This window comes from Microcoleus sp. bin38.metabat.b11b12b14.051 (assembly GCF_013299165.1).
GTDB lineage: Bacteria > Cyanobacteriota > Cyanobacteriia > Cyanobacteriales > Microcoleaceae > Microcoleus.
Genome location: NZ_JAAFKD010000007.1, coordinates 113,008 through 170,678, shown reverse-complemented (window position 1 = coordinate 170,678; position 57,671 = coordinate 113,008). Strand labels below are relative to the sequence as shown.

47 protein-coding genes and 2 tRNA genes (2 of these 49 only partly in view) are annotated in these 57,671 nt (G+C 45.4%); 37 read left to right on the top strand and 12 right to left on the bottom strand.

Annotated elements, in window-relative coordinates; all coding sequences use genetic code 11:
- The 3 genes from QZW47_RS10400 to QZW47_RS10390 form a co-directional block, all read left to right on the top strand.
- Window positions 1–437 carry the 3' portion of an ABC transporter permease gene (locus tag QZW47_RS10400; protein ID WP_293126775.1) on the top strand. The gene continues 421 nt to the left of window position 1, outside the view, so 437 of the gene's 858 nt are visible here — the last part of the coding sequence; its start codon lies off the left edge, out of view; its stop codon occupies window positions 435–437.
- 175 nt (window positions 438–612) lie between these two features.
- On the top strand, window positions 613–1,671 hold the full coding sequence (locus QZW47_RS10395; RefSeq protein ID WP_293126773.1) for a spermidine/putrescine ABC transporter substrate-binding protein: 1,059 nt from the start codon (window positions 613–615) through the stop codon (window positions 1,669–1,671).
- A gap of 263 nt (window positions 1,672–1,934) precedes the next feature.
- The gene (locus QZW47_RS10390; RefSeq protein ID WP_293126771.1) at window positions 1,935–3,023 is read left to right on the top strand and encodes an ABC transporter ATP-binding protein; all 1,089 of its coding nucleotides are present in this window, start codon (window positions 1,935–1,937) and stop codon (window positions 3,021–3,023) included.
- Between the two features lie 25 nt (window positions 3,024–3,048).
- On the opposite strand, the gene QZW47_RS10385 is transcribed toward QZW47_RS10390, so the two are convergent.
- Together QZW47_RS10385 and QZW47_RS10375 are read right to left on the bottom strand one after the other, a co-directional pair.
- Window positions 3,049–5,211, bottom strand: a complete 2,163-nt coding sequence (locus tag QZW47_RS10385; protein WP_293126769.1) for a protein phosphatase 2C domain-containing protein — start codon at window positions 5,209–5,211, stop codon at window positions 3,049–3,051.
- A 595-nt stretch (window positions 5,212–5,806) separates the two neighbouring features.
- Complete coding sequence (locus tag QZW47_RS10375; protein ID WP_293126767.1) at window positions 5,807–6,199, bottom strand: Fur family transcriptional regulator; 393 nt, start codon at window positions 6,197–6,199, stop codon at window positions 5,807–5,809.
- A gap of 690 nt (window positions 6,200–6,889) precedes the next feature.
- On the opposite strand from QZW47_RS10375, the gene purS reads away from it, so the two are divergent.
- From purS to QZW47_RS10345, 6 genes are all read left to right on the top strand, one after another.
- Window positions 6,890–7,174 (top strand): phosphoribosylformylglycinamidine synthase subunit PurS, encoded by a 285-nt coding sequence (gene purS, locus QZW47_RS10370; RefSeq protein WP_293126929.1) that lies wholly within the window; start codon window positions 6,890–6,892, stop codon window positions 7,172–7,174.
- Window positions 7,175–7,440: 266 nt separating this feature from the next.
- Window positions 7,441–8,142: a phosphoribosylformylglycinamidine synthase subunit PurQ gene (gene purQ / locus QZW47_RS10365; RefSeq protein ID WP_293126765.1), complete on the top strand. Its 702-nt coding sequence runs from the start codon at window positions 7,441–7,443 to the stop codon at window positions 8,140–8,142.
- A 116-nt stretch (window positions 8,143–8,258) separates the two neighbouring features.
- Complete coding sequence (locus QZW47_RS10360) at window positions 8,259–10,439, top strand: ATP-binding protein (RefSeq protein ID WP_293126763.1); 2,181 nt, start codon at window positions 8,259–8,261, stop codon at window positions 10,437–10,439.
- Complete coding sequence (locus QZW47_RS10355; protein WP_293126761.1) at window positions 10,432–12,648, top strand: hypothetical protein; 2,217 nt, start codon at window positions 10,432–10,434, stop codon at window positions 12,646–12,648. Before QZW47_RS10360 ends, QZW47_RS10355 begins: the two co-directional genes overlap by 8 nt.
- A 460-nt stretch (window positions 12,649–13,108) precedes the next feature.
- On the top strand, window positions 13,109–13,393 hold the full coding sequence (locus tag QZW47_RS10350) for a tetratricopeptide repeat protein (protein ID WP_293126759.1): 285 nt from the start codon (window positions 13,109–13,111) through the stop codon (window positions 13,391–13,393).
- A gap of 215 nt (window positions 13,394–13,608) precedes the next feature.
- A complete protein-coding gene (locus QZW47_RS10345) occupies window positions 13,609–13,935 on the top strand; it encodes a hypothetical protein (protein WP_293126757.1) in 327 nt (108 codons plus the stop codon).
- A 65-nt stretch (window positions 13,936–14,000) separates the two neighbouring features.
- Here the strand turns inward: QZW47_RS10345 and QZW47_RS10340 are convergent, their stop codons facing one another.
- On the bottom strand, window positions 14,001–16,580 hold the full coding sequence (locus QZW47_RS10340) for a PhoD-like phosphatase (RefSeq protein WP_293126755.1): 2,580 nt from the start codon (window positions 16,578–16,580) through the stop codon (window positions 14,001–14,003).
- Between the two features lie 270 nt (window positions 16,581–16,850).
- On the opposite strand from QZW47_RS10340, the gene QZW47_RS10335 reads away from it, so the two are divergent.
- The 6 genes from QZW47_RS10335 (at window position 16,851) to QZW47_RS10310 (ending at window position 25,118) form a co-directional block, all read left to right on the top strand.
- Window positions 16,851–19,019, top strand: a complete 2,169-nt coding sequence (locus QZW47_RS10335; protein WP_293126753.1) for a CBS domain-containing protein — start codon at window positions 16,851–16,853, stop codon at window positions 19,017–19,019.
- 1,131 nt (window positions 19,020–20,150) lie between these two features.
- A complete protein-coding gene (gene bchL / locus QZW47_RS10330) occupies window positions 20,151–21,017 on the top strand; it encodes a ferredoxin:protochlorophyllide reductase (ATP-dependent) iron-sulfur ATP-binding protein (RefSeq protein ID WP_265237962.1) in 867 nt (288 codons plus the stop codon).
- Window positions 21,018–21,052: 35 nt separating this feature from the next.
- Entirely contained in the window at window positions 21,053–22,486 is a 1,434-nt protein-coding gene (locus QZW47_RS10325) for a DUF5331 domain-containing protein (RefSeq protein WP_293126744.1), read from the top strand.
- A 337-nt stretch (window positions 22,487–22,823) separates the two neighbouring features.
- Window positions 22,824–22,997 (top strand): hypothetical protein, encoded by a 174-nt coding sequence (locus QZW47_RS10320; RefSeq protein WP_293126742.1) that lies wholly within the window; start codon window positions 22,824–22,826, stop codon window positions 22,995–22,997.
- A 55-nt stretch (window positions 22,998–23,052) separates the two neighbouring features.
- Window positions 23,053–24,462 carry a ferredoxin:protochlorophyllide reductase (ATP-dependent) subunit N gene (locus QZW47_RS10315; RefSeq protein ID WP_293126740.1) on the top strand — a complete coding sequence of 470 codons (1,410 nt, stop codon included), beginning with the start codon at window positions 23,053–23,055 and terminating at the stop codon, window positions 24,460–24,462.
- Between the two features lie 314 nt (window positions 24,463–24,776).
- Window positions 24,777–25,118 (top strand): type II toxin-antitoxin system HicB family antitoxin, encoded by a 342-nt coding sequence (locus QZW47_RS10310; RefSeq protein WP_293126738.1) that lies wholly within the window; start codon window positions 24,777–24,779, stop codon window positions 25,116–25,118.
- A gap of 230 nt (window positions 25,119–25,348) precedes the next feature.
- Here the strand turns inward: QZW47_RS10310 and QZW47_RS10305 are convergent, their stop codons facing one another.
- Window positions 25,349–26,725, bottom strand: a complete 1,377-nt coding sequence (locus QZW47_RS10305) for an NB-ARC domain-containing protein (protein ID WP_293126736.1) — start codon at window positions 26,723–26,725, stop codon at window positions 25,349–25,351.
- Between the two features lie 219 nt (window positions 26,726–26,944).
- Between QZW47_RS10305 and QZW47_RS10300 the strand changes: the two genes are divergently transcribed.
- From QZW47_RS10300 to QZW47_RS10280, 5 genes are all read left to right on the top strand, one after another.
- A complete protein-coding gene (locus QZW47_RS10300) occupies window positions 26,945–27,187 on the top strand; it encodes a hypothetical protein (protein WP_293126734.1) in 243 nt (80 codons plus the stop codon).
- Window positions 27,188–27,525: 338 nt separating this feature from the next.
- Window positions 27,526–28,497, top strand: coding sequence for an MvdC/MvdD family ATP grasp protein (locus tag QZW47_RS10295; protein WP_293126732.1), 972 nt, complete (start codon window positions 27,526–27,528; stop codon window positions 28,495–28,497).
- Window positions 28,498–28,672: 175 nt separating this feature from the next.
- A complete protein-coding gene (locus QZW47_RS10290; protein WP_293126730.1) occupies window positions 28,673–29,731 on the top strand; it encodes a hypothetical protein in 1,059 nt (352 codons plus the stop codon).
- Window positions 29,732–29,774: 43 nt separating this feature from the next.
- On the top strand, window positions 29,775–30,191 hold the full coding sequence (locus QZW47_RS10285; RefSeq protein ID WP_293126729.1) for a DUF5678 domain-containing protein: 417 nt from the start codon (window positions 29,775–29,777) through the stop codon (window positions 30,189–30,191).
- Window positions 30,192–30,233: 42 nt separating this feature from the next.
- The gene (locus QZW47_RS10280) at window positions 30,234–30,431 is read left to right on the top strand and encodes a hypothetical protein (RefSeq protein WP_293126727.1); all 198 of its coding nucleotides are present in this window, start codon (window positions 30,234–30,236) and stop codon (window positions 30,429–30,431) included.
- 125 nt (window positions 30,432–30,556) lie between these two features.
- On the opposite strand, the gene QZW47_RS10275 is transcribed toward QZW47_RS10280, so the two are convergent.
- Together QZW47_RS10275 and QZW47_RS10270 are read right to left on the bottom strand one after the other, a co-directional pair.
- Entirely contained in the window at window positions 30,557–32,044 is a 1,488-nt protein-coding gene (locus QZW47_RS10275) for a DUF5009 domain-containing protein (RefSeq protein WP_293126725.1), read from the bottom strand.
- 38 nt (window positions 32,045–32,082) lie between these two features.
- Window positions 32,083–32,994, bottom strand: a complete 912-nt coding sequence (locus QZW47_RS10270) for a polysaccharide deacetylase family protein (RefSeq protein ID WP_293126723.1) — start codon at window positions 32,992–32,994, stop codon at window positions 32,083–32,085.
- 301 nt (window positions 32,995–33,295) lie between these two features.
- On the opposite strand from QZW47_RS10270, the gene QZW47_RS10265 reads away from it, so the two are divergent.
- From QZW47_RS10265 to QZW47_RS10230, 8 genes are all read left to right on the top strand, one after another.
- On the top strand, window positions 33,296–34,024 hold the full coding sequence (locus QZW47_RS10265) for a glycosyltransferase (RefSeq protein WP_293126721.1): 729 nt from the start codon (window positions 33,296–33,298) through the stop codon (window positions 34,022–34,024).
- Window positions 34,017–34,793 carry a polysaccharide deacetylase family protein gene (locus QZW47_RS10260; protein ID WP_293126719.1) on the top strand — a complete coding sequence of 259 codons (777 nt, stop codon included), beginning with the start codon at window positions 34,017–34,019 and terminating at the stop codon, window positions 34,791–34,793. Before QZW47_RS10265 ends, QZW47_RS10260 begins: the two co-directional genes overlap by 8 nt.
- Window positions 34,794–34,818: 25 nt before the next feature.
- A complete protein-coding gene (locus QZW47_RS10255; protein WP_293126717.1) occupies window positions 34,819–36,447 on the top strand; it encodes a DUF2079 domain-containing protein in 1,629 nt (542 codons plus the stop codon).
- A gap of 158 nt (window positions 36,448–36,605) precedes the next feature.
- Complete coding sequence (locus QZW47_RS10250; protein WP_293126715.1) at window positions 36,606–37,274, top strand: DUF3318 domain-containing protein; 669 nt, start codon at window positions 36,606–36,608, stop codon at window positions 37,272–37,274.
- Between the two features lie 388 nt (window positions 37,275–37,662).
- The gene (locus QZW47_RS10245) at window positions 37,663–38,661 is read left to right on the top strand and encodes an anti-sigma factor antagonist (protein WP_293126713.1); all 999 of its coding nucleotides are present in this window, start codon (window positions 37,663–37,665) and stop codon (window positions 38,659–38,661) included.
- A 670-nt stretch (window positions 38,662–39,331) separates the two neighbouring features.
- The gene (locus QZW47_RS10240; protein WP_293126711.1) at window positions 39,332–39,769 is read left to right on the top strand and encodes an ATP-binding protein; all 438 of its coding nucleotides are present in this window, start codon (window positions 39,332–39,334) and stop codon (window positions 39,767–39,769) included.
- A 169-nt stretch (window positions 39,770–39,938) separates the two neighbouring features.
- Complete coding sequence (locus tag QZW47_RS10235; RefSeq protein WP_293126709.1) at window positions 39,939–41,207, top strand: WcaI family glycosyltransferase; 1,269 nt, start codon at window positions 39,939–39,941, stop codon at window positions 41,205–41,207.
- 266 nt (window positions 41,208–41,473) lie between these two features.
- Window positions 41,474–41,620, top strand: coding sequence for an element excision factor XisH family protein (locus QZW47_RS10230; RefSeq protein WP_293126707.1), 147 nt, complete (start codon window positions 41,474–41,476; stop codon window positions 41,618–41,620).
- 242 nt (window positions 41,621–41,862) lie between these two features.
- Here QZW47_RS10230 and QZW47_RS10225 read toward each other — a convergent pair whose 3' ends face one another.
- Together QZW47_RS10225 and QZW47_RS10220 are read right to left on the bottom strand one after the other, a co-directional pair.
- Entirely contained in the window at window positions 41,863–42,747 is an 885-nt protein-coding gene (locus QZW47_RS10225; RefSeq protein WP_293126705.1) for a DMT family transporter, read from the bottom strand.
- Window positions 42,748–42,756: 9 nt separating this feature from the next.
- Window positions 42,757–44,079 (bottom strand): Na+/H+ antiporter NhaC family protein, encoded by a 1,323-nt coding sequence (locus tag QZW47_RS10220; protein WP_293126703.1) that lies wholly within the window; start codon window positions 44,077–44,079, stop codon window positions 42,757–42,759.
- A 168-nt stretch (window positions 44,080–44,247) separates the two neighbouring features.
- On the opposite strand from QZW47_RS10220, the gene yqeK reads away from it, so the two are divergent.
- The 6 genes from yqeK (at window position 44,248) to QZW47_RS10190 (ending at window position 47,414) form a co-directional block, all read left to right on the top strand.
- Complete coding sequence (gene yqeK, locus QZW47_RS10215) at window positions 44,248–44,883, top strand: bis(5'-nucleosyl)-tetraphosphatase (symmetrical) YqeK (RefSeq protein ID WP_293126702.1); 636 nt, start codon at window positions 44,248–44,250, stop codon at window positions 44,881–44,883.
- Between the two features lie 137 nt (window positions 44,884–45,020).
- Window positions 45,021–45,446, top strand: a complete 426-nt coding sequence (rsfS, locus tag QZW47_RS10210) for a ribosome silencing factor (protein ID WP_293126700.1) — start codon at window positions 45,021–45,023, stop codon at window positions 45,444–45,446.
- Window position 45,447: 1 nt separating this feature from the next.
- Entirely contained in the window at window positions 45,448–45,948 is a 501-nt protein-coding gene (locus tag QZW47_RS10205; RefSeq protein WP_293126698.1) for a CGLD27 family protein, read from the top strand.
- A gap of 128 nt (window positions 45,949–46,076) precedes the next feature.
- A complete protein-coding gene (locus tag QZW47_RS10200; RefSeq protein ID WP_293126696.1) occupies window positions 46,077–47,030 on the top strand; it encodes an asparaginase in 954 nt (317 codons plus the stop codon).
- A 160-nt stretch (window positions 47,031–47,190) separates the two neighbouring features.
- Window positions 47,191–47,267: transfer RNA gene (locus QZW47_RS10195), tRNA-Met, on the top strand.
- A 70-nt stretch (window positions 47,268–47,337) separates the two neighbouring features.
- Window positions 47,338–47,414: transfer RNA gene (locus QZW47_RS10190), tRNA-Met, on the top strand.
- 270 nt (window positions 47,415–47,684) lie between these two features.
- On the opposite strand, the gene QZW47_RS10185 is transcribed toward QZW47_RS10190, so the two are convergent.
- Entirely contained in the window at window positions 47,685–47,873 is a 189-nt protein-coding gene (locus tag QZW47_RS10185; RefSeq protein ID WP_293126694.1) for a DUF2949 domain-containing protein, read from the bottom strand.
- Between the two features lie 234 nt (window positions 47,874–48,107).
- Complete coding sequence (locus QZW47_RS10180) at window positions 48,108–48,491, bottom strand: hypothetical protein (protein ID WP_293126692.1); 384 nt, start codon at window positions 48,489–48,491, stop codon at window positions 48,108–48,110.
- Between the two features lie 393 nt (window positions 48,492–48,884).
- On the opposite strand from QZW47_RS10180, the gene QZW47_RS10175 reads away from it, so the two are divergent.
- On the top strand, window positions 48,885–51,740 hold the full coding sequence (locus QZW47_RS10175) for a PAS domain S-box protein (RefSeq protein WP_293126690.1): 2,856 nt from the start codon (window positions 48,885–48,887) through the stop codon (window positions 51,738–51,740).
- A gap of 381 nt (window positions 51,741–52,121) precedes the next feature.
- Here QZW47_RS10175 and QZW47_RS10170 read toward each other — a convergent pair whose 3' ends face one another.
- Complete coding sequence (locus QZW47_RS10170; RefSeq protein WP_293126688.1) at window positions 52,122–52,709, bottom strand: rhomboid family intramembrane serine protease; 588 nt, start codon at window positions 52,707–52,709, stop codon at window positions 52,122–52,124.
- Window positions 52,710–53,208: 499 nt separating this feature from the next.
- On the opposite strand from QZW47_RS10170, the gene QZW47_RS10165 reads away from it, so the two are divergent.
- A complete protein-coding gene (locus tag QZW47_RS10165; protein WP_293126686.1) occupies window positions 53,209–53,586 on the top strand; it encodes a Mo-dependent nitrogenase C-terminal domain-containing protein in 378 nt (125 codons plus the stop codon).
- Between the two features lie 229 nt (window positions 53,587–53,815).
- On the opposite strand, the gene QZW47_RS10160 is transcribed toward QZW47_RS10165, so the two are convergent.
- Window positions 53,816–54,133, bottom strand: coding sequence for a hypothetical protein (locus QZW47_RS10160; RefSeq protein WP_293126684.1), 318 nt, complete (start codon window positions 54,131–54,133; stop codon window positions 53,816–53,818).
- A gap of 195 nt (window positions 54,134–54,328) precedes the next feature.
- Between QZW47_RS10160 and QZW47_RS10155 the strand changes: the two genes are divergently transcribed.
- Window positions 54,329–57,671, top strand: partial view of a HEAT repeat domain-containing protein gene (locus QZW47_RS10155; protein ID WP_293126682.1) — the 5' portion only. It continues 527 nt past the right edge of the window; 3,343 of the gene's 3,870 nt are visible here — the first part of the coding sequence; it begins with the start codon at window positions 54,329–54,331; its stop codon lies beyond the right edge, outside the window.

Genomic DNA, 57,671 nt, shown 5'->3' with positions numbered 1-57,671 from the left:
CCCTGGCATTTCGGATCGTAGAAAATCTCACGGGAATCCGCCTCAATCTTGGCTTACCCACAGTAATTATCGGTCATGTTGTCTTTAATATTTCCTTTGTAACGATTACTGTTAGGGCGCGTTTAGCGGAACTCGATCCTCAATTAGAACAAGCAGCCTTTGACTTGGGCGCTAACGAATGGCGGACTTTTTTGCGGATTACTCTCCCTCTAATTTTGCCCGCTATTTTCAGCGCGGCACTGCTGGCTTTTACTCTGTCGCTGGACGATTTTGTCGTGACATTCTTTACCACCGGCGTTGGTTCCATGACACTGCCGCTATTGGTTTATGGCATGATAAAATTTGCAGTCACGCCAGCAATTAATGCCATCTCAACTTTGATGTTGCTAGCTTCTTTATTGCTGGTTGTATCATCGCTAAAAGTTCAGAAAAGTTGACTAAGGATCGCAAATTAAATAATTTACACAAATTTATGGATGGGCGTCTCGCCCGTCCATAAAGAACGGGCGAGACGCCCATCCCACAAGAATCATCAAATTATAAGTTATTTAATTCTCATTCCTAAATTGCTTTTTATGTCATAATTATTGTTTTATGTAGCCAAAAAAACCCATGAAACGCCTCCTGACTTTCTTACTTTTGTTTGTGATGAGTGCAACGGTGGTTTTCGGATGCAGCCGCACAGGTGGCAACCAGCAAGTCCTCAGCATTTACAATTATGCAACTTATATCGCCCCAGAAGCGATCGCCCAATTCGAGAAAGAGAACAATGTTAAAATTCAATACGATACTTTCGAGAACAGCGACGCACTCTATGCCAAAATACAACAGGGAAATCCTGGTTATGATGTCATATTTCCCGCCGATTACATGGTGAGAATCATGGCAGCCGATAATATACTTGAACCATTAGATATAGCCAAAATTCCTAACAAAACTAATCTCGATCCGAGATGGATGAACCAAACATTTGACCCTGAAAACAAATATTCATTGCCTTATCAGTGGGGAACAATGGGAATTGGCTACAACATCAAAGCAACCAAGGGCGATATTAACAGTTGGGGGGCGATGTTCGATCCAAAATATACGGGAAAAATAGCATGGCAAGATGATGCTAGATATACTTTTGCAGCCGTTTTAATGTATTTAGGATTTGACCCAAATACAACTAATCCCGCAGAAATTAACAAAGCCCGTGACTTACTGATTAAAAATAAAAATATCATTGCAGCTTTTGTCCCAGATACTGGTCAAACTCTTCTGGATCAAGGAGAAGTAAACCTGACAATGGAATGGAGTGGTGATATTTCTCAGGTAATGAAAGAGAATCCCAATCTCCGTTATGCTATTCCAAAGGAAGGAACAATTGTCTTTTCTGACAACATGGCAATTCCCAAAGGTGCTCCACACAAAGAGTTAGCTGAGAAATTTATCAATTTCATTTTGAAGCCAGAAGTAGGTGCGACAATTTCTAATTTTACCCACTATGGCTCGCCGAATAAAGCAGCAATAGATAAAGGTTTAATTGACCCGAAAGATTTGAAAAATCCCCAAATTTATCCACCGACTGAGATTTTTGCTAAGATGAAATTCTTGCAGGATGTTGGGAAAGCAACCGCATTGTACGATCGAGCTGCGACGGAAGTTAAAGCAGGAGCAGGAAAGTAAGATTTTTCACGTTTAAATTGCAGATTTGGGGCAGGCTAGAAGCCCACCCCACAAGAAAATAAATAGTTTGATTATTTGGCTTGTTACCAGGCTCTGCTTGGTAACGAGTAGAAAGCGAGTAACTAACTGTAGGGTGCGTCAGGGGGAAAATTATTCAGTATCTCGTCAGAACATTCAGCCCTGACGCACCCTACAATAACTAAAAATTAAATTAAAATCCACAATAGCTTAATTGCTAACGATCCCTACTAGGATAGATAAAAATGCACGCCGTAGAACTTTTAGACATTTCCAAAGTATTTAAAAGCGCTCGCAGTCAAGATTTCTTGGCTGTAGACAATATCAACCTGCAAATTAAAGAACGCGAATTCTTTTCTTTGCTCGGCCCTTCCGGCTGCGGAAAAACTACAACTTTGCGAATGATCGCTGGTTTTGAAACTCCCACAGCGGGCGAAATTTACATTCAGGGCGAACCGATGCAAAATCGCCCGCCATTTCACCGCCCAGTAAATACGGTATTTCAAAACTATGCTTTATTTCCGCACATGACTGTAGCACAAAATGCTGCATTTGGGTTGGAAATGGAGAATTTGCGCCCGCCAACAATTCGCGATCGCGTGGCGCGAGCTTTAGCATTAGTACAGCTAACAGATGTAGAAAAACGCTATCCCCGCCAACTCTCAGGAGGACAGCAGCAGCGAGTAGCGCTGGCGAGGGCGTTGGTCAAAGAGCCTTCTGTTTTGCTGTTGGACGAGCCCTTAGGAGCGCTGGATTTAAAATTGCGTAAAGAGATGCAATTAGAATTAAAAAAAATGCAGCGCCAATTGGGAATTACATTTATTTATGTGACTCACGACCAAGAAGAAGCTCTCACAATGTCGGATAGAATTGCTGTGATGGATGGAGGAAAACTGCAACAAGTCGGGACGCCTGTGGATATTTATGAATATCCTAAAACGCAGTTCGTTGCTGATTTTATTGGGGAGAGCAATTTCTTGACCGGGCGAGTAGTAGAAAAGCAAGAGGGTAAAATAATCGTGTTGGTTGACCAGCAGTTGCCCGTGTTAGTTGCGACATCAGAAAATTTGCCCGCTGGGAAAGTTGTTACTCTGGTGTTGCGGCCGGAAAAAGCTGCTATTTACCCGGCTAATTATCAGGCTGAAAATATCTGGCCCGGAGTAGTAGAAGAGGCGATTTATATTGGTACTGACACGCGTTATAAGGTGCGCCTGACTGCCAAAAGCTCGATCGCCCTTCGCCGACAAAACTTGCACAGAGATGACTTGCAGCGGCACAAAGTGGGCGACAGCGTTAAAGTCGCGGTGCCGCCGGAAAGTATCTGCATTTTTTGAAACGTCCTGATGAATTCGCTCTGCCTTACTGCGGTGATGGCGAGGGACTCTCGGCCCCGGGCGAGGGAATATCCGCAGGAGTTGATTCTGGTGAGGGTGAGGGGCTCTCCGAAGTAGGAGACTCTGGCGAGGGCGAGGGACTCTCGCCACCGGGCGAGGGACTCTCGCCACCGGGCGCAGGAATATTTGCACCGGGCGAAGGAATATCCGCAGGAGTTGGGGCGGTAGTTTCCGGCGGTGGTGGCAGTTGTTCGGGATCGGGGCTGGGGTTTTGGAGGCTACGCACCCACAAACCTAAACCCGCGAAGACTAGCATCAGCACCAACAGCCCCAGCAAAGGCAGCCAACGCTTGGGATTCTTTCTTTGAACTGGTTCCCCCGCGGGGGCAGTTTCCGGGTACAGCAACTGTTTGGAAGATTCAGAAAGCTGAGATTCTGGCATCCTGCCCGTTTTTTGGAGGGATGTCGGGAGGGAGGGCGGTAGCGACACTGACGCGGATGACACGGGCGCCGATGACACCGCCGCTGACGCACCCGCCGTATCGAATAACACCAGTCTCTCCGGCGACATCCGACAGTGAGTCACCACCACAGAAGTGTTATCGTAACCGTTTTTCTCGTTGGCGAGGCGCACCCAAGACACAGCCGCCGCTTCCAAGGACATTTTGCCCTCAAGTACCTCTGGGCCGTAATTCTGCCAAGATTGCTCTACCCAGTCGTTATCGCTCAAACCATCGGAGCACAGCAGCAGCAAGCCTTCTTCTTCGACAATAAATCGCTGAATTGTCGGGCGCAGAAAATCGCCGTCCCGCGTGCCCAAAGCTTGAGTCAGGGCTCCGGCGTCCGATCGCAATTGAGTCTCCCAGGATAAACTGTGTCCTAGGTGCACTTCCCTAGACGCTACATCGTCGTCTACAGTCAGGCGCTGACAGTAATTGTTGCCAATCCAATAGGCGCGGCTGTCTCCAACATTGACCAAATAAAGTTCGTGACTGTTATTCGACGGTAGATCCTCGGAAACTTTCACTTTTTGAGGCAACTGGAGAGCCATCACCAAAGTAGTTCCCATGCGCTGGCGCAACTCTTTTCCTTGCTCGTTATTTTGAGCAGAAATCACATTATTCACAACCTTCACGATTTCTTCAAGTTGTTTGACGACCATTGCTGGCGCCATCAACTCTTGTTGTTCGGCGATTTCGGCGAGCAAATTTTGGATTAAAGCTTTCAGAGACTGCACGGCTAATTGACTGGCAACTTCTCCTCCTTCGTGGCCTCCAACCCCGTCGCAAACCATTGTCAAGTAAGGAATTAGTTTGTCATTTCCGCCCGTTTTGAGCGATTGAAAATCAGCAGCAGTCGGATAGCAACTGTCTTCATTTTTAGATCGCTGCGGCCCGGTGTCGGTGAGGCCGACTACTTCTAAATGCAGGGGCAATTTAGCAGCTTGTTCTAATAGTAAATCGTTTAGTTCCAGGGCGATCGCATCAAAATTCATGCTGCTGCGGCGCATAAATACACAAATCTCCCCGAGTTTCGACTGCACATCAGGGTGGGCCGATTCCACCAAACCTGACCACACATCTCCCAAATCCTTGAGTGTGGGTACAAAATTTCCAGGGTGCAGTTGCAGCAGGCGCACCCGCCAACCTTCCACCCGCAAATTTTCTGGTACCAGCAAACTCGCAGCGACTCCTTGTTCGGAAAGCGGCGTCCACAGTTGCAGCATTTGCCACAGCCAGTAAACCTGGCGCGCGGCACTTGTCTGAGCCCAAGCTTCTAGAATGGAAGGATACAGGCTACCGAAATTATTGACCGGCACATTTTCCAACAACAGCACCTCTGTGGCTGCCGCTGCTTCCCCGAGGGCACAAAAGCCGTATACTTCCGGCGTATGCAGCCGCTCGGGATACAAATGCAGGTAAGGCATGATGCTATCCGGCAGTTGTTCGGGGACACTGGGAGGGATAGACGGACGGCTGTCAAGCCAGATTTGGGGTGCAATGACAAAATATCGATCGGCGATTACCTTACCTGTCGGCACTTCCTCGACTGCTGGGCCCACCGCCCACAAATAGCGATAAATTAAATCGGTTTCGCAAGCTGCACAGTGCTGGCGGCCAAAGGTATTGCCGGGATCGGAACAGCTCAGATTCGGGCAATAAATGGGTTCGGAGAAACTACTGATCATATTGAAATAGTTTGTGTAAAAACATTCTGAAGATATATGATTCCGAGGCTCAAATTCATCAACTTGAGAATAAACTGATTTTAGCCCCTATCAATTTCTTAACTGGCTTTGGGGCAGGGAGAAATTGTAGTTGCTGCCAATGTCGATCGGCGAAAATTGTAATTTAAGCTACTAATACTCAGAGTTTGAGTAGGATGGAAGCCTCAACCGAGTACGGCGATCGGAAAAATCGTGCATTCAGGCCAGCAAGTCGCAAACCCTTGCAAACTCAGTTGTTCGCAATTGTTACATCTCAAATTTCAAATCTAAGATATTTCATAGTATCACCAATTCTTTTACGATCTGGATTCCCACGCTCCTTTGGCTGCTAGTTGGGGCTTTGCTCTGTTTGGCAGAGCTATTTCTCCCCACTGCTTTTGTTGCTTTTATGATGGGGCTGAGTGCCTTCGCCGTAGCTGGATGCTCTCTAGTTTTACATTACGTTAATTTACAAATATTCCTGTGGATGGTATTTTCGACAGTTTTTGTGCTGCTGTCCCGGCGGTTGATACCAAAATATATAAGTGACAATTGACCAATGACAAATGACCAATGACTAAGATTCTTGAGCGATAGTACATCGATCGCACAATCCGAAAAATTCCAATGTGTGATAGTAAATTTTGAAAGAATGAGATTGTTGCAGTTGGGTTTCGAGGTGATGCACGGGGCATTGGTCGATCGTAATTGACGCGCCACATTCGAGACAAGTGAGGTGATGTTGGTCTTGGTGGGCGGCACCGTAGAGAGACTCGCCACTAGCAAGGGTTCTGACTTGCACGAAGCCCTCGCGCTTTAAGCCGTCGAGGGAGCGGTAAACTGTTGCTAAGCCCATGCTTTGGTCGCTATTACGGAGTTCTAGGTAGATATCTTGCGCTGAGAGCGATCGATTTAAGGTCTTGAGCAAGTTTAATATACGCTCCTGACTGCGGGTGCGGTTGGTTCTCATATTTTTTTTGTGTAGTCTGCTGGAATCGGATTTCTCCCTATTTCTAGGCTATCTTACTTGGGGGAGTCATATCAAATCCTGGTCTACACGAACCAATACTCGGCGGTTGAAACCGCGTCTATACAAACGATGTCCGAGGGGAAGACTCGGCGGTTGAAACCGCGTCTACACAAACAATGTCCGCCTCCGCGGACTAAGAGTAAGAGGGTATTAAGCGCAAATCTTGGTTTATATAGCACTTCTCAGATAGATTCGCGGACGTTGTTGGGCTTCAGCCCTCTTAGTTTAGTGGTTATATAAGCTGTCAGTCATACCTCACCTTTTTGAGAAAGGCTATAGAACCCATTTGACATCTTTGAGTTTTTGGGTTGGGTGACGAGAAATACCGAGATTAACCCGGTTTCTGAGATTTACGCCCGGGGCAAGAAACCGGGTTTCTACGAGTTTTTGGGTTGGTCACGAGAAATACCGAGAGAAACCCGGTTTCTGAGATTTACGCAGAATAGATATCAAATGGGTTCTATAGAAGACTCGGCGGTTGAAACCGCGTCTACACAAACGATGTCCGCCTCCGCGGACTTAAGAGTAAGAGGGTGTTAAGCGCGGATTTGGTGTGAAAGGTCGATCGCGCGTTGCTCAGTTGTAGAATACAATGGCGCTAACTTGCACATCACCTATCGCAACATTCCCGTGACTCAGAAATATCTTGCCCAAATCTATGTTACTCTCCGCCCTTCGGTTTTAGACCCCGCCGGTACTGCCGTACAGTCTGGTTTGCAACACATGGGATACGACAATGTTGAGCGCGTGCGTATCGGGAAGTACGTTGAATTGACGCTGACTGCTGCTGATGAGTCGATCGCGCGCGAACAACTCGATCGCGTTTGCGATCAACTTTTGGCGAATCCGGTGATTGAGAATTATCGCTTTGATTTGACTGTCATTCCTGTACCTGTTGAGACAGCAGGGGTATAAATTCGATCCCCCCGGCGCCCCCCTTAATAAGGGGGGGACAAGAGTTTTCAAAGTCTGTCTTAAAAAAGGAAGGAACTCGGAACACTCAAAGTCCCCCTTTTTAAGGGGGATTTAGGGGGATCTAGGCTTCGATACAAACCAAAGAAACAGAGGATTTAAGTCTTAAGTTGACACTTCTTCCTTCTTCCTTCTTCCTTCTTCCCTCTTCCTTCTTCCCTCTTCCTTCTTCCTTCTTCCTTCTTCCTTCTTCCTTCTTCCTTCTGCTTATGAAATTTGGAGTTATTGTTTTTCCGGGTTCAAATTGCGATCGCGATGTGGTGTGGGTAACTCAAGGGTTGCTACACCAACAGACGCGGATGATTTGGCACGAAGATACCGATATTTCGGATATTGACATCATTGTAATTCCCGGTGGTTTCAGTTACGGAGATTATTTGCGGTGCGGTGCGATCGCCCGTTTTTCTCCGGCGATGCAGGCTACGGCGGAACACGCGAAACAAGGTAAGCTTGTACTCGGCATCTGCAATGGTTTTCAGGTGTTGACTGAGGCTGGTTTGTTACCGGGTGCTCTGGTGCGGAATGCCGGATTGCATTTTATTTGCGATCGCGCTTCTTTGAAAGTTGAACGCGGTAATACTCCCTGGACTTCGGCCTATAGTTCGGGTGAAATCATCGATTTGCCGATCGCCCACGGTGAAGGCAACTATTATGCTGATGCTGATACTTTGGCAGAGTTGGAAGAACACGATCAAGTGTTGTTTCGCTACTGTACGAGTGCTGGGGAAATTAGCGCTGCTGGTAATCCGAATGGTTCTTTAAATAATATTGCTGGCATTTGCAATCGCCAAGGCAATGTGTTAGGAATGATGCCGCATCCTGAGAGGGCTTCTGATCCAATGTTGGGCGAAACTGATGGGGTGAAATTGTTTCAAGGTTTGCTAATGGCTACTGTGGCGGCTGTTTTGTAGCTTTGCGGACAGGCTAGGAGTAACATCCCACAAGAGCTTTCAACTTGTTACCAGGCTACTGCCTGGTAATATATCTGTTGCAAAAGTCTTTTTAATCAAATTTTGGAACGGGCAAGATGCCCATTCCACAGAAAAAAATATTTTTGTGGAACGGGCATCTTGCCCGTTCCGATCGCACTTTTTGCACATTTCTCGCTTGTGGCAATTCTCTCGCCGCGCTAAACTACGGCAAAGTGAGAAAAATATTTAATTCTATGCCACAGATAGATTTAGCAAATATTAAAACTAGGTTAATCGGATTCGGTGCAGTGATGACTGTCGGACAGGTTATTGCTAGTGTGCTCGGCGGGCCAGGGGCGGAAGTCGCAGCAGGCATTATCGGCGGCCCGATCGCAGTTGTGGGTGTTTCTGCGTTATCGGCGATCGTTTCTAGTTTGACTGGGAATCTGCTGGCGAGTGGTATTGACCAGAAAATGGTCGATCGCTTGTCTAAGAATAAGCATATCCTGGACAATCACGATTTGACTAGGGCGGCTGGTGAGGCGATCGGCTATATTCTCAAGTCGGTGGCGCGATCGACTGAGTTGAAAGAACTTGCCAAATCTAAGGGTTTGCCCGATCCTCAAAAAGCACTCAACCAATTAGCCGAGGAAAGCATTACATATTGGTTCAATATTAACACAGAAATTACGGATTCGTCAAGTGCTTTAAAGATTTCCGAAGACCAACTTAGTAAGATATTTTCGGCTGATGATTTTGATGAAGTTACGGGATTGACTGCCGAAGATTGGGAGATTTTTGTCAACGGATTTGCGGCGAGTGAGGGCAAATCCTTCGATGGTGAAATCGTGCTGTTGGCAGCGCAAAAACTGCACACAACTTTCCCGCAAGCGTTTCGGGAAGTGCTGAAAGAAGATGCAGTCAATGGTGGGCAGAAGTTTGCCGGGATGGTGTTGAATCTGCACCAAATTGCGATCGCCGAACTCAAGGATTTGGGGCTGCAAAATCGGGAAATCCTCGATAAATTGGAGGCTGTGGCAAGTCAGCAGCAGATTTGTCAAGTCATGGTGAGGCTGGAGTATCTCGAAATTGGCATCCGATCCGATTTAGGGCAAATACAGGATTTGCTGCAAAGATTAGTGGATACTTCCGCGCCGAAATTGCCGCTTCCATACGAGTGCGAGACGATTATTAATGAGAAAGTTCAAGACTTTACCGGCCGGAAGTTTGTGTTTGAAGCAATTAGCCGCTTTTTGCAGGACAATCCGAAAGGCTATTTTGTTTTAGAAGCCGATCCGGGAGTTGGGAAAAGTTCAATTATGGCGATGTGCGTGCTGCTGCTGAAGCGTCGCTGCATTGTCCATTTTAACTCGCAATCTCAAGGGATTGTCCGGGCAGAACAATTTCTGGAAAATGCCTGCACTCAGTTAATTCAAGGCTTTAAACTCAATTATCCAAGATTGCCGGAGAATGCGACGAGAGATGGCAATTTTTTAAGTCGGTTGTTGGGGGAAGTTAAGGCTAAATTGAACGGCAAAAAGTTAATTTTTGTGGTGGATGCGCTGGATGAAGTGGATTTGAGTTTGCAGGGACGCGGTAGCAATGTTCTGTATTTACCGGATTCTTTGCCCGACAATGTTTATTTTATTGTTTCCAAGCGGCCGGAATCTCTGTCAATGCCGGCGAATCATCAGGTTTTTGATTTGATGCAGTTCAGTGCAGAAAGTCTGAAAGATGTCAAGGCTTATATTGAAAAATTCACGAGCCATAGTTCGTCAATTCAGGATTGGATTAACCGTCAAAATTTGAGCTGGGAACAGTTTGTGACTGTTGTGGCAGAGAAAAGCCAAAATAATTTTATGTACCTCCGCTATGTGTTGAATGATATCAATAGTGGCAAGTACAGCGATGTGAGTTTGCAAGATTTGCCGAGGGAGTTGGAAGGATATTATGAGAAGCACTGGGCGCGGATGGAAATGGTGGTTAAGGATAAAGAATTGCGCCGCCGGAAGTTGAAGGTTATTTATTTGTTGACTAAAACTCGGAAGCCGGTTTCCTGCGATATTTTGGCGGATTTTGCTGAGGAAGATGCTTTAGATGTGCAGGAAGTTCTGGATGATTGGGATCAGTTTTTGCGGCGCAGTGGTAATAGTTCTCCTGATTACAGTATCTATCACGCGAGTTTCCAAAGGTTTCTCCACCGCAAAGATGTAGTGCAGAAAGCTGGGGTGTCGTTGGGGGATATTGAAGCGGCGATTTCTGATAATTTGTGGGGGGATTTGTACGGCGATGAGTAAGTTTAAAGAACGGTTGGGGAAAATGTCGCCACAAAAGCGGCTTTATGCTTTGGAAACTCTGCCGGGGCATTTGGCCGAGAGTGTTCAAGGGGAAAGGCTGCATCAGTTGTTGACGGATTTCGATTTTATTGAGGCGAAGTTGGAGGCGTTGGGGGTACAAGCGTTAATTGAGGATTATGATTTGGCGAGAATTTCTGATGTGTTGCTGTCGGGGGAGAAAAATCAAACTCTGAAGTTGATTCAAGGGGCAATTCGCAAGTCGGCGCATATTTTGGCGGTGGATAAAACACAGCTTGCAGGGCATTTATGGGGGAGATTGTTGGATTTTGAAATGCCCCAGATTCAGGGGATGCTGGCAAAAACAAAGCAGTCAAAAGAGCGGCGTTGGTTGCGGCCTTTGAAGGCTAATTTAGAGAGGGCAAATGAAGGTGCGTTGCGGACGCTTGTCGGTCATAGTGGCGCGGTACTAGCAGTGGCGATCGCACCAGACGGAAAAACAGCGATTTCGGCTTCATGGGATAAAACCCTGAAAATCTGGGACACCGAGACAGGCCGGGAACTGAAAACTCTCACCGGTCATAGTTCCGATATATATGCGGTGGCGATCGCATCCGACGGCCTGACAGCGATTTCCGCATCTTCGGATCATACCCTGAAAATATGGGACACCGAGAGAGTCTCAGAACTGAAAACTCTCACAGGTCATACATCTAGGATAATAGCAGTGGCGATCGCACCAGACGGAAAAACAGCGATTTCGGCTTCATGGGATAAAACCCTGAAAATATGGGACATCGAGAAAGGCTTAGAACTGAAAACTCTCACGGGTCATAGTGACTTGGTAACAGCAGTGGCGCTCGCACCAGACGGAAAAACAGCGATTTCCGCATCTTCGGATCGTACCCTGAAAATCTGGGACACCGAGACAGCCTCAGAACTGAAAACTCTCACGGGTCATAGTAATTCGGTAACAGCAGTGACGCTCGTACCAGACGGAAAAACAGCGATTTCCGCATCTTCGGATCGTACCCTGAAAATCTGGGACACCGAGACAGGCAGACAACTCAAAACTCTCATTGGTCATAGTGATTCGGTAAATGCAGTGGCGATCGCACGCGACGGAAAAACAGCGATTTCCGCTTCAAATGATAATACCCTGAAAATCTGGGACACCGAGACAGGTTCAGAACTAAAAACTCTCATCGGTCATAGTAACTGGGTCAGAGCAGTGGCGCTCTCACCAGACGGAAAAACAGCGATTTCCGCATCTTCGGATCGTACCCTGAAAATCTGGGACACCGAGACAAGCAGACAACTCAAAACTCTCATTGGTCATAGTGATTCGGTAAATGCAGTGGCGATCGCACTCGACGGAAAAACAGCGATTTCCGCATCCTCGGATCGTACCGTGAAAATCTGGGACATCCAGACAGGCTGCGAACTGAAAACTCTCACCGGTCATAGTGACTGCGTAAATGCAGTGGCGATCGCACTCGACGGAAAAACAGCGATTTCCGCTTTTTGGGATCGTACCATAAAAATCTGGGACACCGAGACAGGCAGACAACTCAAAACTCTCAGAGGTTATAGTTCCGATGTATATGCAGTGGCGATTGCACCAGACGGAAAAACAGCGATTTCCGCATCCTCGGATCATACCGTGAAAATCTGGGACACCGAGACAGGTTCAGAACTGAAAACTCTCATCGGTCATAGTGACTGGGTAAGAGCAGTGGCGATCGCACCAGACGGAAAAACAGCGATTTCCGCATCCTCGGATCATACCGTGAAAATCTGGGACACCGAGACAGGTTCAGAACTGAAAACTCTCATCGGTCATAGTGACTGGGTAAGAGCAGTGGCGATCGCACCAGACGGAAAAACAGCGATTTCCGCATCCTCGGATCATACCGTGAAAATCTGGGACACCGAGACAGGTTCAGAACTGAAAACTCTCATCGGTCATAGTGACTGGGTAAGAGCAGTGGCGATCGCACCGAACGGTAAAACGGCAATTTCCGCTTACCGCGATTGCACCCTGACAGTCTGGGATCTTCTCAGCGGTAGAGAGGTTGCTAGTTTGAGCGGAGAACATGAGTTCAATTGCTGTGCGATCGCCCCTGATGGAGTGACAGTTGTAGCCGGCGATGCGTCGGGCCGGGTGCATTTCCTGCGTTTGGAGGGAATGGGGGATTTGGGCGATGTTTGAGACAAATTTGCGATGATTTTTTGGGGTAGGGAAACGGCACGTGCAGCAGCATCCGGCGGTTGAAACCGCGGCTACACAAACGATGTCCGCCTCCGCGGACGGAAGAAAAATTATCTTCAACCCACGGAGGTGGGTTTTGTCTGTGTAGACGCGGTTTCAACCGCCGTCTTTTCTGGGTGCGAGGTTTTTTTTCGGGAAATGTGCGATCATTAGCACCCGGCGGTTGAAACCGCGGCTACACAAACGATGTCCGCCTCCGCGGACTAAGAAAAATTATCTTCAACCCACGGAGGTGGGTTTTGCCTGTGTAGACGCGGTTTCAACCGCCGTCTCTTCTTTTCAGGGCTTACAGACTCCGACAAAGAAACCGGGTTTTTACCGAATTTCTAGACTAAAATCAAGTATCTTTGGAAAAAACCCGGTTTCTGGGCTCCCGCCACCCAGCAAAGAAACCGGGTTTTTGCCCGAATCTGTGGGTTGTAGGGAAGTATTTTGGAAAAAACCCGGTTTCTGGCACACTATGGCTAATTGGGATAAAGTTTTAGAAAGAGATCCAAATCATGCTAATGCTTATTATAATAAAGCTTGCTATTTTGCCTTGCAGAATCAGGTTGAGTTAGCGTTAGAAAATTTGCAGCGCGCGATTGAATTAGACCCGGAAAGATATCGAGAGTTGGCAAAAACGGATACCGATTTTGATGGGATTCGCGGCGATGTTCGGTTTCAGGAGTTGTTGGGAAATTGATTTGAGCGTTGATATCATTAGCACTCGGCGGTTGAAACCGCGGCTACACAAACGATGTCCGCCTCCGCGGACTAAGAAAAATTATCTTCAACCCACGGAGGTGGGTTTTGTCTGTGTAGACGCGGTTTCAACCGCCGTCTCTTCTTTTCAGGGCTTACAGACTCCGACAAAGAAACCGGGTTTTTACCGAATTTCTAGACTAAAATCAAGTATCTTTGGAAAAAACCCGGTTTCTGGGCCCCCGCCACCCAGCAAAGAAACCGGGTTTTTGCCCGAATCTGTGGGTTGTAGGGAAGTATTTTGGAAAAAACCCGGTTTCTGGCACACCGCGATCGACTTTTCGGGAAATGTGCGATCGACTTTTGGGGATTTGGGCGATCGACTTTTCGGGAAACGGGCGATCGACTTTTTGGACAACGGGCGATCGACTTTTCGGACAAACGGGCGATCGACTTTTCAACCTGCGAAGGCGGGTTTCGTCTGACTTTCTGGCGGTTTCAACCGCCGCTAGGAACGGGCAAGATGCCCGTTCCACAACATAACTTTTTCTGTGGAATGGGCATCTTGCCTGTTCCAAAAATTGATTAAAAAAACTTTTGCAAGATATCTAATCACCAGTTGACTCATCCAATCCCAGCGGCACAAAATACTGACTGTAAACCACACTATCCGGCTCCCAAAGAGGCCGCCAATAGACATTCTGTATCACCGCCTTCTCCCCATCACCATCAGCGGGCCACTCAAAACTGACGATCGCAATATTGCCATATCCCACAATTTCATCACCCTCTTGCAGCCACCGATTCCGCCACAACAGCGCTATCAAACTCCACAAACGACCCAGCAATAACAACACTTTATTTTTAGGCAATATACTTGACACCTGACCATTTTCATGCTGCAAAAATAACCGAGATTTTTGCCGTTTAATCCAATCAACTCGATAACCCCAATCAGGAAAAGATTGTCTATTTCTCACCGCAGCCGTCATAGCCTTCTTCCTGCCGCGTCTCGGAATCTTCACCAACTCCAGCGGCTCATTCCATCCCAAACATTCGTGCGTCCGCTCAGGAAACAGCGACTTAATTTTAGTATGAATAACATGAGTTTTCCACTCCTCATTAATTAAAGCACTAGAAGTCAATTGTGCCAATACAGATAATCTTTGACTCGCAATTTGCAATTCTCCATTCACCTGAGATACAGACTGCAAACACTCAATCTCAGGGCGACAATCGCCAAAATGACAATCCGACCAATAACTCAGCCGCACAGCAGCAGCATAATGAATATCCCCCGTTAACACAATCACCCGATCGCGCTGCCGAAAAAACTCCGACAAAAGCTTCACAAAAGCTAACTCATGAAAATTCCAAGCATCCCCCGCATCAGTATTAAAAACCTTTCCCTGTTCAACATCCCGCCTTTGCACCGCATCAATAATCCACAAACCTACCAAATTTGTCGGAACCACAACTAGCGTCGCCTCGATCGCAAATTCTCCAGTTTGATTCAGCAAATCAGTCTCTCGCAAAGGCTGCTGAATTTGATCCTGAAAACCTTTATGAGTCAAAAGCATCGGCGGTGCGATCGCACTTTCCACCGGATAGCCCCGCCAAGTTCGCGTATCCAGCACAATCACCTCATGCTTAAAACTTCTCACCGTAAAATGCCAACTCAAAACCTCACCTGCACCCCCGCCATCCCGATCCAAAATCAAAACATCTTCATCCAACTTAAACTTGGGTAAACCAGTCTCCATATCAACCGCCGGAATCCCCAAATACTGACCAGCTTCCTCCCAAACAGCAACATCAGTCCCCGCCGAATCTGACCACTTTTCGGCAGCCTTTAATAACTTATCTCCTACCGTTGCGCGATCGAACTGTGCGGGCGTATTTCCCCAACCCTGAAACACAGCATAAGCCAGCAAAGCATTCTGCACCACCAGGCGGCCCAGCGGCTTACCCAACACCCGATAACACCACTCTCGATTCAAAAAACAATCATCGCTAACATCATGATCATCGCAAATCATATAAGTAGGAATATTCGCCATCGCCCGCCTCACCCGCCACAAATTGCGACAAAAACCATCAAGTTCTACAACTTCTTTATCCCAGACTTTTGCCTGCTGAGAATTTTGACAAATATCCTTACCCTTGGGAAAACTGTCGCACCAAAGTATAGGAGACCAAACTAACAAATACATCGCACAATATTCGCCCAAACCAAACAAGTGACTTTTAGCCTTCTCCGGTTTATTCACCAACATCGCCGTAAAACCACCAAAATCTCTGGCAATATCGCTGCGAGTCCCCGGCTGTAAATCAATTGGTTTTTTGTACTCAGACTCAGCATTAGAGGCTTTCTCAATTGGCGATTCTCTAAAAATTTCCCTCTCTTCGACAATTACATTTTCTTTTTGCCATTTTTTAGGTATACTGTTACACAAATTCTTTTTAATTTGGGCATCATTCATCAGGGGCAGATTCTCTTCCCAGCCCAGCAGTGTATCGCCAGCATCAGTCAATGCCCACAGCATCGCATCGGCAACGTCGTCGCCGTAAATTTGGTCGCCCGTTAGAAATAGTTGGTGGGGCCGGAAATTTGCCATACCTGCAAATTGTTCGATCGCATTATCCAGGATTGGCAGCGCATCTCTGCCGTCTCCGTGGGGCTTGCGACAAGAACCGTGCACTATACGCAAATAGTTTAAATCCTGGGGTGGCAGGGCAAAAGTTGGCAACCCGTGAGCGAAATAACTGATCGTCTGTGGCCCCAAAACCGACAAATCAGCAGCAGTTGGCCACAGACAAGAAAGGAGATTTTCTTTCTCATTTTCTGGGACTCCCACCGACGGCGACTCGCGACTCCCGGCAAACTCAATGTCATAAGCATAAATTTGCCCGGATGTCAAGAGATTTTTATCTGTTGGTTTAGCAGTCACCGCCACTACGTGCAGGTATTTGCCAAGCTGCACAGTAGATTTCGCGCCTTGCAGCAAGGGCACACCGACAACTTCGCCGGTACCGCCCTCTGTTGAATAAACCTTGAGTTCGACTTGGCGGGGTGCTTTCAGAGCCAGCCAAACTGTCACAGCCCCTGTTTCTGTTCGGCGCAAAATCGGCCCCGCAAGAATCAGCGGCAAATGATGAATTCGATGATTTAATGGTGTCCACGACATAGGAATTAAACAAATAAAAATTAAATAACGGGTTTCTAGGAATCAGATTTCAGTCGATCGAGCATCTGTCAGCCGATTTTAGATTTTAGATTTACCCCATAGTATCGATCTGGGTTATCGAACTAGAATCTAAAATTTGCACTTCACCACTATTAGGATTACGTGGCACAGTATCCGTTTCTCGGTGACTCGTCCACTTAATTAATGCTAATTCTGCTAACTCGTGTCCGTCAAATTGTAACAATTCATTAAGTAAAATTAATAATCACCATGCTACAAGAACAAGATTTACAACATTTTTTAGATTCAGTCCCGCAGTTAGCAATTCAACCATCAGCATCCCCTGTGGCAGCCAGCAACCCACCGATTTACTTGTCACCTTTAGATCGATCGATCGATCGCCATCCCCTGATAGTGCCTCCAGAAATGCCGATCGCCGAAGTGTTGGCTCTCATGAACCCGATGCGCGTCTCCTGTCAGCTTTGTGGCGATAAACAAAAGGGTATTAAGAGCCCCGCCAAGCGCAGTTGTGTCATAGTCGTGGAGGACGATCGCCCGATCGGCATTTTCACAGAACGAGATATTGTCAAGTTAAGTACGATCGAAGCTTGTACGATCGGACTGACAATTGCTGACGTAATGACTCGATCGCCCATTACCCTCAAACAATCCGAATCTCAAGATATTTTTACAGCTATATTCACCTTGCGCCAGCACCAGATTCGGCACTTACCCGTAGTAGACTCCGACTCGCGACTGATCGGCATCATCACCCGCGAAGCCATTCACGAAGCCCTACAACCGGTCAACTTGCTAGCAAATCTGCGCTGTGCGGGAGATGTGATGACAAAAGAAGTCATTTGTGCTCCCAAGACTGCCTCAGCCCTCGATTTAGCCCAGCTCATGGTGAAAAATCAAGTTAGTTGCGTCGTGATTGTCCAAGAGCAAATTCAGCATCCACAGCGGATCGTACCAATAGAAAAGTACCAAATCCCGATCGGCATTGTCACCGAACGCGACATCGTGCAGTTTCACGCCCTCGAATTAAACCTCTCAGAAATCTCGGCCGCTGATGCCATGAGTGCGCCTTTATTTTGCATATCTCCCAGCGATTCCCTCTTCCGCGCCCACCAGGAAATGCAGCGACACGGAGTCTGTCGCTTGGTAGTAGTTGGCAGTCAGAGAGAGCTTTTGGGCGTTGTCTCTCTAACAAGTTTGCCGCAAGTTTTCAACCAATCTGAAATGTACGGGACGATCGAGCTTTTGCAGCAAGCAGTAGACGATAGAGCCGCCCAATTGCAGAAAACCAACGAAATTTTGCAGCAAGAAATTCTAGAGCGCCAGCGAGCCCAAGAAGCCCTGCGCCAAGCTCACGACGACTTAAAAAAACAAGTAGAAGAGCGCACCGCTCAACTTTTAGAATCAAATGAATTATTGAGACGGGATATCATCAAGCGCCAGCGAGTCGAAGAAGTGCTGCGGAAAAAGCAAACCTGCTTGAAAAATCAAGCGGAGCAATTAGAGCAAACTGTGCGGAAATTGCAGCAAACTCAAACTCAATTAGTCCACACCGAAAAAATGTCTTCGTTGGGACAAATGATTGCCGGTATCGCCCACGAAATCAACAATCCAGTTAATTTTATCTACGGCAATCTTTCCCACACCAGTCATTACATCAAACAACTGATTCAACTATTAGACCTCTACCAGCAGCACTATCCCGAACCATTCTCGGCAATTCGGGAAGCAGCAGCAGAAATGGAAATCGATTTTTTGGTGGAAGACTTATCTAAGATCGTTTCTTCGATGCAAGTAGGAACCGATCGCATCCGCCAAATAGTTCTATCGATGCGTAATTTTTCGCGATCGGATCAATCTAACATCAAACTCGTTGACATTCACGAGGGCATCGATAGCACTTTGCTAATTTTGCAGCACCGAGTGAAAGCTCATGGCGGACATCCAGCTATTCAAATTATCAGGGAATATGGCGATTTGCCCCGTATCGACTGCTGTGCAGGTCAGCTCAATCAAGTATTTATGAATATTATCGGCAATGCTATTGATGCTTTGGATGAGGCAATCCAGAAGGGCCAATGGGGAAAGGGAAATGGGAAAAATCCACCGCCGTTAATTCCCAGTGTTCCATTGACTCTTCCGGCGATTACAATTCGCACTGAAGTTGTTGGCGATTTTGTCGCGATCCGTATTTCTGACAACGGCGGGGGCATACCGGAAGAGATTCGCCGCCAACTATTTGACCCGTTTTTTACTACAAAACCAGTCGGTAAGGGCACTGGCTTGGGACTGTCGATTTCCTACCACTTAGTTGTGGAACAGCATCGGGGGCGCCTCAACTGCGTTTCGGAAGTTGGACTGGGGACTGAGTTTGCGATCGAGATTCCGATCGCCAGAAGTCAGTTGACAGTTGACAGTTGACAGTTGACAGTTGGCAGTTGACAGTTGACAGTTGACATTATTAATTATTCAAAAAAAACTAAAAACTGACCACTAACAACTGAAAACTATAGATCAATACGGTTCACTTAAGACTGTTCACGGGGAAAATAATGTGACAAATAGACGCTGCGATTGCTCTCTGGCGCGATCGCAATGACAAATAAACCTTAAGTGAACCGTATTGAACTATAGAGCTCTTGCAAAAGTCTTTTCGATCAAATTGTGGAACGGGCATCTTGCCCGTTCCCTAGCTATTTTTGCAAGAAATCTTGTATTTCGCGATCGCACTTTCGCCCTCAGAAACCCGGTTTCTTAGTATATTTCTCGTTACCCAACACAAAACTCATAGAAACCGGGTTTCTAGCCACCGATGCGTAATCCACAAACTGCCCACTACCCACTACCCACTGCCCACTGCCCACTACCCACTGCCCACTACCCACTGCCCACTGCCCACTGCCCACTGCCCACTGCCCACTACCCACTACCCACTACCCACTGCCGTTCAATTCCTAAAAATTCACAATTTTTTACACAACACTCAAAACCCCAGCAAAATCACTCTTTCCCAATCTCAAATCCAAAATCTCAAATCTCAAATCGTCTAATTTTGCCATCCCCAGACCCAATTAACCCAACTTACTTTCCGCTTAGCCTCATCCACTAGCCCCTTTCTTCCCCCTCCACTTACCCTACAAGCCATCAACTGCCAGCATCCTAGCCCCAAACCCAAATGCCGAGATTATTTGAGAAGTTAACTTTTGTTTTGTTTTTGTACCTCTTTTTATTAAGAAAGTATTGTAAAATTACAATTACAATCTAAAAAAATTATAAAACTAGATTAGTAACTCAAAAAAGCAGCTAAGATTCGCAAAGATGCAAAATAAATAAAATTACGAGCATTTTCAGTTCGAGGCCCCCTTTCTTTTCCTCGTAAGTTAGCTAATAATGCTTTCAACGAGCTTTCCGCACGGCCGACTCCAAAATTGACAAGAATTGGGATTGCAGTAAGGGCATTGGAGTTTGGTTATTGCATAGGGGCGATCGCAACCTCAAAGCGTGAAACCCCAGCCCCGATCGTTTTGATAGAAACCTATAGGAGAACAAAGAGTGAAACTCGCAGTTTACGGAAAAGGTGGAATTGGCAAATCGACAACAAGCTGCAACATCTCCGTTGCCCTAGCCAAACGCGGCAAGAAAGTGTTGCAAATCGGTTGCGATCCAAAGCACGACAGCACATTTACCCTCACAGGCTTTTTAATTCCCACAATTATTGACACCCTTCAGGAAAAGGACTATCACTACGAAGACGTTTGGCCCGAAGATGTCATCTACAAAGGCTACGGCGGCGTTGACTGCGTAGAAGCAGGCGGCCCCCCCGCAGGAGCTGGTTGCGGCGGCTACGTCGTCGGAGAGACCGTTAAACTGCTCAAAGAACTCAATGCCTTCGAGGAATACGATATCATTCTGTTCGACGTGCTTGGCGACGTAGTGTGCGGCGGTTTTGCAGCCCCATTGAACTACGCCGACTACTGCATGATTGTCACCGACAACGGGTTCGACGCTTTATTCGCAGCCAACCGCATCGCTGCCTCAGTTCGCGAAAAAGCTCGCACTCACCCGTTACGCCTCGCCGGTTTAATTGGCAACCGCACCTCCAAGCGCGATTTGATCGACAAGTACATCGACACCGTACCCATGCCCGTGCTGGAAGTGCTGCCGCTGATTGAAGACATCCGCGTTTCTCGCGTCAAAGGCAAGACTTTGTTTGAGATGGCCGAGAGCGATCCGTCCCTCAACTACGTCTGCGATTACTACCTCAACATTGCCGACCAGATTTTGGCAATGCCTGAAGGAGTAGTGCCGAATGATACGCCCGATCGCGAATTATTCTCCTTATTGTCAGATTTTTATCTAAATCCTGTGCAACCGGTGGTCAAGAAGGAGGAAGATGAGCTAGACCTGATGATGGTTTAATAAGGTCTAGCGATCAGGATGAGGATAAAGAGGTTATGGCTTTTTTTGATACTTTTTCAGTTGCTCTCAAACAGAAGTGGTTGGACTACTACCAGGCAAATCGGACTTGGCTGCTCCTGCACATGACGGCTGACAACACGGTCGCCACACCCGACGGCGGGAAAAGGCCTGTTTCTTACCTCATCCTGGGAATTGCGGCTGCCCTGGAGCCGGAACTCCAGCAGTTAATGCTGCCCTTCTCAAAACTCAAGCCGGATGCAGACAGCCTGATCGAAGTCTTGGGTCTAAATTTTGACCCGGATATAGCACTGGGTATGCCTTCCAATGCCGTGCCGCAGATGGCAGGTCAATCTCCAACTGCAACTGCTGCACCCGCAGCCACTCCAACTGCAACTGCTCCAACTGCAACTGCTGCACCCGCAGCCACTCCAACTGCAACTGCTCCAACTGCAACTGCTGCACCCGCAGCCACTCCAACTGCAACTGCTCCAACTGCAACTGCTGCACCCGCTGATGCCAAATCTAATAAATTAGGTGGTGCGGCCTTAACAGCAGCCGGAGTAGTCGCCGGAGTCGCCGGAGTCGCCGGTCTGGCTGCTGCTAATGCACTGAGACCAGACGAGGAAGAAGCAGTCTCCGAGTTCGACTTGGACGATGACGAGGAAGAAGCAGTCTCCGACTTCGACCTCGGCGATGACGAGGAAGAAGCAGTCTCCGAGTTCGACCTCGGCGATGACGAGGAAGAAGCAGTCTCCGACTTCGACTTGGACGATGACGAGGAAGAAGCAGTCTCCGACTTCGACCTCGGCGATGACGAGGAAGAAGCAGCCTCCGACTTCGACCTCGGCGATGACGAGGAAGAAGCAGCCTCCGACTTCGACCTCGGCGATGACGAGGAAGAAGCAGCCTCGGCTTTGGGCGGTCTCGCCCTCGACGACGATGAGGAAGACGCCATATCTGATTTCGATATGGGGGACGATGATGAGGAAGATGCCGTATCTGACTTCGGTATCGGCGATGACGACGAAGAAGCCTCGGCTTTGGACGGTCTCGACCTCGGCGATGATGACGACGAAGAAGTTTCGGCTTTGGACGGTCTCGACCTCGGCGATGATGACGAAGATGAAGCCTCAGAATTTGGGACTTTGACTTCTGGAGATCTCGAATCGGGGATATCCGACCCGTTTGGGGAAGAAGATGCAGATTTTGTCGCTGAAGAAATACCCGATCCCTTTGGGGACAAGACCTCAGATGACCTAGACATGGATCTGGGCGACTTGGACGAAGACGGTCTTGACGATTTCTCTGTATCCGATGACGATGACCTCGACGATCTCGGACTTGACGATCTTGGGGAAGCAACTACCGGAGATCCTGATGAAGATGATTTAGATGCTCTAGGTCTGGGCGATTTGGACTCTGACGATGAGGATGAAGAAATTTCGGGCTTTTTGTCGGATTTTAAGTGAGGTTGTGGCATCGCCCCAGTCTCTCTTAGTCTTGAAGTTTCCCCCTCTATTGGTCAGATTGTTTCTCAAACAGAATGCAACGGCCGACCCGCGCTCTCAACCGCGACCTTCATCAGTCATTCAACTCCAAAATCTCAAAGGCTATGAGTTGTGAGTGGCGAGTTGTTAATGTTTAACAACCTCGAACTCACAACTGCCAAAAGGGTTTTTTCGCGATCGAGTTCAAAAATAGTAAATCCCTGCTGTGAGGGATTTTAAGCCCTCGCGCAGAATTTTTTAGCTCAAATCTTGGATGCTGCCACTGCTGCAAAGATATTGAGTTTGCCGCATCATCTAATTGTCAGGGGAATTACGCCAAAACCAGGTATTTCTATTATTGGTGTGCGATCGCGCGATCGCACAAAACAAAGGTTTTATCGATTATACGCCTGTTCGCGATCGAGATGAAAAACAACCTGTGGTTGTCCGCAGCAACAGATGCGATCGCCAAATACAGTTATTTCCTCGCTAGCCTAGCCTGGAAAATTTCCAGACAAAAAACAATTTAAAGGGAGAACATTTGAGATATGACTGCTATTACGACTACCGAACCAGAAGCTTTAAACTTTGAATGCGAAACAGGAAATTATCACACATTTTGTCCGATTAGCTGCGTAGCTTGGCTTTATCAAAAAATTGAAGATAGCTTTTTCTTAGTCATCGGCACAAAAACTTGCGGCTATTTCTTGCAAAACGCCATGGGCGTGATGATTTTTGCCGAACCGCGCTATGCGATGGCTGAGTTGGAAGAAGGCGACATTTCCGCTCAATTAAACGATTTTGATGAGTTGAAGCGGCTGTGCTTGCAAATAAAGCGCGATCGTAACCCCAGTGTAATTGTTTGGATCGGCACTTGCACCACCGAAATCATCAAAATGGACTTGGAAGGGCTAGCGCCCAAACTCGAAGCCGAAATCGGCATCCCCATCGTCACAGCCCGCGCTAACGGCCTAGATTACGCCTTCACCCAAGGCGAAGATACCGTCTTAGCAGCAATGGCCGCGAAATGCCCTGAGAAAGCCCCCGTCATGGAATCTCAGAAACAAGAACGCAACGCCATCTCTCAACTGCTGAACTTCGGCAAGAAAAAAGAAGAAGTTGCAGCAGAAGAATCCGAATATGTCAAGCACACACCCCTGGTACTTTTCGGTTCCTTACCCGACCCAGTTGTCACACAGCTAACCTTAGAATTGAAGAAGCAAGGAATCAAAGTTTCCGGCTGGCTTCCTTCCAAACGCTACACAGAATTGCCAGTCTTGGAAGAAGGTTATTATGTATCTGGCATGAATCCGTTCTTGTCACGCACAGCTTCTACGTTGATGCGCCGTCGTAAGTGTAAGCTAATTGGTGCTCCATTCCCGATCGGGCCAGACGGAACTCGCGCGTGGATTGAGAAGATTTGCTCGGTTTTGGGCATCGAACCCAAAGGTTTGGACGAAAGAGAAGCCCAAATCTGGGCTGGATTAGAAGATTACCTGCAAATCATTCGCGGCAAATCAGTCTTCTTCATGGGCGACAACTTGCTAGAAATTTCCTTAGCACGTTTCTTGATTCGCTGCGGCATGACTTGCCCAGAAATCGGCATTCCTTACATGGACAAACGCTATCAAGCAGCCGAATTAGCGCTGTTAGAAAAAACTTGTCACGAAATGGGAGTTCCTACTCCTCGGATTGTCGAAAAACCAGACAATTACAATCAGCTTCAGCGGATTTACGCGCAAAATATCGACTTAGTGATTACAGGTATGGCTCACGCTAATCCTTTGGAAGCGCGCGGGATTAATACTAAATGGTCAGTTGAGTTTACTTTCGCACAGATTCACGGCTTTGGTAATGCGCGAGATATTTTGGAGTTGGTGACTCGCCCGCTGCGCCGGAATAATTCGCTGAAGGATTTGGGCTGGGGTGATTTGGTGAAGAAAGAAGCGAAGGTTTAATCGCTTTTAGCTAAGATAGTAAGGTGGGCGTTGCTCACCTTATTTTTTTATGAACCGCTGATGCAGGCAGATACACACAGATGAACGCGGATGAAAACTCGTAGGGTGCGTCGCCATGAAAAATCGTTAACCACATATCGACAATCTCACAGCGACGCACCTATGCCATTGCGAGCCAGTGTAAAAAAACACACAAATGTTGTAGTCGTAGGGTGCGTCGCCATGAAAAATCGTTAACCACATATCGACAATCTGACAGCGACGCACCTATGCCATTGCGAGCCAGTGTAAAAAAACACACAAATGTTGTAAAAATGGTATTAGAATATTACTTGAGCCTGAAATATGCTATAAGTTTTTACCCAGATCCAGAAGGAGGCTATACAGTCCTCATCAAAGACCTTCCAGGTTGTATGTCTGTGGGGGAAACTTTATCAGAAGCAATGGAAAATATTGAGGAAGCTAGGGAATTGTGGATAGAGACTGCTTTTGAGTGCGACCATGAGATTCCTTTACCTGCTGCGGAGGTTGAGTATAGCGGAAGTTTATCGTTGCAAATTCCTAAATCGCTGCACAGGAATTTAGCAGATAATGCTGAGAGGGAAGGAGTGAGTATTGAACAACATATTTTAGCTGTGTTGAGCAAGGCTGCCTAAAATTTAACCTTCCGAGTAACTGATGAGGAATGGTTATAGAAGCCATTTGAGATATTTGAGGCTGCTAGTCGATCGCCCGTTATCTGTCGATCGCCCGTTATCTGTCGATCGTCATAAAGATCTCAAATGGGTTCAAAAAAACCGCTATTGACAGGATGCTCCTTTATATCTTGCGCTTTTTGTCAAGTACAATTTATACCAAATGAGATGAGCTTACCCTGCTTATTTCCCTAAAAATCACTATTAATATGTGCTTTAAAAATCGAATTTAGCTGAAATCTTGCTAGCTCTTTTCTGGGAACTTTTTCTACCAAACAACGTCTGGTTAAAGATTGTATAATGTGCATAAATTTAGCTTGAGATACTTCCATATTAGCAGGTTTTTGGGAAATATCTATCGGTTCATCTTGATTGGCTAACCAGCTTATCACATTTTTTTCTAATTCTGATAACCGCTCTAAGTGCGATTCTAAATATGTTTCTATGTCACCTAAAAAAACCTCATTTTTATCTGTCATGAAAAGGAAAATCTTCCCGTCAAAGAACTCTACAAGTGTTGAAGAAATAATATTTAACCAAGCCGGATGACTTTGATAGAGTGTTATTAATTCGTCCCATTTTTCCTCGTCTTGTAATTTTTTTTGTCTCAAGATGTCTTTAGCCTCTTCTCCTAAACCTTGAAGCTGTAATGTTCGTGTATATTTATTTTCAGTTTCTAAAGTTTCTATTTCTCCAGGTTTTTCCCAACTAATTAAAATTAAACAACTTTGATGAGATAAGGTAGCAATTTGCTGAAAAAATTTACAATAATCTTTATAGTCTGTTAAATACTGACCGGCTAAGTTACCAGTTTTAAAAATATTCTGCACATCATCAAGGATTACTAAACAACGAGATGAGCGAAAATAATCTATTACTTCAGGTAATGGAGTTGATTGGGATTGAGAAAAAAACTTTTTAAGTTCATCTTTAAGGTTGATCAGTTTAGGCAAATGCTCAAGACTGCGATAAATAATATAATCGAATTGTGTGTTAATTTCTGAGATTAATTTCAGGGTTAAAGCTGTTTTTCCGATACCACTCAATCCATAAATTGTAATTAATCTAGTCTTATCTTCTAAAATCCATTCTTTAAGAGTATAAATTTCTGAATTACGCCCGTAATTATAGTTTAATTCTGGTGCTGTTGTTAGATCAATGATTGGGAGTTGATTTTGGACTTGGGAAGAGGGCGATCGCTTTTCTCTATCTTCTAAAGATTGAGGATTTTCTCTACAAATATTAACATGACTATTACTAATAGTATTACTATTGATCTGTGGAGAGTTGACAAAATTGTAGATAGTAGAACCAGCTTTATTTTCTAAAATAGAACGCACATTCCCTTGTTTAATATCTTCTTGAAAAACCTCAGAGAGAAGTTTCCATAATTTTGCACCCTCTTTTTTAACATGATCATAACTATACCCATTATTTACCGCAATTTTTTGAAAATTTTGATGTTGTAAAACACTTTCTAATATAGATTTTTGTAAAGAATCAAGATGTTGTCCTGTTTTAGCGAATACCTGGTCATCGGTCGATTTTGACAATTCTTGAATGTCCATAAATATTTTTTAACCTGACTCATTTTTTTTTTAGTTTCGCCACCAAAACCCACTTTTTGCCACTAAAAGTTAAATTTTGTAAAAAGTTACTCAAGATTAACATCCAATGACACTATATCACACCAAATCCAACTATCAATTTTCCTATTAAATGCCACCCCAGTCTAAAAATTAGAAAGTACAATCTTAAATGTTAACCAATTTTCAAGAATAAATCACATGAAAACACAAATTTGTGATGAAACAGCAACATCAGTGCCTTTTACCCTAAGTTTTGTAGAAAGGCTCGACCAAGCATTGTATGATCAAGCGATTAAGGGTTCAGAGATACTAAAACAATCCTATGATCCTGAAACTCAAACATCGAATATTCCGATATATGCTGGTACTTCATTGACATATGATGATACATATAGCGGCCTTCTTCTGGGTAAAGATGATTCAGAGCAATCTGATACTTAAAGCTGAAATTTTCATTAGGTGAAGACCATTATCATGGCTTTCTGCATAAGATAATATGGATTATACGGTACGGTAGGGTGCGAAGCATTCTATCGTCCCGCTTTAAGCTGTTATAGCAACCGCCACATCGGTGAGGACATAAATAACTTCATGAATAGAGCCGATACCCGTACTGCATCAATGGTTTGATTCCCGTTCTGCAACTGTCAACTGTCCACTGTCAACTGTCCACTGCTATAGCTATCGTAAGTAGTAAAATCCTGATTTGGATACCGCATAAAGATCAATTAACCAACATATCTGATTCATCACCCCAAAACGAGATTACAAATTAAAATATGATATTAATTTTTACGAACAAGCAGGATACACACACTGATGAAGTTATCAGAAAACTACATAAAAAAGATATTGAAGTTTTTAGGTTAAATTCAGAAGATTTGCTTCGGAAATATCAAGTAAATCTTTACATTGATGAAAATGGTTTATGGAATGGAGAGATTACTGACGAACTTGGTAGAATATTAAATTTAGCCAAACTAAAAGTAGCATGGTTGAGAAAACCTGACTTTGATTTTTTTGGTAAAAGTGCTGAATCTACAGAGCAACAGTTTATAGCTTCAGAAACAAAGGCTTTTGTCAATATACTATACTCTATACCCACCATAAAATGGATAAATGATCCATTTGTAGCAAATAAAGCTAAAGTAAAATTTCAACAACTTTTACTTGCTAATAAATACGGTGTAAAAATCCCAAAAACACTTATAACAACACGGGCGGAAACAGCCAAAGAGTTTTTTATAGAGTGCGGAGAACAGGTCTTAGTTAAAACCATTTATACTGGAAATGTAACAATCAACGGTATGAATCAAGGAATACCGTCAAGAAAGATTGGCAAAGATGATTTTTATAAATTCTATAAAAACATTTCTTTATCACCTACTCAATTGCAAGAATATATCGAAAAAGCTTTTGAATTAAGGATTACAATTATTGGTAAAAAGGTATTTGCCGTTAAAATTGATTCACAAGCCCATGAAGAGACCAAAATTGATTGGCGACTCCATACTCAAATTAATCCACATTCTATCTTTGAACTACCGGCAAAAATAGAAAGATTCTGCATCGAATTTTTGGAGGAGCAAAAACTATTATACGGGGCGATGGATTTTATTGTAACTCCCAACAATGAATATGTGTTTTTAGAAAATAATCCTTTTGGTCAATACCTTTGGCTAGAAATAGAAACAAAAATACCATTAACAGAAGAGATTTGTAATTTATTAATAAGCTATCTTGATGCTTGATTACTGTTTTTTGGGCTTCACCCTTCCAGTGCTGGTTAAGAGCATCTCAATCATGCTCGATCGCACTTTTGCCCCAACCCTTCCAGAATCCCAGGCTACACCCCCGTAACACAACTCAGGAAACGCCGCCTATAATCAAAACTAGCCATCAGTTCTCATCAATTGAGGAACCGCCATGAGTCGAGACAACGAAAAAATCAGCTATTCAGAGAAAACCGAACGCCTCAAAGTCATCACTCAGTTTATCAAAACCGTCACACCGATGATTTGGACAGTTGTCATTCTAGTAGTCATCATTCCCCTACTAGGCAACTTTCTCATCTCCAAATCCCTCACAAATACCCCAACCACAACAGTTGTAGTCGCGCCGCCCCACGATTTTAGCAAAGTCAACCAAGACATTAAAAACGCCATCCAAACAGCCCATACAACAGCCGAGACTTTCGCATCAAAAGAATTGGACAAATGGGAAACTGAAGTAATCGCACGAGTAGACAACAGCTTCCTCGATTGGTACTTCGATTACTTCAATCAAAAAAAAATGGAGTTTACAGTACCTTTCAATTTTGTCAAATCAGCCGTATTCAACCGATTTGACATGACAGCAGCATCTCGGGCTGTTTCCGAAAAATTAACCGAAGACTTCCAAAGAGAATTTGCTAACCGCGTGTTGCTGCCCAAAAATGCTCAATTGAAATTTCAATTAATCACTCAAGATACTGCTAACTTGTACATCGCCGAAGTCAGCAAAAATGTGAAAGTAGTTCAAAACAATTATAACATACCCCAAGTACAATGGGACAAATATCTGAACGATATTGCCAGCACAATTAGCGACAAAGGAAACATCTCAAATTTATCATTAAAAGTATTAGTTGGCGGCAGCGGTTACTTGCTTGCTAAACCCTTAATACTGGGAGTAGCAACCAAAGTCGGCAGCAAAGTTACAGCAAAAGTTGCCAGCAAAGCCGCCGCAAAAGTAGCCACAAAAACAGGCGGTACAGTTGCTAGTCAGTTGGGAGTAGGTTTAATCGACCCGATTGTCGGCATCGGCATTATCATCTGGGACTTGTGGGATTACAATCACACAGTCACAGTAGAAAGACCGATTTTGCGGGAACATATTGTAGAATACTTGAAAGATGTCAAAAAGTCCCTGCTCACAAATCCTGAAAGCGGAATCATGGCAGCAATTTATCAGTTAGAAAGCGGCATTTTGAAGTCACTTTCATAAGCGGTAAATCCCTAGGCTTTTCCAGCAAATAATAGCATTATCTATGAACAGAACTCCGGCTAAGAGCGAAATCCGGGAAATGCTGAAATGGCTAAACCGGAACCGCCAGCACTTGCAACAGTACGCCCATCAATATATTGCTTACAATGCTAACGGTAAAATCGCGCATAGTGAAAACTTGCGCGAAGTTTTAGATTTAGCAGAAGCATCAGGAGAGATTTTTTCGATTTACTTGGTTCCTGGTTTTACAGCCTCTATTGTGATTTTACCGATTTATTTCCGCACTGTTAGCACCCATGAGTGGTCGCCTACATATCAAGTAAATCTCAAGCATAAAGATTTAGCAATCAATACTACTATGGTCGTAGATTCAGGTGCAGATTTTAGTATAATTTCATTGAAAGCGGGTCAAGATTTGGGATATGCCTTAGCCGATGGAGAACACATATCAATAGGTTAAACAATTGGGGGAACCGTTGAGTATGTTTTGCGACAGATTGAAATGACAATTGATGGACATAAATTGATGGTTCCTACTGCTTGGATACAAAATAATACAGCAGATGTCATGCTTCTAGGGCGAGAAGTTGTGTTTGATAAGTTTAATATTGAATTTCGGCAAGCCGATGAGGAAATTATATTTCAATACGGTTTACTTAATGCTATTTATGCCCCGGAGATCCCCCTAAATTCCCCTTAAGAAGGGGGACTTTGAGAGCTTTCTTGTCCCCCCCTTTTTAAGGGGGGTTAGGGGGGATCTTTCTTAAGTAAACCGTATTGAATTATATTTACCAAACGTGAAGATGCTCTCGCTCTTTAATTATCTCACGTCCTCAAAAATAGTTTTAACCTCGTAAACGCCACCACAATTAAAGCTAAAATTCCCGTATATCCAAAACCCCTCAAAAACCCCATGAAGGGGTCTGTTGAAGTCATTTCAATAATCACGGGTTCCCATTGATTTAACACTAGAATCGGCCAGATGATATTGGCAAATCCCGCATAGCCAATCATCGGGTTCACCCCGTTATCAATAAACAACTGCAAAAACCATTTTTTCTGAAACACATCGATAATTATCATTAACCCAATCAACAGCAAAATCGCCATTCCAGTAGTTACGAAAAAGTAACTCATCGTCGCTGAATCTTTCTTAATTCCACCTTCATAAGGCTCGAACAGCAAACCCAAAACCAGCCAATAAAAACCCCATTTGTAAAGGCGATTAAAAACATTTTCCGTGACATTCCCAGGCTTGCTCAACAAAACCAAACCGCACAAACACAGCACCACGGTCACTAATCCAGTTTGCCACAGCAATCTAGCTTGCAGTCCAATTAACAAGACTAAATTGACAGCAAACATCAAAACCATAATGCTGAAATAGCGCCAACTCTTCCAGCGAGCATAACTCGCTTCTTCCGGCGCAGAATACTCTATCCACCTACCCAGTAAATCCCCAACAATTGTACCTGGAATCACCACAAACAAATACTTTAAATAATCAAATTGAAACAGCCAAGGTGCAGGAGAGTACAGCCAAACCAGCTTAATCCAACCGTCATCGTGAGAAGACAGCCGCGCCGCCAACAGCAAGCCCAAAAATCCTACTCGCAACCACACATTTGAACGAGTAAATAGCCAAATTATCGAGCCGAAAACGGCCACATTTGCCAGTACCATCAAGATAATATCGCTGCGGTTAAAAGAAATTCCCCTACCGTCGGGATACTTGATGTGAGATATGAAGCCAATCCCGGCACTCCAAGCAGCAAGGGTTAACCCTTTACGCAGCCACGCCGACCACTTTTGGGGCCAGCGAACATACATCAAAAATAATATGACAAATCCGCACAAAGCCAGCCACCACTTTTGGGGGCTGGGTTCGTCGGGGTTAATTGTAGTTGGGCGAATGTGTTGAAGAAATATCGCAAATGATGCTAAGAAAAAGCCTCTTTGGAAAATAGAGAAAATAACTTTTTTTGTATCCCATCCTTTGGCGATACGGCGCGACAAAGCTAGGGGTATGGCGGCGCCCATTGCAAATAGAAAGAAGGGGAAAACTAAATCTACCCAGGTTAATCCTGGTAATTTGTTATTAAAAACGTGGTCTGGTGGTGGTAATTGAGCGTGATACATCCACGCTGGTAAGGTTTTGCGGGCTATTGTACCTGATAAAACCATTGCTAAAACTGTTAGTCCGCGCAGCGCATCCAGCGCCTCGGCGCGTTGCGAAACCGCAGGAATTGCCAAAAGCTTTTCGTTTTTTACGGTATCTTGTGACTCTGATGTTGTGTATTCCAATGCACTCACCGATTCTTTTTTAATAACTATATATTAGTCGAGCAAATTTATTTGCCTATCAATTTGCGTAGCCAGCTTCCTGAAGCGAGGCTGCTGAGTCTTTTTGCGGAGTGTTTTTTGTTGACTGTTAACCTGGAAATTCGGTATTTGTCGGGTGGAAAAGACCGCAGTTTTAATTTGAGACTGTCGTATAAGTATCCGGATTTGTAGTAGTTCGCAACATATTTGTCAACTTGTTTGTTGACAGCGCCAAACGGGTAGGCTATGTGTGAGGCGACTATTTGATTTGGGTCTAAATCTTGGGTGCATTTCCTCAGTCTAATTTGGTCTTGAGATAGTTCTCTGTCTAATGCTGTCGGAGAGATTTTTGTGAGGTTTTCGTGATTCAGTCCGTGGGATTGAATATCATAATATCCTTTTTGCATTCCGTCTCTTAAGTCTTGACAAGTTACTTTTTTTATGAGTGAATCTTGACGCCCTAAAAAGCCGGAGTTGACGAATACAACTACTTTAGTTTTTTTGCCGTATTTTTTTTCGAGTCTTTCTAAAATCGGCAGTAAGTGCGTATAAATGCTTTTGTTGCCATCGTCAAAGGCAATCATAACTTTTTTGCGATCGCGATATTCACTCGGCACCGGCTTTTTGGGATTGGCGATGAAATACTCGTAAAGCTCTTGGGTTGACAAAAACCAATAGTTATGGCTAACTAAGTCCTCTAAAAAAGGTTCCAAATTTTGCTGACTGTAGTCGCCGGGAAAGTCTCGGCGCTGCGGGGGTATTTCCTGGGGATTCCGAAGGTCAACTATATCGTGAAAGCCGAAAATCGGAATTTCTACTGTGATGATTTCTAAGATTACTTGATACGTGATGAAAGTTAGGAGGAATGCTAATAAAAATTTAATAATCCGTTTTTTTTGGGGCGTCATATCAGGTTTGAAATACTCCGGCCATTTGTTCATTAAATAATTTACCATTGACAATTACAACCTCATGAGGTATATAGTTCAGGCGGTAGTATGAGGGTTTTTGGGGCCCTGGTGCTGGGTTCGTCTAGATTGTCGATCGCCCGTATCCGTCTTAAAGATGAGCTACGGCAAGTCTACCATGATACAATTTAGGGCGATCGTACTTTTCGTGCCACCCGGGCCCAAAGTTGACGGTGCTTATTTTGTGCCGGGATTTTTTATAAGTGATGTCTTTTACTTGTGATTTAGCGCCCAAGGTGGTAGCATATTTCAGCGAAAGCCTGATGCAATAACCATGATGAAAATCGCAGTAATTCTGCCTGTTTACAACGAAGCAAATTGCATAGAGCAAACCTTTGACAGAATTTTAGAATTTTCTCAAAAAAGTCATGCTTACAATTTTATCATTGTTAATGACGGCTCAACGGACAATACCCTAGAAATTATACAAAATAAACTTAAAGCTTTCCCCACACATCATATCAAACTAATTTCTTACAGCAACCGTCAAGGAAAAGGATATGCCGTAAAAAAAGGATGCGAAGATGTAGACGCCGACTGCATTTGCTTCATGGATGGCGACTTAGCATACTCCCTCGAACACCTCGATCCCTTAGTAGAAAAATTAGAAAAATTTGATGTCGTGATTGGTTGCAGAAATCTCGACAGAGAAAACTTCCGAAATCTTACCTTACTCAGAAAAATAGCAGGCAAAATATTTAACTTTATTTCCCGAATCATCCTCAATCTAAAATATAGAGATATGCAAGCCGGACTCAAAGGCTTTAAAAAAATACCAGCCCAAGAAATATTTAAAAGACAAACACTTGCCGGGTTTTCATTTGATGCAGAATTGCTATTTTTAGCCCAAAAAAAAGGATATACAATTGGTGAAATTCCCGCCAAGATTTCCCAACAACACCTTTACAAACTTTCTCAAGTCAATATACTGCAAGATTCCCTACAAATGCTGAGCTGCTTGTTTAAAATTCGCTCCAACGACCGCGCAGGCTATTATGAATAAATCAATCTTGTTGAGCTTTGACATAGAAGAATTTGACATTCCAGAAGAATACGGTCAACCCCTGGAAGACGAAATTAAATTTGAAATTTCTAGCGGAGGATTGTCAAATGTTATGGTACTTCTCGATAGATTAGAGATTACAGCTACATTTTTTGTCACAGCCAACTTTGCACTCCACCACCGAGATACCATCAGAGAACTTTCAAAACACCACGAAATCGCCTCCCACGGCTTTTACCACTCTCAATTTTGCGTTGAAGATTTACAAAAATCTAAGGAAATCTTAGAACAGATAACCAATACTCAAGTCACCGGATTTAGGATGGCAAGACTTCAGCCAGTTGACGATATAGAAATAGAGAAAGCAGGCTATGAATACAACTCGTCCATGAATCCCACCTACATCCCCGGCAGATACAACAACCTATCTAAACCCCGAACTGCATATTATACCAATAAATTGCTCAACCTTCCCATTTCAGTTACTCCTCTAATCCGATTTCCCTTATTTTGGTTGAGCTTTAAAAACTTCCCACTGTCAATGATACAATTAGCAGCCGAGATCACCCTGGAAACAGACTCGTATTTGAACATCTACTTTCACCCGTGGGAATTCACAGATATTTCCCAGTTTAAATTACCCGGCTACGTCAAAAAAGATTCAGGTAGCAAAATGGTTGACAAACTAGAAAAATACCTTACAAAGCTGAAAACCCAAGGAAAATTTATTACTATTTCCGAATTCCAGCACAACTTCAGTCAACCTTAGAAAAATATCGGGTGCAGTAAAAACCATGAAATTTAAACCTCTGGACTCCTGGAACAGTCAAACAGGATTGCGTCAAGTTACAATTCTAGCAACCATATTTTTTATCGTAGTTTTAATTTTTAGCATAATCCGCTATGAAAGCTTGCTATCAACCTACGACCACGGCTTATTTAACCAAGTATTCTGGAATAGCGTACACGGCAATTTTTTTCAAAGTTCAATGTCCTCTGCCGCCTCCAGTGCATCGCTGATGGACAGACAACTGTCATACCCATCTTACATCCATTTAGGGCAACACTTCGTCATAGATTTTTTGATATGGATGCCCATTTATGCCTTATTTCCATCTCCTATTACCTTGATTGTTTTGCAAGTAGCTTTAATTGCAGCCGCGGGAATAGTCCTGTACTTTTTAGCAAGACATTATCTATCTGTGCCGGTGTCAGTAATGATAGTAGCCAGCTATTACGGAGCCAACGGTGTTATAGGCCCGACGCTAGGAAATTTTTACGAACACTGCCAAATTCCTCTATTTATATTTAGTTTGCTTTTAGCATTAGAGAAGCAGCGGTGGTCGCTTTTTTGGCTGTTCGCGCTGTTAACATTAGGCACTCGCGAAGACGCTGGAATTAGTTTATTTGGCATCGGAGCGTATTTAATTGTCAGCCGCCGCTATCCCCGGGCGGGCTTGGCTTTGTGCGCTCTCAGCTTTAGCTACGTGGTGTTTGTAACTAATACCATCATGCCGATGTTTTCGGCTGACAATTCCCGGCTGTACATCGCTAACTATTTTAGAAAATTCGTCAAGACAGAGAATCCGTCAACTCTAGAATTGCTGTGGGCAATTCTCACCCAACCTCAGATAATTGTTGAAGTGTTTTTTAAAGATGCGAGCAGGCGCATTTTATATCTTTTAGGTCACTGGTTGCCGCTAGCTTTTGTACCTGTTATCACTCCTAGTGCCTGGTTAATGACTGTTTTTCCTTTAATGGTTCTGCTGCTGCAAGTTTTTAATCAAGCTGCTACTTCTATCAACACTCGCTACACCTTTGCTGTAATTCCTGGCTTGTTTTACGGTACAATCCTGTGGTGGTCGCAGCATCAAGATAAATTTCAACCTCGCTTCCATCGTTTCTGGATTGGGTGTATTGGTTTGTCACTCCTACTTACATACACTTCTAATCCGGGTCGAGCTTTGTATTTTATTTCTCCTTACTCGTTCCAACCTTGGGTTTATCAATCTTTGCCCGCTCAACTCGGACACGCAGCTAATGTCAAAAAAGTCTTTAGTTTGATTCCTCAAGATGCTAGCGTTTCGACTAGCGGTTATATAGTTTCCCACCTTTCGGGTCGCCGGAATCTCATCCGTTTAGAAGTGATGCAGATGAAAGATGAAGCGGGAAAAGTGGTGGCGGTAGATTATGCGCTGTTAGATTTGTGGCAGTTGCAGCAAAATAATTTAAAAGCTCCGATTGACCGAGGTAGAGTTAGGGGGGGAGTCCGTTTTACAGACGAAGCTCTGCGGATTGGTGCTTACGGAATTGCTGAAGTATTGGACGGGGTGGTTTTAGTTCAAAAAGGTATAACTTCTAAGCCGGAAGTTTTGGCTGCTTGGTCGAAATTGCGGCAAGAAATCGCACCGTTGATGAAATAGTCTCAAGCACAGGATCGATCGGGGGCGAGCGACTAAAATCAAGTAAAGTTGCCAAAAGGTCGATCGACCCCGGTAGCTAGACTATATTTGGATTCAAGGTTTGCTATACTCCAGAAATAGACACGTATTAACCTTTGGAAAATCAATAGGCCGGAGCTATGACATCCTATGCAACCTCTACAGCAAGAGCCGAGATGAGTGAGATCCGGCGCTTGAAAAACATACTGCCCCCAGAACTCCAAAGTTGGGTAACAGTAGAAAAAACAATAGAAGTTAATCCCACCCTGATCCGCAGCGAAGAAATAGGCAAAGACCAGGTAGAGATACAGATAGACTTGATCCGCTGGGAACAGCTAGCTACGGATCAGCGCAATCTCCTATTCTGGCATGAAGTCGCCCGAATTCAAAATGACACCATCCCCAGAGACGGTTGGGAAATGGCAGCCCTCGCGATCGGTTTAGGCGGCGCCGTCGGCGAACTTTGGGTGCAAGACGGCTTGCTACTGGTACTCGCCCTATCTTTGTGCGGCGTCTCCGGCTGGAGACTTTACCAAAAAAACAACGGAGAGAAAAGTTTAAAAGAAGCAGTAGACGCTGACGAAAAAGCCCTCGCCCTCGCCACCCGATTCGGCTACACCCTCCCAAATGCCTACAAAAGCCTCGGCAGCGCTTTAAAAACTTTAATCGAGCAAACCTCCAAAAAACAGCAGCGGGCTAAATACGAAGCTCGTCTCCAGGCCCTAAAACGCAACGCAGCTAAGGCAAAAGCCAAAGTCAAACCCATCACTCGCGAAACCTCCCAGTCAGAAAACGTCTACAACTCTTAACTTGCTCCCCCGACTTTTGGTGGGGGGTTTTCAAATTAACGGTTAACTGTTGACTTTTTTGTTAACTCTTAACCGTTAACTTTTCGCGGTTCGCTGCGGTAATAATTTGTACTGAATTTAAGTTCTATATTTGGATGACCATCCAAAATGGTCAAATCCTCTCCCACTCTCTCCCTCTCTCTATCCAATTTTGGGGCAAAAATAGCGACTGATAGACTCAAGTGAACCCTTCCCTGTAAAATCGGGGCGATCGGCGATCTAATTTTTACGGGTTTTTGTAAAGTTTGTATAAAGCTGGCCTTTTGATCGGAACAAAATTTGGTAAACGTGAAGCCGCTAAGACAGAATAGGCTAAAGACATCAGCTTGAAATTTGAAACTAGGACTTCATGGTCAGCCAAACCCCAGAGGCAGATTTTCGGGTTACATACTTGGACGAGATTCCCTCGGTTCACATACCCGTGCGCTTGAGCGTACTTGAAGCCGTAAACTTTAAGACAACCTGCCAGCAACTTTTCTCTGGAAGCACCGTTCCCAGCAAAATTGTCCTAGACTTCAGTCAAACGACATTCATTGACAGTAGCGGAATCGGTGCTTTAGTCAGCAATCTGAAATTTGTCAAACAGCGCGGCAGCGACTTGGTGCTCCGAAGCCTCAAGCCCCAGGTGATGGCAGTATTTGCTCTCACCAGCCTAGATCAAGTCCTAACCATCGAGCAGCCTTCTGCAACCTCAACTTCTGTAGACACCAAATCCTCAGACAATCAGCTACCGATGACGCACCCCTCCGTGCAATCGCTGGTGAAACGTCTGATAGACATCGTTGGCGCCATCGTCGGTTTGGTGATTACGGGAATTTTGCTCGTACCCATAGCGGCAGCCATCACGATTAACGATCCGGGCCCGATACTTTTTGCACAAACCCGCTGCGGCTGGATGGGGAAAAAATTTCGGATTTGGAAATTTCGATCGATGTGCACTAACGCCGAAGCCATGAAAGCCCAAATTAAAAACCAAGCTTCCGGCGCATTTTTCAAAAATGACAACGACCCCCGGATTACCAAAGTCGGGCGCATCTTGCGTAAGACGAGTCTCGACGAACTGCCGCAGTTTTGGAACGTCCTCAAAGGCGAAATGAGTCTAGTCGGAACTAGACCCCCTACTCCAGACGAAGTTGAGCGCTACGAAGTCCCTCAGTGGCAGCGTTTGGATGTCAAACCTGGGATGACTGGCGAATGGCAAGTCAATGGTCGCTCTAAAGTCCGCGATTTTGAAGATGTCATTCGTTTAGATTTAAAATATCAGCAAGAGTGGAGCCTGATGTATGACCTGAAACTAATTGTTAAAACCATAACTGTGCTGTTTAACAAAAATAGTGGGGCTATGTAAGAGCCATCAACAACTCACGGCTGAACTTTGGTGTTGCTGTTGGCGGCGGGCGACGGCAACTCGAAACAGATACGCAAGTCAAGCAGGCGATCGATCGCGATACCTGCGCTAGCATTAAGTGTTAAAATTCACACAGAAAATGCGCTGCTAGTTGCCAGGTCAAGAATCAGAGCAGGAATTAGCAATTTGCGAGTTCGAGGTCGCGATCGAATCACCGCAGCAGGGTTTTCGAGGACTACAATAACTCACACGTGTTGAGAAAAGTATCGACTACTAACACAATCGCAGCTCAAATCTATGCCTCACAAGCTGACCCCGCCTAAAAACGCATAGTGGCTTTCCAAATGCTGCCGCGGATCGCCCAAAAGTTTAGACTCAAGTTCGGGCTCCTTTGATTCATCTGTGGAGTCAATTTTAAATGGAAAATCTCAAATCGACTGATTCGGGAATTTTCCCTATTTAAACGCCCTACCGAGGCGAGTTACAGTATCGGAAGTCTCTCATGTACTGTGCGAGTAAATGGTGCGAAAGGAATGCTCACCTTGAGGCAAAACGGGCTTCTTCAACTCAAGCTTGACTTAAGTAATATGTTGCCAAGACAGAGCCCTCCTTTTCCTCTCCAACCTGCGCTGACGGCAGCGCAGGTGGGGGCCGACCAGGGGGAAGAAAGATGAAAGACAAGCAACCAAAGGGCGAGTCGCACCTTCAGGTTGAAACAGACCTCAAGGCTTTAACATCCGTTTTGGAATGGTTGGAGAATATCGTTTTGCCCATGCTACCAGAGGATTTCTGGTGGCAGTGCCGGCTGATAATCAACGAAGGCTTTACAAACGCTGTCCGCCATGCTCACCATAACTTGCCCCCTGAGACGCCGATCGACATTGAGGTAAAAGTGTTTGCAGATTACTTAGAAATTAGGATTTGGGACAGGGGTCAACCCTTCAATCTCGAAGCAAAGCTGCACTCGATCATGCAAGAGCAGCGCGATCCTTTGGACAGAGAAGGAGAAAGGGGACTTGTATTTATGTACAAGCTCACCGACGAGCTTGGCTATATTCGTACCGATGATAGCTGCAACTGCCTGGTAATGCGCAAAAACCTTACCTGAGGGCTTCTGGTGCCCGCCTGAGTCAGGGCGGCTTCTGTGGCAAAAACTGAAAAGTTTTCGCGCCGCCCCCCAAAGAGGCTCCCCAAAACCCAACCACATCCCGTGCAATTGGGCGGGTGCAGGCGAGACGGCACGCGGCGGCTCGATAATTTGCTTCAAACTAGATATTATGCGTATTCTAATTTATTCCTATAACTACTATCCAGAGCCGATCGGCATTGCCCCCTTGATGACAGAACTAGCCCAAGGCTTAGTCAAGCGCGGGCACCAAGTTCGAGTCGTCACCGGAATGCCGAACTATCCCCAGCGCCGGATTTATCCCCAATATCGGGGCAAATTCTACCTCACCGAAGAACACAAAGGCGTGACAATTCAGCGCAGCTACCTGCGCGTCAACGGCCCCCATCCCAGCCTGTTAGACAGGCTTTTGCTAGACGGCAGTTTTGTCGTATCCAGCGCCGTCCAAGCCTTCAGAGGCTGGCGTCCCGACGTGATTTTCTCGACAATGCCCCCTTTACCGATTTGCGTGCCGGTCGCCTTTTACGGAGCTCTTCGCAATATCCCGATCGTCCTCAACGTACAGGATATAGTCTCAGAAGCAGCAGTGCGCGTCGGCTTAGTCAAGAAAAACGGAATGCTAATTCAAATTGCTGACGCCTTAGAAAAATTTGCCTACAGCACAGCCAGCCAAGTCAGCGTCATCGACAGCGGTTTTGTCAGCAAATTGCACTCTCAGGGAGTACCGCCGGAAAAAATAGTTTGCCTTCCCAATTGGGTTGATGTTAACTTCATTCGCCCCTTACCAAAACAAAATAACCCATTTCGTGAAACCCACAAACTCAATGACAAATTTGTGGTTCTCTATGCGGGAAATATTGCGCTCACCCAGGGTTTGCAAACAGTGGTCAAAGCAGCGGCCCGTTTGAAACACATACCGGAAATTGCTTTTGTAATTGTCGGAGAATCAACAGCCCTAGCGCGCTTGCAACAAGATTGCGAAACTTACAAAGCTACTAATGTAATGCTACTGCCCTTTGAACCCCGAGAAAAATTGCCCGAAATGTTAGCTGCTGCCGATGTTAGTTTAGTCGTACAAAAGCGCCGGGTTACTAACTTTAATATGCCTTCAAAAATTCAAGTGCTTCTTGCTAGTGGCCGGGCTATTTTAGCTTCGGTTCCTGAAACTGGTACGGCCCACAAAGCAGTGCAGCAAAGCGGTGGTGGGGTGGTGGTAGCGCCGGAAGATCCGCAGGCTTTGGCGGATGCTGTGGAGGATTTGTTCTTAAATTGCGATCGGGTGGATGCGCTGGGCGAGCAAGGCAGAAAGTATGCTGTGGAGAATTACGGATTTGAGGAAGCTTTGAATCATTATGAGGCTTTGTTTACGGCGGTAGCGGCGAGTCATGCTGAGAAAGTCTTGGCACCTTTGCCCAAGTAATTAGAATTAGTAGTAGGGTGTGTCGCTCTGCGAAAAATCTATGAATTCTATCGACAATCTCATAGCGACGCACCGGGGTTCTTTAAGCAGTAGGGTGTGTCGCTCTGCGAAAATCTATGAATTCTATTGACAATCTCATAGCGACGCACCGGGGTTCTTTAAGCAGTAGGGTGTGTCCCCATGAAAATCTATGAATTCTATTGACAATCTCATAGCGACGCACCGGGGTTCTTTAAGCAGTAGGGTGTGTCGCTCTGCGAAAATCTATGAATTCTATTGACAATCTCATAGCGACGCACCGGGGTTTTTCAATAACTAATGAAGTTAAAAATTCTTTGCTCAAAGATGATTGGACAATTATGGCTGACTCCTATTTTATCAAAAATGAGGATGCGGAGTTATACTATTTATAAAAAGTCTTACTAAAAAAAATGGGTTTCTTTATTCAAATATTGTCGCTTGGTGCGTCGCCATGAGATGGTCGATAGAATTCACGGCTCAAGAATGGCGACACACCCTACACAAACTGGGAGCGGACTCAAGTCCGCACTACGAACCCGATCGCGCGTGCGGTTATATCGATCGGACACGATATTATTTGACATAATAATATAATTCATTGTTGCGGCAGATTATGAATTTTTGTAAGGCTTGATTAAGTGCGGTTAGTAATCATAATGCCGCAGACGATCGCCAACGTACTAAGAATATGCACGAACGAAATCGCTTCACCGAGAAACAGCCACGCAGCAATACCGCTAAACACCGGAATCAAGTAATAGATTAAAGCTGTGCGGTTCGGGCCAATTAGGGCGATCGCCTGATTCCACGCCAGAAACGCCACTACCGAAGAGAGCACCCCCACATAAAGTAACCCTAGGACGATCGCAGGATTGAACGCCACAGGCTGATAAATCCAACATTCCAGCGCATAGAAGGGCGATAAAAACAACAGCCCCAAGCTAAAAGTACAAAAAGTGAAAGTTGTCATCCGCAGGTTGGGCGGCTTGCGCTTTACCAGCATCGTGTAGCCAGCAAAGATTATAGATGCTAACAGCATATACAAATCGCCGATCGCCAACGAAATACTCAGCAGCCTCTCTAACGAGCCTCCCGCAATTAACAATACAACACCGCTGACGGCGATCGCAATACCGACGGCCCGCGTTAAGGAGATAGTTTCTCCGTAAAAAAAACGAGACATAAGTACAATAAAAACCGGGGAAGAAGTGGCAATTAACGCCATATTCACCGCTAAGGTTGTGTGGCCAGCAACGTAAATTAAAGTGTTAAAAGCAGTTACGCCTAATAGTGCCGATACAGTCAAGTAAGCAAGATTTTTTTTGATCAATTTCCCGTCATGCACAGCCGCCCGCACGGTGAAGGGAGCCAAAGTTGCCACAGCAATCGCCCATCGCCAAAAAGCTAAACCCATCGGCAAAATCTCCTGATTCAAAGCCCTAGCGACGATGAAGTTTCCCGCCCAAATCACCGTCGCAACTACTGCCAAAAAATAACCAATTGATATTTTATTATTCATTTAAATTTGTTAACTTTCTTGAAGTGGTTTAGCCCGTTTCATTTGAATTAAGTTAAATAAAGGAATGAGATACAAATAAAAAGCATAAGGGATAAAATCTGAATTGACACCCAAGACAGTTGCAGGCACTAATCCGGCAATATTCCACGGAATTAAGGGAGCAATCACAACAGCAGTATTTTCCAAGTCGAGAGCAAGTTGATAATCATCTAATCCCTCTTTTCGGTATTTTTTCTCAACTAACTGATGAGTCAGGATGATAGCTATAGCTTGGGTGCAGCCAAAGGCGGCTGATAAAATGCTGATGATTGTTGTTCCCAAAAACAAATCGCTTCTCGATCGAGCTTTGTTGAGATAAACTTCAATAAAATCTAGCGTTTTCGTTCCCGCAAAAATTCCGGCAAATGCTGTCGATACAATCACAACTGTTGAAACTTTGAGCATCGACAAAATCCCTCCTCCCGCCACAATATCTTTTAAACTAGAAGTTGATTCTAGCTTAAATCCAGCGATCGCAAATTGCAGAATATCGATCGGCGAATAACCTTGCACGAAAATGGCGATCGCACTTCCGGCAATTATACTAACAGTCATGGCAATTTTGACTTCTACTCGCAACACACAAAGGATTAAAATTGTCAAGGCTGGCAGCCAAGTTATCCAGTTAAGATTGAAGGCTTCTCCAAGGTCAATAGTGAGGTTGTTGCCAGCAAATTCAACGGGATTTGTTAGGGATAAAATTAAATACAAAATGCTGGAAACTATCAGCGGGTAAAAAGCTGTTAGCGCCATATTTTTGAGGTTAGTATAAATTTCTGTACGGGTAATTGCGGCAATCAAATTAGCGCTAGAAGACATTGGAGAACACCGATCGCCAAAATAAGCTCCGGCAATAATTGCTCCGGCGATCGTATTGGGATTGACAGCGCTGCCCTTGGCTGCGATCGTTAAAGCAATGCCGATCGTACTCACAGTGCCAAAGGAAGTTCCCAGCAGCACAGAAACCATGCTAGTTAAGACAAACGCCCAAAATATAAAATACTGAGGGCTAATTAATTTGATGCCCCAATATACGAGAACTGGAACCGTCCCCGCCGCCATCCAGACGGCCATGACTGCCCCGATCAACAGTAAAATACCGATTACTGAAAAAGATTTTTGACTTCCAGCAACAGCCATTTTGATTAAGCTGTTTAGTGGAAATCCCCTGTTCAATAAAATAAGAATAAAAATTGCCAGAGAAGCTAGCAGCGGATAAACGACAAAATAACCTTTAATGGCACTAACTAAAAGTAGAAAAAATGAGATAATTAGAAAAAATAGCAAATCCATCAGACTAATTGTTGAGGTAGGGGAGAGTTTTGAATATTCAAGCAGCTACCATAAAATATAACGTAACTGCCAAAGAGCCGATCGCCCAATCACCCCAAATATCACCACACCGCAGTCTATTAAAACAAAACGCTAAAATAGTAGCTCCTACAATTTTGGAGTTAATATTTGACACTTGCACCCACACGCGAAAACGTCCTAGGTTGGCTCTCACACCGCGTTCCTGCCGCCCGCATCACACATATCCTCGGAGTCGAACAGACGGCAGGAGACTTGGCTCGCCATTACGGCCTGGATGAAGCAAAAGCCCGATCGGCAGGACTGATGCACGACGCAGCAAAATACTTTAAACCCCAACTGCTGCTGCAAATGGCTCAGAAGGAAGGTTTAGAGTTAGACTCAGTATTGGAAGCACACCCGCACCTGCTCCATGCAGACGCCAGCGCGATCGTCGCCAGAGACGAATTCGGGGTGGTCGATCGAGAAATTTTGGACGCAATCGCCAATCACACCCTCGGCAGACCAAACATGAGCCAGCTCAGTTGTGCCGTATTTATCGCAGACGCTATAGAGCCGAGCCGCGGCAACACACCCGAACTAGCAGCACTGCGCGAGACAAGCTGGCAAAATCTCTATGCAGCCGTGTGGCAAGCTAGCGATTATTCTCTCAAATATTTGCTAGAAACTCGCTGCTACATTCACCCGCGCACCATACTTACCCGCAATTGGGCTCTCTCAATGGCTCGCGAATCGCCCAAAATAGGAAATTCGACAGGAAAGTCGATCGGACAAATCACAAGTTAACAGTAAAATTTATCAGCAATCCTGTACTTACTTTTGGCTTGAATTTAACTCGTATTTCCAGTCTAAAACTGCCAACAATCGATCGCGTCAAAGTACCCATTTCCCTTTACTCTCTCAACTAGGAACTTAAACACTTAATGTCAGATATAACCCAACTCGAATATTCCAGAACTCAGTCCACAGTAACCGACGCCACATCCCCAGACGAAGCGCGCGGCTTGATCGTAACGGCTGCACAAGCTGCCGATGACCGCAAAGCAGTTGATATTGTATTGCTGGGCGTGGCAGAAGTGTGCTATTTGGCTGACTACTTTGCGATCGTCACCGGATTTTCCAACGTGCAGGTACGAGCCATCTCCCAAGCCATCGCCGACCAAGTAGAAGAAGAATGGGGACGCTTGCCGCTGCGTACACAAGGGCTATCAGACGCCAGTTGGGTCGTCATGGACTACGGCGACGCGATTATCCACATCTTTAAACCTCAAGAGCGCGAATTCTACAATTTAGAAGCGTTCTGGGGACACGCCGAACGAATTGAATTTTCCCCCGCAGAGGAACGCTGATGTGAAAAACGCTTCTATTTCTATTTGTCCTGTTCCAGAAGAACAGCGCCCCCTTAATGAATACCAAGAACTTACAGAATCCTGGTTTTTTAGCTGGGTAATTCTCGACTGGCCCGCATATCTGGCCAAACTCGCCTGGGTATGGGCTTGGAGTTGCTTGGTATCCGGGCCGATAGCTGCTTCTAGCTTTGCTCCCCTCAAGTATCCACTTCAGTTTGCCCTGTGCGGTGCTGCTGGTGCCGGTTTTATTCTAGGATTAGCTTTGCTGCGACTTTACTTGGGTTGGTTCTACGTGCGATCGCGCCTATCAAATCCCACAGTCGTCTACGAAGAGTCTGGCTGGTACGATTGTCAATCTTGGCCTAAAACTCCCGAAGTATTAGCTCAAGACAAGTTGATTGTCAACTACGAACTAGAACCAATTCTCAGGCGTCTGAGGCAGACATTTTATGGTTTGACAGTATTGCTGGTTGCCGGGGGACTAATTTGGAGTTGTTTGTAATCGTTCATGGTAAAAGGGAAGTTTTGAGTCGTAGGGGCGGTGCCCCGTGCCCGCCCCGTTGCGACATAGGGGATCAAAATTTCCACGGGCCCCAATCTAAAATCTAAAATCTAAAATCTAAAATTGATATGACAAGGGGAAAACGAACCCAAGCTCCCGAATTGGAAGTCACACTGCTGCGCGAAGGCATTCCAGAATCTAGACATCGCGCCCAGGCCGCTGTCTGCGACAAACGCGGCCGCGTTCTTTCCGTTGCCGGTAACTCGGAAACGGCGGCATTTATCCGTTCTTCTCTCAAGCCTTTTCAAGCTTTGGCTGTGACGGCGAGCGGGACTTTGGAACGCTACGAATTGACCGATCGAGATTTAGCGATTATTTGCAGTTCCCATCAAGGTACGATCGAGCAATCGCGACAGGTGTTTAACGTCCTGTGGCGCTGCGACATTGACCCATCTAAACTCCAATGCCCCATTCCCGAAGGCAAAAAGAGCGCCCTGCAATACAACTGTTCCGGGAAACACGCCGGAATGCTCGCTGTGTGCCAGCAACTGCACTGGCCGCTGGAAACTTATTTGCGCCGCAAACATCCCGTCCAGCAGCTTATTTTGGGCAAGGTGGCTGACTTGCTCGCCATGCCTGCCGAAGAGTTTATCAGCGCTCGCGACGACTGCGGCGCTCCTACCTATCTGTTGCAGTTGGGACAAATGGCGTCTTTGTACGCTAAATTAGCCTCCGGCGACAATGTGGATATGGAGCGGATTGTGCGCGCTATGACTCACCACCCGATGATGGTTGCCGGTGACGGTAGATTTGACACGGAACTGATGCGCTTGACTCAAGGGGAATTGGTGAGCAAGTCCGGCGCCGAAGGAGTGCAGTGCATCGGCCGCGTTGGTGAAGGTATGGGCTTGGCAATTAAGGTCGCCGATGGGGGCAAGCGCGCTCAGTTTGCTGTGGCGATTCACTTGCTCAAGCAGTTGGGCTGGATTACTGCGACGATCGCCGAAACTCTTTCCGACACTTACCTAACTCTCAGCGATTTTAAACGCTTGGAGGTGGTCGGGGAAGTTTCGATGCTCTAAGTTGTTCTGCATTTAAATTGTATATCTAGCCTCCCTCTCCCCATCCGATCGATACTCTGAGACGATCGGAGCAACCCCTCCCACCATTTAAAATTTTTTTTTGACTTAGGGGTTGCAATTTCTAGAAAGATGTGTTTATATTAGAGAGTAGACAAAGCGACGCGGGATAGAGCAGCCTGGTAGCTCGTCGGGCTCATAACCCGAAGGTCAGTGGTTCAAATCCACTTCCCGCCACCAACTTAAAACAATCCCTACAATCTTAACGATTGTAGGGTTTGATTTTAGAGAACAAAGATAAACAAAGCGACGCGGGATAGAGCAGCCTGGTAGCTCGTCGGGCTCATAACCCGAAGGTCAGTGGTTCAAATCCACTTCCCGCCACCAAATTCAATCAGACAAGCCCCGGAAACCTAAAAGTTGCTGGGGTTTGTTTTTTTATAGCGTCTGCTGCCATAACAATAGGGACATAGCAGTGCTGTGTCCCTAGTGCATATTTGAATCTTACCCAAAGGTAAAAAATTAAACAGAACCTCAACCTCAACCTCAACACTCAACCCTATACTTCTCGACGACCGTTGGTGTAAGCTTTATTTGTCAAAAATCTACAATCCGATATCCGATATCCATATTTGTCAACTGGGGATTTGGGCATTGCTAAGCCCCCTCAGCTTCCAGCCAATCAAAAATTAGCTCTAACTGTTCTAGGGTGACTAACCCGTACTGCCACAGAACCATGGGCAGTTGGCCGGCATCTTGTTCGTCGTGTCTCAGAGCAACGGCGATCGCAGAATTCGATATCGCCAACTCCCCCCGCAAATAATCGATCAGTTGAGCCTTTCCCATGACCTTCAACGCCAGTTTTATGCGCTATTGTAAAGATACGTATCTAATCGGGCTGGATCGGATGTTTGATAGCCCCAATTATAGGTTGCGAATAAACCCTCTCCTGTGATGGAAGCCGCACAAAACTTGTGATAAAAGTTAGGGAAAAAAGCGATCGCAGTCACAAGAGTTCCGATCGTCGAAAATTGGGTTGGGCGATCGATGGCTGGCTGAAAGTTAATTAAATTAAAACTACTAAAGTCCAAGCAGAAGCTGAACTCCCGCTTCTGTACCGCTGTCGCTAGGTTTGATGGGCAAGGGATTTCCTTGGCGCTGGGCGTCGGAAGGAGTAGTGATAAATTCCAATTCCGGGCCGACTTTCAGGCGAAACGTATCCGCCAAGCTGCGCTCCCGAATAGCAGCATTAGCCGCCGTTTCTGATTCGCCAATCAAGTTTTGGTAGTCCGAGTCTACGGTTCTGTCTTCCACATTCCTGAGGGAATCCCCAGATAAAGTAGTTTCTGAATTTTGGGGCGCTGGTTGCAGTCTGGGTTGGGCGATAACCGCCGGGGTGAAACCGATAAAAATTGAACTCAGTCCCAGAGCAGTGCCAATACTTGCAATAACTGCTTTCATCATCCATACCTCCGCGGCGTTGCATCCTACTATGGTTATTGTACCTAGCTGGAATTAACTTGTGCTCTATCAAAAGTAGCTGGTTGTGGAGATAGCGCTTAAAGTTGCTGTGAAAAGTTATAGTTGCCGATAATCGTCGCGCGCGAGTAAAAATATAACTGTATTGATTTAGAGAACCCCGATCAAAGCGCGCGATCGCGCTAAGATGTCGGTGGCAGTTGTTAAAAATTCAGTTACCAGCGGCAGATTTGGAGTTTTTAACAGCACTTTGCCATATAAAGCGATCTCAACTTCAAAATCTGCGATTATCAGGTTGCACTTTATCGAAACATTGTGGATTCGTCATAGTTCTGCTTCATCATGCCAATCACATATCTGACCGACCAGATTTTAAAAGTGTCGCGAAAAGTACCAATTCGCATCGTCCTTGTGGTGCCTTTTGCCATGCAGACTTTCGCTGCGGTAGGGCTGACGGGGTGGCTGTCGCTGCGGAACGGGCGCATAGCTGTCAACGATGTTGCCGCCCAACTCCGGGGCGAAGTCACGTCGCGCATCCAACAACACATTTACAATTACATCGAAACACCGCACCAAATCAATCAGCTCAATCTCGACGCGATCCGTCTCGGCATTTTGAACGTGCAGGATGAAGTTAGTTTGCGCAGCTACTTCTGCAAACAACTCCAAACTTTTGATAAAGTTAGCTACATTCAATTCGGTTCCGAACAAAAAAATTTTATAGGAGTTGAACGCCTCGACGATGGCAAGTTGCAAGTTCGGATTTCTAATAAATCTACTGGCTATAACTTTCACAGCTACGCGCCGTCAGAGTTAGGAGAATCAACTAAGCTCTTAAAAACTACTAATAACTACGACCCTCGCACTCGACCTTGGTACGTAGCTCCGGTGCGGGCTCGCAAGCCGACCTGGACTAAAATTTATACTTATTTTGACACTCCCAAACTAGCAATTACTGCCGCTCAACCAGTGTACGGCAAGGATGACAAACTGATTGGCATCCTCGGTTCGGATTTGACACTTTCCCATATCAATCAATTTTTGGGAAGCCTAAAGATTGGTAAATCAGGACAGACTTTTATTGTAGAAAGGTCTGGAGAATTGGTGGCTAATTCTACTTCTCAACAGCCGTTTATTGTTAGCAACGGCGTGCCGAAACGGATTGCTGCGACTCAAAGCAAAAATATGTTGATTCGCTCGACAGCCCGCTATTTGACAGAACGTTTCGGGGATTTGGGCAAAATTGACAGATCTCAGCAGTTAGATTTTACGATCGACGGCCAACGGCAATTTCTACAGGTAACGCCCTTCTCAGACAGGAGGGGCCTCGATTGGTTGATTGTAGTGGCGGTTCCCGAAGCCGATTTTATGGAAGCGATTAACGCCAACACTCGCTACACAATTTTGCTTTGTTTTGGTGCTTTGGTTTTGGCGACGGCTCTAGGATGTGTGACTTCGAGGTGGATTGTCATGCCAATTCAGCGTCTGAGCAAGGCTGCGGAGTCTTTGTCGCGGGGAGAATGGGACTCGATGGTGGTAGATCCGAGCTTGATGGCGTCTGTAGAAAGGCAGGATGAGGTCGGTATCCTGGCTCGCTCCTTTAATACGATGGTAGATCAATTGGAAGAGTCATTTACTACTCTTGAAGATCGGGTAGAAGCTGCGATTGCTGATAAAACTAAATTAATTCGGTCTCTGAAACAATCTCAGGAAAAACTCGCTCTTCACCTCTATCAAACTCCTTTGGGCGCGATCGAATGGAATCTAAATTTTGAAGTAGCAGACTGGAATTTGTCAGCAGAAAGAATTTTTGGATTCAGCCGATTGGAAGCAATGGGACAGCACGGAGTCGATCTGATAGTCCCTGAAAGTGCTAAGGAGTATGTCAGGGAACTATCTATAACTTTGCTAACTAATCAAGGAGGAGTTACCAGCCTTAACCAGAATATTAGAAAGGACGGCAAAATAATTCTTTGCGAGTGGTACAATACGACTTTGGTTGATGCTGACGGCTGTATCATCGGGGTAGCATCGCTCGTTCAAGATGTGACAGAGTTTCACAGTGCTGTGGAGCAGTTGCGAGCTAGCGAGGAGCGGTTTCGCCAGTTGGCAGAAAATATTAATGAGGTATTTTGGATTAGAGAACCCAACCAACAGCACATAATTTATGTCAGCCCTGCTTGCGAGAAAATATGGAATTTAAGCTATCGGAGTTTGCTGTCAAAACCGGAGGCTTTTTGGGATGCTATTCACCCGGAGGATCGCGATCGCGTCAAGACTGCTTTTGAAAAACAGGTGCGGGGGGATTATGATGAGGAGTATCGGGTAGTGCGATTGGACGGTTCAGTTTGCTGGGTGCGCGATCGGGCTTTTCCAGTCCGCAACGAAACAGGAGAAATTTACCGCATTGTCGGCATTGCTGAAGACATTACCCAGCGCAAACTAGCAGAAGAATTCCAACAAGTCGCTCAAACCGCTCAAGCAGCCAGTCAAGCCAAAAGCTCATTCTTAGCCAATATGAGCCACGAATTGCGGACTCCCCTCAACGCCATTATCGGTTACAGCGAGATGCTCAAAGAAGACGCCGAGGATTTGGGCTGCGAAGATTTTATCCCAGATTTGCACAAAATTCAAACTGCGGGCAAACACTTGCTATCTTTAATTAGCGATATTCTCGATATTTCTAAGATTGAAGCGGGGCGGATGGAACTTTATTTAGAAACTTTCAACCCGGTTAATTTAATTGACGAAGTAGTTTCCACTGTCGAACCCTTGGTAGAGAAAAATTCTAATAAATTTGAAGTTAATTGTGCTAGCGACTTGGGAATGATGTATGCTGACATTACCAAAACTCGTCAAATATTGCTCAATTTGCTGAGCAATGCAGCCAAATTTACGAAAGGTGGCACTATTACCCTATCGGTTGAAAGAGTTAAACATGACAGCTTATTAACAACTCAAGAAATAGCAGAATCTTCCGACTTAATGATTTTTCGCGTAGCTGATACTGGCATTGGGATTCCTCCCGAACAAATGCGGCATTTATTTCAAGCTTTTATGCAGGGCGACGCCTCAACTACGCGCAAATACGGCGGCACGGGTTTGGGATTGACTATTAGCCGTCACTTTTGCTTGATGATGGGCGGGGATATGCAAGTTCAAAGCCAGTTAGGTAGCGGTGCGGTTTTTACTGTGTGCTTGCCCGCGCAAGTTGAATTATTAGTAAGCAGTTAGTCCTACTTTCTGGGAGGTAATTATTAGCAAATTAACCCGTTTTTTTGAGAAAAAACCTACGCTTTCAGATACGATTTATAAAAAGTCTGGCGACAAAACAAGTATTGGGCTTGTTTCCTGAACGATTATGTAATATCAATTCCGGTCGATGGCGATCGCAAAAATGGTTTGTAGTTCGCCCTGGCGCGCCCAAAATGCTACGGACTGAAGTCCGCACTACAAACGAATTTTACTTTAGTTACTCGACGGGATAAGATATTAGGTGCGTCGCGGCTCGAAAAGTTCCTCTATTTTTAGGGATTGTCGATGTATCTGCACTCTACGAATACTTTGAGATTTCTGTGACACCTCGTACATTGCCCGTTGCCGAACTTCTCAATGCTATACTTTCCGTTTCTGCCGCCCCAAAAATTGAGCTGCTAATACTCCGCCGACAAAGCCAAAGAAATGCGCTTGCCAGGAAACTCCAGGCTGCGATGGCAAAACTCCCCAAATTAAACCGCCGTAGAAGAAACCGACCATTAAAGATACGATAATAGACGTAAAGCTGCGTTCAAAATAGCCCCGCAGCAGCAAAAATCCGAAGTAACCAAAGATTAATCCGCTGGCACCAATATGCACTGAATTGGGCGCGCCTGTCAGCCAAACTCCCAATCCACTGACTAAGACAGTCACAGCACTGACGATAAAAAAGTCGCTAATTTCTCGCAGCATAATCAGCCAACCAAATGTCAGAAAAGGCAGGGTATTGGCGGCTAAGTGAGCAAAACTGCCGTGCAAAAAAGGCATGAATAGGATGCCTTCAAGTCCGTCAATGCTACGGGGGCGGATTCCGTAGGCATTCAGCGCCCCTCTAAACACGAATACGTCGAGAATCTCGATCGCCCACAGGAGGGAGACGAAGCCGCCGAGAATGGCTGCGTGGCTCTGCAATTCGCGGGTGATAGATTTGGTTTCTGGGTTGCTCATGGGTGGTGAGGGCGGTGGTACCGATTATTTTTAATTTTAGGAGTTTCTGGCCGATTCCCTACGGGATAGCTACGCTTCACGCACGCAGCGACACTTACCACTGGGTTTCAGGGTGTTTTGCAGCGCCGTGCTTATTTGAAACTATTATAACTTTGATTTAAAGTTCCGCATATTCACGCATGGAATTATTCACCTCGATGCGTCATTATCGTAGAGGAACTACAAAAGGAGAGTCAACAGAAGGTTGAAGCTTGAATGTAAAAGGCAGAGTTTTTACCCCATAGATAAATCCTTGAGCTGGAAAAGAGGACACTTTGGCGATCGCACACCGTCTCTCAAAAAAACTCAGGAACTACTTTTCTAGGATCGAGTCACTAATTGAAGAAGTTTCATCCGGTAAAGCAAAACGAGCTGCTGTAGGTACTGATTGTAGACAAAATCTCCCACAAGCTCTACAGAGAGTTCTTGGCACCTCGTTGTAAAAGAGGAACAGAGAAATATGAACGTATTTGAGCAAACAGTGTCCCGTCGAATTCTGCCAACTTGGCTATGGCAAGGCAAACAAGAAACCCCCGTTAGTGTCGCTACAAATCCTCAACCTTACGGTCAAAAGTCGCGTTTTGATTTGTTGCACCCGCTGAAGCAATGGCTTGATAACACTGCAATTAAAAATCCAAAGTTAGCCCGGTTGCTGTGCAAATTTATTCCCAGCCAGTGTCCGTTTGAACGCGAAGTCAAAATTTTGGATCGCACTTTGTTCAACATTCCGCCGCTGTGCAAGTTAAATCCGCTTTACGAGCAAGTGGTTGGGTTGCGCTTTCGTGCTTTGTGTTACTTGGCTGACGAGTGCGGCGTGGATGTGACTATCTATTGTTAATTCTCCAAAAACCTTAATTTCTAACTCTCTTGTTTACCCTCCCTTCTCCTTGTTGGGGAGGGTTTTTTGTTTTGTGCGGGCGAATACAGGGATCGGAAGTGCGATCGCACTTTCGCAACCAATACAGCAGATTTCTGGTTTGTCGAGCCGGTGTTGAGAGTTCCTGCGCGCGATCGACCAAAAATCTGCTGCGACGATCCAATGGAGGACTAAAGTCCTTACTACGAACCTATTTTAAGGGACTATCGCTGTCTTCCTCTTCTTCCCTAATATCCTGGAAAATGTGCCAAGCCAAGCAAACCATACCAATGCAAAATCCTGAAACTGGATCTAACCAGGAGATGAAATTGACGATTCCAAACTCGGTAACTTGTCCAGCAACGCAGGTGAATTTGGGAGTTTTCACAATATCTGTTAGCGAGTTCGAGATTGATTCTTCTTTCTCTTCGAGGTTTTCTAGTTCTGTGTCCTCGATGAAAGCCAGCAAAGTTAATAATTGAATTTTGGGATTTTGAGCCAAGATGATTTTGAATTGTTGTGTATTCATGGCGGGTATGGGATGAATTAATGAATTTATCAGTACATTTATCAAAGCATCCTGTAGCTAGCTAGCGTCAGTCCCAAAAAGCTCCACTACAAGTGGAAGTCAAGTAGAACTAATCTTCCACTTAGACTGCAAATACACAATGTTCAGCAAATATCTGTTACTATCTCAATCATTACATCGCTAAATATTCTGCTCATGGTGTGGGATGATTTTCTCAAGCGGATGGCTGTAGACTGTGGCCTTACTCCCGGACAGTCTAATGTCTTGATAGAGAGATTTGCACAAAATAATATCGATAAACGAGAAAGCGAGATAGAAGCGAATAGCAAGCTGCTTTTTGGCATTCAAGCTGAAGCTTACAAGAAGCGCAGAGGCGAGATTTACAAGAAATTCACTTATAATTGTGCAAAACTGGAGACAGCGGGTGCTCGCAAAGCCGAAACGCTGCGAAAGTGGCTTAAAAGCGAATATTCTGCTGGGTCGATCGACATTTCACCACCAGAAACAGCCAAAACATCCGAGTTTCCGTCACCAGCAACCCAAATCGACTGGCGCGAAACCTGCCGCGCCGCAGCCCAAGCCAAGCGACAAGCAGCCAACACTTTTTTTGCTAACGACTTAGGGCGAAAAATCGACCTCAACGAGATTCACGTGCCTTTGGGATTAATCGAAGGCCAGCAAAAACCCCAGCGCCGCGATGATTTCTCCCCTCAAACAGGTTCCGAAGCTTATCAGGAAGCCGAAAAACTCATTCCCCTCAGTTACGACGAATTTTGCGAAAAAGTCCTCGCCAACAGCGACAGCCCTAAAAGCAAGGGGAAACGCCTTGCTGTCATCGGCGAACCGGGGGCGGGAAAAACGACTCAATTGTTGAAAATTGGCGATCGCATATTGACGGAAACTGAATATTTGCCGGTATGGATATCCTTAGCAGAGGTGAAAAAACCTTTGTCCCAATATTTAATCGAAAATTGGCTGCGAATAGCGGCGGGAAAATTGGATGCTGCACCTGCGGAATGGGTGAAAGAATTTCAGGAATTACTGAGTGAAGGAAAAATCTGGTTGCTGTTGGACGGCGCGGATGAAATGGGAATAGCCGATTCCCTGGGAACTCTATCGCCACAGTTGAGAGAACGGGTATTCGATAAGGTACGAATAATAATCAGTTGTCGCCTGAATATTTGGGAGGCTACGGGGAATGCCCTATCTGATTTTGATACTTATAAAATGCTCGATTTTAGCTATGGAGATGGCGATAATTGCGATCAAGTGAAATTGTTTATCGATAAATGGTTTACCCCCCTTAATCCCCCCTTACCAAGGGGAGAAACTGACCCAATTCCTAATCCCTTACCAAGCCTGGAAACCACCTCCACTCTTGCTCCCCCCCTTACCAAGGGGGGGCTGGGGGGGGTTCTTCGCGCCAAAGAAACCACCTCCACTCTTACTCCCCCCCTTACCAAGGGGGGGCTGGGGGGGGTTCTTCGCGCAGCGAATCTCCGCGCCGCCTTAGACGAACCGGGAAAAGAGCGAATCAAAGATTTAGCACGCAATCCCCTGCGGTTATTCCTGCTGTGTTTAACTTGGGAATTCGGACAGCAAAAATTACCGGATACTAAAGCCGAACTTTATGAAGTATTTGTGGTAGCGCTTTATGATTTCAAGAAACTAGCCTTTCCGACAACAGCAGCACAGAGAACAAACTTAAATGCTGCCTTGAGAAGGTTTGCACTGACAGCAATTGAAGCTGGATATAAATCGATATTGCCGGATTGGTTTGTGATCCAACATCTGGCGCAACCGCATCCTGAGTTATTTGAAAAAGCAATTGAATTAGGTTGGTTGAATCGAGTCGGAGTTGATGCCCAAAACCCGCTGAAATCTGTTTATGCTTTCTATCATCCTTCTTTTCAGGAATATTTTGCAGCGTGCGAGATTGAGGATTGGCACTTTTTCTTGAATCATGTGCCGCAGAATCCGCAGCAGGGGATTTATCGGATTTTTGAGCGGCAGTGGAAAGAGGTGATGTTGCTGTGGATGGGGCGAAAGGATGTGGATAGGGAGGAGAAGGAAGCGTTTATTCGGGCGTTGGTGGAGTTTGATGATGGAATTGAAGATGAGTTTTATTGGTATCGAGCCTATTTTCTAGCTGCTATCTTAATTAATGAGTTTAAGGATTGTTCTTTGGCTGATGAGATAGTTGGACTCATTGTCCTGTTTGGATGGAGTGTTTTCTATATAGAAAAACAGAATTCGCAGACATTGCTATATCTAATTGCAGAAGGAGCAAAAGCAGTATTGCCAGAGAGCGATCGTATAAGAGCTATCCCCGCTTTAACTGAGTTAATCCGCACTTTGGGTGATGAATGTACCCGGCTGGAAGCAGCAGATAGCTTAGGTAAAATAGACAAAATAAACCCAGATGCGATTGCAGCTTTAACTGAGTTACTCGGCACCTCTGAAAATAAATATATCCGGTTTTTAGCAGCAGTAAGCTTAGGAGAAATAGGTAAAGGAAACTCAGATGCTATCGCAGCTTTAACTGAATTAATCAGCACGTCGGAGAATAAAGATACCCGGCGGTTGGCAGCAGAAAGCTTAGGGGAAATAGACGAAGGCAACCCAGATGCGGTCGCCACTTTAATTGAGTTAATCAGCACCTCTGAGAATGAATATATCCGGTGGCAGGCAGCAACAAGCTTAGGGGAAATAGGCAAAAGTAACCCAGATGCGATCGTCGCTTTAACTGAGTTAATTCGTACTTGTGAGGATGAAGATACCCGGCGGTGGGCAGCAGAAAGCTTAGGGGAAATAGACGAAGGCAACCCAGATGCGATCGCGGCTTTAACTAAGTTAATTCGTACCACTGAGGATGAAGATACCCGGCGGTGGGCAGCAGCAATCTTAGGGAAAATAGGCAAAGCCAACCCAGATGCGCTCGCTGCTTTAACTGAGTTAATCCGTACCTCTGAGGATGAAGATACCCGGCAGTGGGTAGCAGAAAGCTTAGGGGTAATAGGCAAAGTTAACCCAGATGTTATCGCCACTTTAATTGAGTTAATTTGCACCTCTGAGGATGAATCTATCCGGCTGTCCGCAGCAGAAAGCTTAGGGGAAATACACAAAGGCAACTCAGATGCGATCGCCACTTTAACTGAGTTAATCCGTACCTCTGAGAATGAATCTATCCGGAAGCAGGCAGCATATAATTTAGGAAAAATAGACGAAGGCAACCCAGATGCGATCGCCACTTTAACTGAGTTAATCCGTACCTCTGAGAATGAATCTATCCGGAAGCAGGCAGCATATAATTTAGGAAAAATAGACAAAGGCAACCCAGATGCGATCGCCGCTTTAACTGAGTTAATCCGTACCTCTGAGAATGAATCTACCCGGAAGCAAGCAGCAGATAGTTTAAAAGAAGTTTTGACAGAAACTCAGCAAATAACAGGGGTTGTCACTGCCTTAAAGGATTGCCTATCCGAGAAGACTTACGAAAATGACTTTGATAGATGCGAAAATTCCTACGCAGTCATCT

Excerpts from the sequence above, each read along its gene's own strand:
- QZW47_RS10255 (WP_293126717.1), top strand. The coding sequence starts at position 34,819 with ATGAAATTTAAACCTCTGGACTCCTGGAACAGTCAAACAGGATTGCGT.
- QZW47_RS10310 (WP_293126738.1), top strand. The coding sequence starts at position 24,777 with ATGGTATTAGAATATTACTTGAGCCTGAAATATGCTATAAGTTTTTAC.
- QZW47_RS10285 (WP_293126729.1), top strand. The coding sequence starts at position 29,775 with ATGAACAGAACTCCGGCTAAGAGCGAAATCCGGGAAATGCTGAAATGG.
- QZW47_RS10315 (WP_293126740.1), top strand. The coding sequence starts at position 23,053 with ATGACTGCTATTACGACTACCGAACCAGAAGCTTTAAACTTTGAATGC.
- QZW47_RS10185 (WP_293126694.1), bottom strand. The coding sequence starts at position 47,873 with ATGGGAAAGGCTCAACTGATCGATTATTTGCGGGGGGAGTTGGCGATA.
- QZW47_RS10160 (WP_293126684.1), bottom strand. The coding sequence starts at position 54,133 with ATGAATACACAACAATTCAAAATCATCTTGGCTCAAAATCCCAAAATT.
- QZW47_RS10295 (WP_293126732.1), top strand. The coding sequence starts at position 27,526 with ATGATATTAATTTTTACGAACAAGCAGGATACACACACTGATGAAGTT.
- QZW47_RS10280 (WP_293126727.1), top strand. The coding sequence starts at position 30,234 with ATGACAATTGATGGACATAAATTGATGGTTCCTACTGCTTGGATACAA.
- QZW47_RS10395 (WP_293126773.1), top strand. The coding sequence starts at position 613 with ATGAAACGCCTCCTGACTTTCTTACTTTTGTTTGTGATGAGTGCAACG.
- QZW47_RS10360 (WP_293126763.1), top strand. The coding sequence starts at position 8,259 with ATGCCCATTCCACAGAAAAAAATATTTTTGTGGAACGGGCATCTTGCC.
- QZW47_RS10290 (WP_293126730.1), top strand. The coding sequence starts at position 28,673 with ATGAGTCGAGACAACGAAAAAATCAGCTATTCAGAGAAAACCGAACGC.
- rsfS (WP_293126700.1), top strand. The coding sequence starts at position 45,021 with ATGTCAGATATAACCCAACTCGAATATTCCAGAACTCAGTCCACAGTA.
- QZW47_RS10340 (WP_293126755.1), bottom strand. The coding sequence starts at position 16,580 with ATGTCGTGGACACCATTAAATCATCGAATTCATCATTTGCCGCTGATT.
- QZW47_RS10200 (WP_293126696.1), top strand. The coding sequence starts at position 46,077 with ATGACAAGGGGAAAACGAACCCAAGCTCCCGAATTGGAAGTCACACTG.
- QZW47_RS10240 (WP_293126711.1), top strand. The coding sequence starts at position 39,332 with ATGAAAGACAAGCAACCAAAGGGCGAGTCGCACCTTCAGGTTGAAACA.
- QZW47_RS10335 (WP_293126753.1), top strand. The coding sequence starts at position 16,851 with ATGCTACAAGAACAAGATTTACAACATTTTTTAGATTCAGTCCCGCAG.
- QZW47_RS10165 (WP_293126686.1), top strand. The coding sequence starts at position 53,209 with ATGAACGTATTTGAGCAAACAGTGTCCCGTCGAATTCTGCCAACTTGG.
- QZW47_RS10170 (WP_293126688.1), bottom strand. The coding sequence starts at position 52,709 with ATGAGCAACCCAGAAACCAAATCTATCACCCGCGAATTGCAGAGCCAC.
- QZW47_RS10325 (WP_293126744.1), top strand. The coding sequence starts at position 21,053 with ATGGCTTTTTTTGATACTTTTTCAGTTGCTCTCAAACAGAAGTGGTTG.
- QZW47_RS10355 (WP_293126761.1), top strand. The coding sequence starts at position 10,432 with ATGAGTAAGTTTAAAGAACGGTTGGGGAAAATGTCGCCACAAAAGCGG.
- QZW47_RS10390 (WP_293126771.1), top strand. The coding sequence starts at position 1,935 with ATGCACGCCGTAGAACTTTTAGACATTTCCAAAGTATTTAAAAGCGCT.
- QZW47_RS10260 (WP_293126719.1), top strand. The coding sequence starts at position 34,017 with ATGAATAAATCAATCTTGTTGAGCTTTGACATAGAAGAATTTGACATT.
- QZW47_RS10230 (WP_293126707.1), top strand. The coding sequence starts at position 41,474 with ATGAATTCTATTGACAATCTCATAGCGACGCACCGGGGTTTTTCAATA.
- QZW47_RS10265 (WP_293126721.1), top strand. The coding sequence starts at position 33,296 with ATGATGAAAATCGCAGTAATTCTGCCTGTTTACAACGAAGCAAATTGC.
- QZW47_RS10245 (WP_293126713.1), top strand. The coding sequence starts at position 37,663 with ATGGTCAGCCAAACCCCAGAGGCAGATTTTCGGGTTACATACTTGGAC.
- QZW47_RS10305 (WP_293126736.1), bottom strand. The coding sequence starts at position 26,725 with ATGGACATTCAAGAATTGTCAAAATCGACCGATGACCAGGTATTCGCT.
- QZW47_RS10180 (WP_293126692.1), bottom strand. The coding sequence starts at position 48,491 with ATGATGAAAGCAGTTATTGCAAGTATTGGCACTGCTCTGGGACTGAGT.
- QZW47_RS10220 (WP_293126703.1), bottom strand. The coding sequence starts at position 44,079 with ATGGATTTGCTATTTTTTCTAATTATCTCATTTTTTCTACTTTTAGTT.
- QZW47_RS10270 (WP_293126723.1), bottom strand. The coding sequence starts at position 32,994 with ATGAACAAATGGCCGGAGTATTTCAAACCTGATATGACGCCCCAAAAA.
- QZW47_RS10300 (WP_293126734.1), top strand. The coding sequence starts at position 26,945 with ATGAAAACACAAATTTGTGATGAAACAGCAACATCAGTGCCTTTTACC.
- QZW47_RS10375 (WP_293126767.1), bottom strand. The coding sequence starts at position 6,199 with ATGAGAACCAACCGCACCCGCAGTCAGGAGCGTATATTAAACTTGCTC.
- purQ (WP_293126765.1), top strand. The coding sequence starts at position 7,441 with ATGAAATTTGGAGTTATTGTTTTTCCGGGTTCAAATTGCGATCGCGAT.
- QZW47_RS10250 (WP_293126715.1), top strand. The coding sequence starts at position 36,606 with ATGACATCCTATGCAACCTCTACAGCAAGAGCCGAGATGAGTGAGATC.
- QZW47_RS10385 (WP_293126769.1), bottom strand. The coding sequence starts at position 5,211 with ATGATCAGTAGTTTCTCCGAACCCATTTATTGCCCGAATCTGAGCTGT.
- QZW47_RS10235 (WP_293126709.1), top strand. The coding sequence starts at position 39,939 with ATGCGTATTCTAATTTATTCCTATAACTACTATCCAGAGCCGATCGGC.
- QZW47_RS10225 (WP_293126705.1), bottom strand. The coding sequence starts at position 42,747 with ATGAATAATAAAATATCAATTGGTTATTTTTTGGCAGTAGTTGCGACG.